This is a genomic window from Corynebacterium sp. TAE3-ERU30, assembly GCF_019209925.1.
GTDB classification, from domain to species: domain Bacteria; phylum Actinomycetota; class Actinomycetes; order Mycobacteriales; family Mycobacteriaceae; genus Corynebacterium; species Corynebacterium megadyptis.
In genome coordinates this window covers 172,802-230,472 of record NZ_JAHUTO010000003.1, presented here as the reverse complement: position 1 = coordinate 230,472, position 57,671 = coordinate 172,802, and the positions used below count along the sequence as shown (strand labels likewise).

Sequence of the window (57,671 nt, the reverse complement as noted above, 5' to 3'; positions counted from 1 at the left end):
GGAGTCGATGGGCTATGACTTGGAAGACCTGCCCGCCGAGCTGCCCCTGATTGATCTCGGCCTCGATTCCCTCATGGGTATGCGCATCAAGAATCGCATCGAGCACGATTTCCAGATTCCGCCGCTGCAGGTGCAGGCGCTGCGCGATGCCTCCGTGGCCGATGTGGTGCAGATCGTCACCGAGAAGGTGCACAGCCGCGACACCGCCGCAGAGGCCACATCAGAGAGCACTGCGGCACCCGCGGCCGAGCAGCAGCCCGCGGCCGCACCGGAGACCGCCGAGCAGGATGCTGCCGCGCCAGAGGACGACGTCGATAAGCGACTCAGCGAGGAGAGTAACGGCGTGGGTGTCGCCCCGCGTGACGCCTCGGAGCGCCTCGTCTTTGCTACCTGGGCCACCATTACGGGCCGGGCGGCGCGGGGTGTGACGAGCGCGCTGCCGGAAATCAGCGAGGAACAGGCAGAACAAATGGCGGCCCGGCTCACTGAGCGGTGCGGCGTGGACGTCTCCGCGGATGCGGTGCGCGCGGCCGAGAGCCTGGAAACGCTGGCCAACCTGGTGCGCGAGGGGCTCGAAACCGAGGTGGAGGGCACTATTCGGGTGCTGCGGGAACGCCCCGAGGGCTCCACATCCCCGGCGCTGTTCATGTTCCACCCGGCGGGTGGCTCCTCGGTGGTGTACCAGCCGCTGATGCGTCGCCTGCCGGAGGAGGTTCCGGTCTATGGCGTGGAGCGGCTCGAGGGAAGTTTCGCGGAGCGTGCCGCGGAATATGTGGACGATATCGTTGCTCGGGCGGATGGTCACCCGATTGTGCTGGGCGGCTGGAGCTTCGGCGGGGCGCTGGCCATGGAGGTCGCCCGCCAGCTGCAGGGCACGGCGAATGAGCCCAAGCTGGTGGCGCTATTGGATACGGTGCAGCCCTCGGAGAAGGTGCCGGACACCCTGGAGGAGACCAAGGCGCGCTGGGGTCGTTATGCGGCCTTCGCCAAGAAAACCTATGGCATCGACTTCCCCGTGCCCTATGACTTGCTGGAGTCCGCCGGCGAGGAGGCGCTGCTGGGAATGCTCACGGAATTCCTCGCCACCACCGATGCCAGCGAGCACGGTTTGAGTGCCGGGGTGCTGGAGCATCAGCGGGCCAGCTTTGTGGATAACCGCATCCTCGATCAGGTGGATTTCCACACCTGGGCGGAGGTGCAGTGCCCGGTAGTGCTCTTCCGCGCGGAGCGGATGCACGATGGCGCAATCGAGTTAGAGCCACGCTACGCGTCGATTGACGAAGATGGCGGATGGTCGAGTATCGTTGATGAGTTAGAAATTGTGCACCTCAAGGGCGATCACCTCGCAGTGGTGGATGAGCCCGAGATTGCAAAGGTGGGCTCATATCTGAGCCGCCGCATAGTTGAACTCGAGTAGCAAGAGGATAAACGATAGTGAATCCGATGACCACGGCTGAGAAGCTCGCTGATCTGCGCCAACGCCTGGAAAAGGCGCAGGATCCCGGCAGTGAGCGTTCTCGCCGTAAGCGCGACGAGGCAGGTTTGACCACGCCGCGCCAGCGCATCGCTCGGCTGCTGGACGCCGGCTCCTTCGTGGAGGTCGGCGCCTTGGGCCGGACCCCAGACGAGGCGGATGCTCCCTACTCGGACGGCGTGGTCACCGGCTATGGCCGCATTGATGGCCGCACCGTGGCGATTTACGCCCACGATAAGACCGTCTATGGCGGTTCGGTGGGCGTGACCTTCGGCCGCAAGGTGTGCGAGATCATGGACATGGCCATCAAGATTGGCTGCCCAGTGATTGGTATTCAGGATTCCGGCGGCGCCCGCATTCAGGACGCCGTGACCTCGCTGGCCATGTACTCCGAGATTGCCCGCCGCCAAATGCCGCTCTCGGGCCGTTCCCCGCAGATCTCCATCATGATGGGCAAGTGCGCCGGCGGCGCCGTCTACGCCCCGGTCACCACCGACTTCGTGGTGGCGGTGGAGGATCGTGCCGAAATGTATGTCACCGGCCCCGCAGTGATCAAGGAGGTCACCGGCGAGGAGATCACCTCCGCCGAGCTGGGCGGTGCCCGCGAGCAGGAGCTCAACGGCAATGTCTCCTATGTGGCGTCCTCGGAAGACGAGGCCTTCGCCTATGTGCAGGACCTCATGGCGCATCTGCCCATGACCTGCTTCGATGAGGCGCCGGAGTTCTGGGCGCCCGCCGATGAGGACGTGGCCCAGGCCAGCGAGCTCGATCTGTTTATGCCGGATGATACGAACGCCGGCTACAACATGCAGGAGCTGCTGCCGAAGCTGCTCGATAGCGATGATGTGCTGGAGATTCAGGAGAATTTCGCGCCCAATATCATCACCGCCTTCGGCCGCATCGATGGCAAGTCGGTGGGCATTGTGGCCAATAATCCGCTGCACTATGCGGGCTGTATTGATGCCGATGCCTCCGATAAGGCCACCCGCTTCATCCGCATTTGCGATGCCTACAATATTCCGCTGCTCTTCGTGGTGGATACCCCCGGCTACCTGCCCGGGGTGCAGCAGGAGAAGGTGGGCTTGATCCACCGTGGCGCCAAGCTGCCCTTCGCATTGGTGGAGGCCAGCGTGCCCAAGGTCTCGTTGATTGTGCGCAAGGCCTATGGCGGCGCCTATGCGGCGATGGGGTCGAAGAACCTTTCCGGCGATATCAACCTTGCCTGGCCCACCGCCCAGATCGCGGTGATGGGTGCGGCCGCCGCGGCGGTGATGATTCAGGGCAAGAAGCTGGCGCAGATGCCGGAGGAGCAGCGCGCCTATATGAAGAAGCTGTTCATGGACTTCTATGACGAGAACATGACTAGCCCCTATGTGGCGGCTGAGCGTGGCTATGTGGATGCCATGATTGAACCCAATACCACCCGCGTGGCGCTGCGCCAGGCGTTCCGCCAGCTCGCCACGAAGCAGGTGGAGGATCTGCCGAAGAAGCACACCATTATTCCGATGTAGCAGGGCGCTTATCGACGCCCACTCGCACCCCATCTCCCGCCACGTCAGGGAGGTGGGGTGCCGGCGTTGTTGTGCCGCTGGGTGCTAGATGGCGGCGTTGCCTTTGTTCATGCGGGCCGCCACCAGGCGCCAGCCGAGCAGCAGCACCAGCGACATCACCGAGGCGACGATGATGAAGGACCAGTGCGGTAGCGCGCCGTGGCGCAGTCCCCAGATTCCCAGCCCGGCGATGACGCTGCACAGCCAGACGCTGATGCCGGCGGGGGCGATGCGCCATGGCTCGAGGGCTGCGAGGTAGATGACGCCCCATGCTAGGAGGGTGCCGATGAGGAAGGGCCAGGCGGTATCAGCCACCCCGGCGGCACTGAGCGGCATCGTGTCGCTCTGGTGGGCGATACGGGCAAGGAGAGCAAAGAGAACGATGGCGAGGACATCGCCGAGAAAATATCGAGCCATAGGCTCTAATCTACTGACCCACCCGCAGGATCGGCATTTCTCCCGCGGGCCACGGGGTCTTGGTGTTCTTTGACCTCGGGGCGCGGGTGGAGCCCACGGCTGGAGAAGCCGAAGAAGTAGATGATCCAGCCGAGGATGGTGATGAGTCCGAGGCTGATGAGTCGGTAAATAAACACCGCGGAGAAGGCCTGGGCGGCGGTCATGCCGGTGGCCACGAGCGTGCCCATCATGGCCGCCTCCACCGGCCCGAGGCCGCCGGGGGTGACCTGCACGGTGCCGGCGATCTTGGCGGTCACAAAAGCGAGCGCTATGCCAGCAATGGTGGTTTTGTTCTCGCCGCCATAGATATCGGGCAGCTGATAGGTCACCGCCCATACCGCCCCGACGAGCGTGACAATATCGAAGACCCAGTTGAGGAAAGACATGCTGGCCGCGTAAAGGAAAGTACCGAACCCCATGTGGGCGGCCTTGAGCTGATCGATGTGATGGTTAATCGATAGCGATGTGCGGGAGCTCAGCGGCCGGAGGAGACGTTTGAGCGTATCCGGGTTAGAGGAGGCCCAATAGGTGAGCGCGGATAGCGCCAAGAGCACCGCCAGCGTGAGCAGCAACGAGCCCAAGGACAGCGAGGCGCCGAGGAAGATAATGGCGATCACGCCGAGCGCCACCAGCCACAGCGTAGACAGGGTAGAGGAGAGCACCAAGAACCACGTGCTGATGGCGGGGCCGGCGCCCCAGCTGTTCATGATTTGATACTGCAGCACCGTGGCAAAAGCTGGTCCACCGGGAAAGGAGGTGGACCAGGCATTGGAGCCGAAGGTGAGGGCATTGGCTTGGAGCCGGGACGCGTGTACCTTCCCGGCCCGCATAAACACATACATCACCTCGGCCATGGCCACGAGGGCCAGAATGGAGCTGATAATGGCCAGGGCCATGCCGCGGCCGGCCATATCGTCGAGCTCCATGAAGCCTTCCGCGATAAAGGGCAGCTTATCGCGGAAGATAATGAGCACAATCCCGAGCACCACCAGCGGGAACAGCCAACGAACCCAAGGGTTGCGCAGGATCTGCAGCATTAGTCTCCCTTCGTCGCGGGCCCGCGACCATGCTCGCCCTGTTGTTCTCTCTCGAGGCGGGCCATGAGGTCATGGAAGGGGATGAGTTGATTAGTGTCCTCGGCGGGGGTGCCACTACGCACCGTGAGATCCTCTGGATAGACCTCGACGTTGCTAGGCTCCTCTGCCTCAGCGTAGTCGCTCTGCTGCGCAGTGGTCGGTGCCACGGCGGCGAGCGGCTCCTTACCGTGGCCGACGAATTCGGAGGCCCGCTGCACCCAGCGCGGCGCCCACCAGCAGTCCTCGCGCAGCAGGTGCATGACAGCGGGCACGAGGAACATGCGCACGATGGTGGCGTCGAGAAGCAATGCAGCGATCATGCCGAAGGCGATGTACTTCATCATCACAATGTCCGAGAAGCCGAAGGCGCCGCAGACCACGATCATGATGAGCGCCGCGGCCGTGATGATGGAGCCGGTGTGCGCGGTGCCATAGCGAATCGCCTGGTCGGTGGTGGCGCCGCGTTTGCGGGATTCCACCATGCGGGAGACCAAGAAGACCTCATAGTCGGTGGATAGGCCGTAGACGATGGCGGAGATGAGCACCAGGATCGGGCTCATCAGCGGGCCGGGGGTGAAGTTGAAGAGATCGGCGCCGAGGCCATCGACGAACATCCAGGTGAGCACACCCAAGGTGGTGCCGAGGGTGAGGATGGTCATGATGACGGCCTTGGCCGGCAGGATGATCGAACCGAAGACGATGCTCATGAGGATGAAGGTGGCGGCGATGATATACACCGCCATCCACGGCAGCCGGTCAAAGAGCGCCTCGATGGACTCGATCTCAAGTGCTGGGGTGCCGCCGATGTAGACCTCCACGCCGTCGGGGGTGTCAATATCGCGGAGCTGATCCACCACGGCTTTGTTCTGCGAACGGTTCTCAATACCGGCCGAGAGGACAGTGGTGCCATTCTCGGTGGGGGAGGAGGGGGTAAAGCGCCCCGTGAGCCCCTGTACCTGGTTGGCCTGCTGGTAGATATTCACCAGCGCGGCATTATCAGCGCCGGTCACCACCAGCTTGATGGGCTCGGTGCGGTACTGCGGGAAGTTCTGATCAAAGCTGGCCTGGGTTTGGCGCACATCATTGGTCGGCGGCAGATAGGTTTCATTGATGCCACCGAAGCTCACCCCGCCCAAGGGGATGGTCAAGGCGATGAGCAGCGCGGTGATGCCGAAGGTCACCATCTTGGCGCGCTTCATGGACCAGCCGGCGATACGCGCCCACACCGAGGTTTCGATGTCCTCTTTCCGCTTGGATACCGAGCGCACCCGCAGCTTATTGATATTGGGGCCGAGCATGCCGAAGATCGAGGGCAGCACCGTGATGGAGAGCAGCGCCGCCAGACCCACCGCGGAGATAGCGCCATAGGCGATGGACTTGAGGAAGGCCTGGGGAAAGACCAGCAGCCCCGATAGGGCCACCGCCACCATGGCCGCGGAGAACACCACGGTCTGCCCCGCCGTGGCGGTGGTGATGGCCACCGCGGAGCGCACATCGCGCCCAGCATCCAATTCTTCGCGGAAACGGGAGACCATGAACAGCCCATAGTCGATAGCCAGCCCCAGCCCGAGCAGGGTCACCACGGACATGGCAAATACGTTCACTTGGGTGAACTCGGCGAGCACGCTGAGCACGCCCAGCGAGCCGAAGATGGAGAGAATACCCACGATCAGCGGCATGACCGCGGCGATCAGCGAGCCGAAGACGATGAGCAGCAACAAGCCCACCAGGGGCAGTGCCACCAGCTCGGCGCGTTTGATATCGCCGGCCATGCCCTTATCGAGGGCATCGGCGATGGCCGTGGCGCCGGCCACGTCCACGCGGACATCGTCGTTGAGCATATGCGCCGGCGGGGTGAAGTCCTCGCCCACGGCGCGGAAATCCTTCAGGGTTTGTTCCCCATCGCCCTGTAATCCGATGGCCGCGAAGGCCAGCCGTTTATCGGCCGTGGCCAGCTGGTCATTGCGGTTATCGAAGTAGCTCGTGACATGCGATATCTGCCCCGAATGCTGCTCCTGCAGGCGGGCGAGGAAGTCGCGGGCCTGCTCCACCGTGGCGGGATCGTCCAGGGGGCGATCGCCGATGGATTCGAAGAGCAGGATCACATCGCCGTTGTTATCGCGGCCGAAGGTGTCCAGCTCGATCTGGGCAGCCTGGGTTGAGCTGGAGCCGGGATCATCCCAGCCCTCCTGGCTCATCCGGTCCTCCAGCTTGGTGCCGGCCAGCGCGTAGAGCGCAAGGATCACCAGCACGATCACCGCTGGGACGATGCGCCGGAAACGATAGGACAGCAGTCCCCACTTGTAGAACATGGTGTAGCTCCTCGTCTATCCCCGCGGCCTAGTGCGGCTTGGAATTCAGCAGCGCACGCAGCGGACGGAAGGGCAGCAGCCACGCGCCATCCTCGGGAAGGTTGTCCAAGGTGATGCGCGGCAGGGGCTCGAGGAAGACGCCGTCAATATCCTCGAGATCAACAAAACGCAGTGACTCCGAGGCGGTCGCCCACGAGCAGTGCTCGTGGAAGCCCAGTACGGTCACCGGCACCCCGGTGGCGGCGATCCGCTCGAGAGTGTCTTGGAAATTGCGGCCATCGGCGCTGGCCACCACGAGTCCCTTGAGTACGCCCTCTGCTTCTCGACGCTCAATATGGCGGATCATATCGGGATCCACATCGGAATCCTCCGCCGTTTTAGGCTTCGCGAATACCGCGAAACCCATATTGCGCATCGCATCCACCCAGGGACGCACGGCCTCGGCGGCGTCGGGGGAGACATTGGTGAAGACGGTGGCCTCAGGATCGATGGCGGGATCGATGGTGGCGGCCTCGTTGATCAGCCAGCGGCCCACCGCATCGAAGCGGGGGCGCTGGGCGCCGGAAGGACGGCCACCGAGCAGCGCGCCGAGCCCCATATCGAGGTTCGGTCCGTCCCACACCAGCAGCATATTGGCCGGGCCGACGCGCCCCGAATCGTCATAGCGGTGGTGCAGTTCCACGAAATCACTCATGGCCTAGATCTCCTTCGGGGTAGCGTCGTCACGCTTGCGCCACAGATATTCACGAATCACGTGGCTTTTATCGAGGCCCTTGCCCTCGAACTTGGTAATAACTTGCCGGTCAGTGAGCTGAGGGCATTCAGCCCATGGCCACCCCATGTACTCTAGTGCGGGCTCGACCTCGACCAGCTCATCGATCCACTCGGCGTAGTCGGCGTGGTCGGTGGCCACGTGCAGTACTCCGCCCGGCTTGAGGCGGGAGGCGATGAGGTGCAGCGGCCCGGATTGGATGATGCGGCGCTTGTGGTGCCGCGCCTTGGGCCACGGATCCGGAAAGTAGATGCGTACCCCGTCGAGGGAGGCAGGCGCGATCATGCGGTTGAGTACCTCGATGCCGTCGCCGCGCACCATGCGGATATTGTCGATGCCCTCGCGGACGACGCTGCCGAGCAGCTTCGCCAGCCCGGGCTTATAGAGCTCCACGGCGATGATATTGGTGTCCGCCTCGAGCGGGGCCATCGCTGCGGTGGAGGTGCCGGTGCCGGAGCCGATCTCCACGATGGTGCGTGCCTCGCGGCCGAACCAGGTGGTGGGATCGATGCGCTCATCAGAGAGCACAGTGCCCAAGCGGGGCCAGTGCTCCTCCATGAGGGCCTGTTGATTATCGGTGAGAGTGCCGCGGCGGAAGCTCACCGAGCCGAGCCGCGGATAGTCCAAGCCATCGTCGAAATCGGATTGGAGCGGGCGACCGCCCGGCAGGTCGCCGACGGCACGGTCGCGGCCAGCATCATTGCGCGGTGCGGGGGAAGACGGAGTCGCTGCGGAGGTGGTGTGACCACCTACAGCGCGAGAATCAGAATTATCACTAGTAGACACTTGAGACATTCTTCCAAGTGGATGGGTAAAAGTTCAATAATAGCTAGTGTCCGTCCGGTCATGGTCTGGGGTAGTTATATCGAGTAAATACCCCCAAAGTGGGGCGAGGCCCCTCCGCATAAGGTGTGACTTATGCCCAAAAGCTCACTGAAAGAGGTGTTCGTTCCAGCGAATATTCGTAGCTTTTCTCAAAAGCGATCCAAAACACGGGTTCAGCATGCAGGCACTTCATTAATCTTGGTAGTGAAAGTCTGTCGAGTGATGCACATGTCTGGAGAAGCGATGACCGCTATCAAAGGCCTTGAAGGCCCCGCCCCTACCAAGAATGAAGAACTGCTCACCTGGATCGCTGAGGCTGTCGATCTCTTCCAGCCCGATCGTGTGGTGTTCGCTGATGGTTCTCAGGACGAGTGGGACCGACTCGCCGCCGAGCTCGTGGAAGCGGGTACCCTGATCAAGCTGAACGAGGAGAAGCGCCCCAATAGCTACCTCGCTCGCTCGAACCCCGATGACGTTGCTCGCGTGGAATCCCGCACCTTCATCTGCTCGCACAGCGAGGAGGGTGCCGGCCCCACCAATAACTGGGCCGACCCGGTGAAGATGCGCGAGGAAATGCTGGAGCAGTACAAGGGCTCCATGAAGGGCCGCACCATGTACGTGGTGCCGTTCTGCATGGGTCCGATCGATGATCCCAGCCCGAAGCTGGGCGTGCAGCTGACCGACTCCGCCTATGTGGTCATGTCCATGCGCATCATGACCCGCATGGGTCAGGAAGCCCTAGACAAGATCGGCGAGAATGGCGATTTCGTCCACTGCTTCCACTCCGTGGGTGCGCCGCTGGAGGAGGGCCAGGAGGACGTGCCGTGGCCCTGCAATGACACCAAGTACATCACCCAGTTCCCGGAGACTAAGGAGATTTGGTCCTACGGCTCCGGCTATGGCGGCAACGCCATCCTGGCCAAGAAGTGCTACGCCCTGCGCATCGCTTCGGTGATGGCCCAGGAAGAGGGCTGGATGGCCGAGCACATGCTCATCCTCAAGCTCAACTCCCCGGAGGGCAAGTCCTACTACGTGGCTGCCGCCTTCCCCTCCGCCTGCGGTAAGACCAACCTGGCCATGATCGAGCCCACCCTTGAGGGCTGGAGCGCCGAGGTGGTCGGCGATGACATCGCGTGGCTGCACTTCGGTGAGGATGGTCGCCTCTACGCCGTGAACCCGGAGAATGGTTTCTTCGGCGTGGCCCCGGGCACCAACTACTCCTCCAACCCCAACGCCATGCGCACCATGGAGCCGGGCAACACCCTGTTCACCAACGTTGCGCTCACCGACGACGGCGATGTGTGGTGGGAAGGCTTGGAGAACAAGCCCGATCACGCCATCGACTGGTTGGGTAATGAGTGGACCCCGGATTCCGAGCAGCCCTCCTCCCACCCGAACTCCCGCTACTGCGTGCCGATCTCGCAGTGCCCGGTGGCCGCCAAGGAGTTCAACGACTGGCAGGGTGTGCCGATCGACGCCATCCTCTTCGGTGGCCGTCGCCCCGACACCGTGCCGCTGGTAACCCAGGCACACAACTGGGATCACGCCACCATGATTGGTGCGCTCCTCTCCTCCGGTCAGACCGCCGCCTCCGCCGAGGCAAAGGTCGGCTCCCTGCGCCACGACCCGATGGCCATGCTGCCCTTCATCGGCTACAACGCCGGTGACTACCTGCAGCACTGGATTGACATGGGCACCAAGGGCGGCGACAAGATGCCGTCTGTGTTCCTGGTCAACTGGTTCCGTCGCGGCGACGATGGCCGCTTCCTCTGGCCCGGCTTCGGCGAGAACTCTCGTGTGCTCAAGTGGATCATCGATCGCATCGAGGGACGCGTGGGCGCCACCGAGACCGTGGTGGGCCACACCGCCAAGGTGGAGGACATCGACCTCACCGGCCTGGACACCCCGGTCGCCGATGTGGAAGAGGCACTGAGCGCCCCCGCCGAGCAGTGGGAGGGCGATCTGGCCGATAACGAGGCATGGCTGGAGAAGCTCGGCCCCAAGGTTCCGGCCGAGGTGCATGAGCAGTTCGCCGCTCTGAAGAAGCGTATTGCCGACGCCAAGTAGTCTCCTCCTCTGAGACAGACCTGTTCTGCCCGGTCCCGATCGAGCACCGTTGTTTCCCCTCGCGTCTGAGGGGAAGACGGGCTGCGGGGTCGGGCAGTCGGCGTATCTGCGTCCGCCGCGGCCGCGCGCGGCGCCGGTGCACTGTCGTTGCGCGCCCGCCTGCCGCGGGGTGTATTCCTTCGCTAAACTATCCGAGAGAATATAACTTCGCCTGGATAAAACGGAATGGACGTGCAACGTATATGCCAAGCGCTCAGCGACGGGATGCCCCGCGACGGGGTCGGCAGTTAGCGTCCTCGCGCGGCGTACGGGGCACAGCTAGTACACGTGACGCAGCTGGTGCACGTGGCGCCGGCGTTAGTGCTGGCGATACGACGGGCGAGTGGGAGCGGACCCTCAAGGGCCCACCGCTCGGTCGGCATTCCCGCGCCCAGCACAGCGAAGGGTTGTTTCCGCCGCGAGTATGGGTGGTGGCTGCGGTATTCGCGGTACTGACCCTGTGGCTCTTCCGCCGCTCCGGCTATCCGGACGATTTGGCCTCGTGGTGGATTGCGGCCTCGCTCGTGGCAGACGGGCAGGCCCATGCGATTTACGCGGTCGATACCACTGACTTTGCGTCATATACCGGCGAGGCGTGGGCGCAGCAGGCGGAACTCATCCGCGATGTCTCGCCCTATCCGCACCCCTATGTGCATATTCCTTTAGTGGCCTATGTGCTCTCGCCGCTCACCCACATCATGTCCTTTTCCACCTTCGCCACCCTGGGCTCGGCAATCAGCGGCGCCTGCATTGTGGTGATCGTGGCGGCCAGTATCAGCCTTTTTACCCGTTCGGCGCCGTCGACCTCCGCCCTGTGGCTCGGCAGCGTGGCGCTGTGGCTGTGCGCGGCAAGCCAGATGAGTATCACGCTCGGGCAGTCCTCACCTTTTATCTATGCCACCATCGCGATGGCGTTGGCGCTCTCGGAACGCCGCCCCGTGATCGCGGGAGTGCTCATTGGTATCGCGGCGCTCATCAAGATCACCCCAGTCGCGTTGATCGTGGTGCTCGTGGGTTTCGCATCGCGGCGCCGCGCGGGGCTGGTGGGCCTGGCCGTGGTGTCTGCGGGCGCGGTGCTGACCCTGCTGCTGGTGGACAATGCCGTCATCACGGCGTGGCGAGACACGATCGCGTGGATGAACTCCCACACCTTGGCGGTGCCCATCAATGCCTCCCTCGATTCGCTCTTTGCCGAGCGCACCACCCTAGAGGTGCAGGTGGAGGCCGTTCCCGGCACCCCGGCCGCGGCGACCGTGCTCAATGGCCTCTATGTGCTGCTCGTGGGCCTTGGCCTCGTGCTGCTCATGGGCACCCAGTCGCGCTATAAGTGTGAAATCTCGGCAGTGGCGATTCTGCTGGTGGCCACCTCGGTATCCGGTGTGGTGTGGTTGCACTATGGTCTGGTGGCATTTCTGCCGATTGCCGGAGTGCTCATTCTGCACCGCCGCTACTGGGTACTCGGTGTCTTGCTGCTGGCCTATCAGCCACTCGGCGGGCATTTCGTAGATATGGACACCACCCCGGGGGCGCTGCAATGGGCGCCGTTGGCGCTGCTGGTGATTCCCACGGTGCTGCTGGTAGTGGGCGAGATCATGCGTAGCGAGGGGGTATCCTTCCGCTCGGTGTGGCGCGGGATGCTCGCCGAGATCGGCGGCCGCCCCGCACCCGCTCCTGCATCCGCGGCCACGCCCGTGCCTGCAGCCGCACCGACGCCGAGACCCAGCGCCGCGCGCCCTAGTGCTAGCCGCCCGCGCTATCGGCGTAGCGGCCGGCCTGCGGAGTCGCCCCCGCGCCGCGCCCGGCGCTAAACTTCGCGTTTATGGTTTCTTCTGCAGCCCGCGCGCATCACGCCTCCTCTCTAGCGACGCGGGGGATATTCCCTGCCTCGGTGTGGCTGGTGGCTGCGGCTTTCGCTGCTCTGACGTTATATGCGCAGCTGCGCCTGGCCACGCCGGATGATGCTGCCAGCTGGTGGATCGCAGGCCGCTTGGTGGCCACCGGGCATGCAGATGCACTCTATGCCATCGACCCCAATGATTATGGGCTCTTCACCGGCCCGGAGTGGACCCACGAGGCCGAGCTCATCGCCGAGCACACCCTAGTGCCGCACCCCTATGTGCACCTACCGGCGGTGGCCTATATTCTCGCCCCGCTGACCATGATCATGAGCTTCCCGGTGTTTATCGCCTTGGGAGCGGTGATCACCGGTGTGTCCCTCACCCTGCTGGCGGCCGCGTCGATTGCGCTGTGGACCGGTCGTGCCCCACACCCTGGGGTGCTGGTGGCTGTTACCACGCTGGTGTGGCTGAGCTCGGCGGCGCAGGCCAGTATCACCCTGGGCCAAACTTCACCTTTTATCTATGCGCTCATCACGCTGAGCGTGGCGCTGAGCCAACGCCGCCCCTGGCTGGCCGGGGTGTGCATCGCGGTGGCCGCCTTCATCAAGATCACCCCGGTGGCGGTGGTGGTGGCTATGCTGCTTTTCGCTTCACGACGCCGCGCCGGGCTCATCGCCACCGGCCTGCTCGCGATCGCGGGCCTAGTGTCCTATCTTCTCGTCCCCAGCTCCGTGTTCAGCGCGTGGCGGGAGACGGTGGGGTGGATCGGCGCCCACACCCTGGCCCCGCACAATGTGGCTATCGATGCGCTGCTCATTATGCCGGTGCGAACGGAGGCCATCGTGGGCGTTTTCGAGGAGTCCTCCCCCTGGGCGCTGCCCATCAAGCTGCTCATCCTCGTTGTTCTCGCGGTGGGGGCGCTGGCGCTGATGGGCAGTGAGAGCACCAAGAAATTCGAGATCATTGCGGTGGTGATGATGCTGGGTGCCACCAGCGTCTCGAGTGTGCTGTGGGTGCACTATGCCCTGATAGGCGCGGTGGGCATCATCGGCGTGGTGGCACTGTATCGCTGGTGGTGGGCGGTGGCATTTTTGCTGCTGCTCCTGCCGCCCTTTGCCGCAGGGGAGGGGGAGCTGTCGTGGGATCTCGCCCCGCTGGTGGTACTGCTGGGCCCCTCGCTGGTGCTGCTCTTCGGCGCGGTGGTGGCGCATCGGCCCAGCGTGGCGGAGATTGGCCGCGGCCTGCGGCGGGAGTTTGTGGGCCGCTAGGGGTTAGTTTTTGCGGAGCACGACCACCAGATTCGACACAGCGAATTCGCGGAAGAGCGGCACCCGCACGGCCCACCACGCCCACCATGGGTGATAGCGGGGGAAGGCCAGCACCAGCTGCCCCGTGCTCTCTGCCCAGCGCAGGCCCTCGGCGCAGGAGACGTTAAATAGCGATGTGCCAAAGATGTTCTTGGGCTCGTGGCCGTGCTTCTTCCTATAGCGGCGGCGGGCAAACTCCCCGCCCACATAGTGCTGCCACAGCCCGGTTTCGTGGCCGCCAAAAGGACCCAGCCAGATGGTGTAGGACAACACCACTAGCCCGCCGGGGGCGGTGACGCGCAGCATCTCATCGGCCATGGTCCAAGGCTCGGGCACATGCTCGGCCACATTGGAGGAATAAGTGATCTCGCAGCTGTTATCGAGGAAGGGCAGCTGCATGCCCGAGCCGCGCACATCGGTGGCCAGCTCCCCGGGTTCGCAGGAGATATAGCGGGCGCCGCGGGCGGCAAACTCGGAGGTGAAATAGCCGGGGCCGCCGCCCACATCGAGCACCCGGGAGCCGTGCAGGGACACGCCATAATCCGTGCAGAGCGCGTCGATAAGCTCGGCGGTGTCGCGGGCAAGGCCCGTATAAAAGACGTCGGGGTCAGCCTGTTCGAGGGGGAAGGAGCGCAGTAGTGACCACGTGCGCCCGAAGGTGGCTCGCGAGAAGGTGTGCGGTGCGGGCTGCCCATTCAGGCGGTTGAGAGCCGAGCGGAATATGGTGCGCATGGGGCTCCATTATAGGCTTGGGGGTGATGAAGATTCTCCTGCTCTGCTGGCGCGACTCCACCCACCCTCAAGGCGGTGGTAGTGAGCGCTATCTTGAGCGCGTCGCGGAGCACCTCGTGGAGCGTGGCCATGAGGTGATTTTCCGCACCGCGGCCAATGAGAACGCCCCTGCTACCACGAGCCGCGCGGGGGTGCGTTTTCGGCGGGCGGGCGGCCGGCTCACGGTCTATCCGCGGGCGTGGCTGGCCATGCTGGCTGGGCGTGTCGGCATCGGGGAGCTGCGCGGGGTCGATGCCGTGGTGGATACCCAGAATGGCATTCCCTTCTTCGCCAAGCTGTTCCTGAATGCCCCCACCGTGGTGCTCACCCATCACTGCCATCGCGAGCAATGGCCGGTGGCGGGGCCCGGATTGGCGCAGCTGGGCTGGTTTTTGGAGTCCACGGTCGCGCCGCGGGTCTATCGCCACGCCCGCTGGGTCACCGTCTCCGAGGCCTCCGCGAGTGAGCTTCGCGAGCTGGGGGTGCGCGATATCAGCGTCATCCATAATGGTGTCGATCCCGTACCGCATTTCGACGCCCTCTCCCCGGCCTCTGGCCCGCGGCTGGTGACGCTGTCGCGGCTGGTGCCACATAAGCAGATCGAGCACGCCATCGAGGTGGCGGACGCCCTCGGAGTGGAGCTGGATGTGATCGGCTCCGGCTGGTGGGAGGAGAACCTCCGCGCGATCGCGGGGGAGAATATCCATTTCCACGGGCACGTCTCGGAGGAGGCCAAACACGCCTTGCTGGAGCGGGCCGATATTCACCTGATGCCCTCCCGCAAGGAAGGCTGGGGCCTCGCGGTGGTGGAGGCCGCCCAGCACGGGGTGCCCACGATTGGCTATCGCAGCTCGCGGGGATTGTGCGATTCCGTGCTCGATGGTGAGACCGGGGTGCTGGTGGATACCCCCGAGCAGTTGCTGGCCGCAACGGCGGAGCTGATTGCGGATCCCGCGCGCCGCACCAGTCTCGGCGAAGCCGCCCGGCAGCGCGCCGAGCACTATTCCTGGGCTACGACGGGTGCTGCCTTCGCCGAACTCGTAGAGCGCGAAGCCCGATAAATAGCGGCAGCAGCAGCCACCACACCAGCAGTGCTAGCCCATGGCCGTGCGGCCGAGGCTCCACCCCGGCGACCCGGTGGGTATGTTCACCATCGACCACCAGCCCCACCTGGAGCTGCGCCAAGGCGGCATCATCGCGACGCTCCCAGGCCGCCATGGCCTGCTCCCAGCGCGGGTTCGGCGGGTCCACGACTTTTCCATCGACCACCAGGCCCCCAGGCTGGACGGCCGCGACCGCCTTGGTGCGCGGATCCACCGCCACCCGCCCCTCATAGGTGGTGATCGCGGTGGCGGGGCCCACCAGCAGCACATCCACCCCCGCAGCCTCCTCGTGGAGGCGCTGCCAGGAGGAGTCGGCGGGAACGGGGCGCAGCTCAGCCAGCTGCTGCGGGGCCTGTGGCACGCTGAGCGCCAGCAGCACCAGCCCTACGCCCTGGAGCCACAGCCAGCGAATACCGGCGGCCATAGCCGCGTAGGCCGGCAGGGCGAAAAGAACAAATTTATGCGTATCGCGGAAGAGCGCCCCGCCTGGAATCCCCTGCAGATCGAGGCTACAGGCCGCGGCGAGGATCCCGGCGGCGCCGAGCAGCACCAGCCGGAGCGGTGCCGCGCGCAGACCGGTGAGCAGGAGGAGGAAGAGTAGCGCCCCCGCGATCACGCCGCCGGTGCGGGCCACCTCGGCGTTCCAGATTCCCCCCAAGCCCACCACGGTGGCGGTGATATTCAGCGCCTCTGGGCCGAGATCGGCCTCGGGGCGGGTGGCGAAGGCGGCCCCCGCCGCGCTGCTGGGTGGATTGAGCAGCGCGGGCACGAGCCAGGGCAAGGACACCGCGGCCGCGCCCGCAACCGAGCTGAGTGCGGGGCGGGTGAGAATCGCCACCACCCCGGCCACCACCGCGCCGGTGGGGGTGAGGCTGGCAAGCCACACGAGGCTGAGCTGCCGGAGCGGATGCTGGGCGCTGGCGGCGATCCCCGGCAAAAGCCAAGCGGCGATCACCAGCGACCACTGGCCTTGGGCGAGGCGCTCAATGGTGAAGGGATTACACAGCGTGAGCCCCACCCCGAGCGGCCCATAGCCCCAGGCGGCCCAGGCGGCTATACCGGCCGAGCCGAGGATGAGGGCACGGGCGAACCAAGAGGCCGGCAGGATCTGGCCCAGCAGTGCCAACAGCCCGTCTTGGGGCACATTGCGGGCGGCGAGATCACCCACCCCGAGTGCATCCGCGCTGAGCGCCGGGGTGTCGATAAGCACCATGTCGCGGGTGATGAGCACGCCACTACGCAGCAGCGTCAGGGCGAGCATGCCCAGGCAGAGCGCCACGATGGCCCATGACAGCGTCGTCCCGCGCAGTGCGGGGGCGAAGACGCGGCCGCGCATGTTAGCTCCGCGCCCGCAGGTAGGTGACGGCGGCGGCGATGAGCAGCAGGAAGGACAGGGTGCGGCTGAGATACTGGGTGAAGCGCATGGCGTGGAAGGCGCTGAGTTTGCGCTCGGCTTCGGCCCACTGCTGGGATGTGGTGCCCTCATCCCAGTCGAAGCGGGCGCTGAACACGGTGCCCTCTACCGCGGAGGCGCCGGCGAAAAACTCGGCGGTGCGCTGTTCGGCGGTGGGGGCATCGGGCGCGGTGAACCAGAGGGGACGCTCTTTTAGGTCCACGATCATTCCGGTAAAAGGCTCCACCGTGATATCGCGCTCCACCGCGTAATACCCGCCGATCACCCGCACGGGGCCGATCTCTTGGTGATAGGTGAAGACCTCCTCGCCGTGATAATCCACGGCATCCACGAAGTCCACCGGCACCGAGGCCTGCAGCACCGTATCAAAATAGGGATAGGAGGATTTCCCGGCCGTCGGCGGGAAACGATAGTTCAGGCCGACGCGCACAAAAGAAGAATGGGTCAGAGTGGAACCGACGATCAGCCCCGGGGCGCCGCCCATATAGCGTGACGACGCCGTGTCCACGGGATAGCCAGTGCCGCGGCTGAGAGTAACCGAATCCTCCTCGCGGTAGAGCACCTGCTCCTGGGAGCGCACCGTGGTGCGCGCCTCGGCCGTCACATTCTCCCGGTCCGCGGGCTCGCCGAGGACCACACTGCTGTCCTTAGTCACCGTCTGGCCTTCTGCCAGCGACCCCACGGCGATGCTGGGCACGGTGGTGACATGCGTGGCGTAGCTGCGCGGCAACGAGCCCTCGCTGAACTTCCACGTGGTGTAGATGATGAAGGACAAGGCCACGAAAAAGACGGCGGCACCGAGGAATACTCGGGCGATGAGCAGCGAGACGATGCTGCCGGTTCTGCTACCGCGGGCCACGTCGACTCTCCTTCTAGGCGGGCGTTCGTGGCGGTGAAGCCACCGCGCTGCGAACAGTGAAGTATCAATTGAGGGTATGAAACAATAAGTGTCGTGTCCCCTCAATCCTACGCAACGCCGCGCAGTTACAATCCAAGCCTCGAGGGTTTGCGCGCCGTTGCCGCCTGCGGAGTGTTGCTCACCCACACCTCTTTTCAGTCTGGCATGGACCCCAGCTCGCTGGTGGGTGGATTTTTAGGGCGTTTCGACTTCTTCGTCGCGCTCTTCTTTGCGCTCTCCGCCTATCTGCTGGCCCGCGGCGACTATCGCACCCGCCGCTCCTTTTATGCCAAGCGCTTCTTCCGCGTGGTGCCCGCCTATGTGGTGTGTGTGGCCACCGCGTTGATTATCCTGCCAGCCAATTTCGACGCCGACCCAGCGGCGGTGATCGCCACCTTCTTCTTCGCCCAGATCTATCTGCCCCACGGGCTGCTGCCGGGTATCACCCACTTGTGGTCAATGTGCGTGGAAGTGGCCTTCTATCTGGTATTTCCCTTTATCTCCCGGAAACGGTGGATCATTCTCGGGCTGGCGCTGCTCAGTCTCGGCTGGGCCTTTATTCCCTTCCCTGCCGGCGGCCCCAACTGGCAGATCTTCCCGCCCGCCTATACCTGCTGGTTCGCCGTGGGGCTGCTGGCGGCCCGCATTCAGCCCACGCCCACCGCAGAGAGATGGCTGCGCCGCCGCTGGATCTGGTGGATCTGTGCTGCCGCCATCCTTTTTGTGGCCGGCCAAGAGTTCTTCGGCCCGCTCGGCCTCGAGCACCCCTCCCCGCTGGAGTTTCTGCGCCGCGTGATCGCCGGCGCCGCCTTCGCCGCCGTGGTGCTGGTGCCCTATGCGCTCGCGCCGGGCTCGCGGCTGCTCGACTCGCGCCTATTCAGCCAGCTCGGCACCATCTCGTATTCCATCTTCCTCTGGCATGTGGTGGTGCTAGAAATGGTGTTTCCGCTTCTGGGCATGCGCCCGTTCACCGGCAACTTCCTGCTGATTACTGCGGTGACTCTGGGGCTGACCCTGCCGGTGGCGTATCTGTCTTACCACCTGGTAGAGCGGCCAGCGCGAGGGCTGTGGCGATGGCTGCCTGGGTCAGCACGTGCCCGCCAGCCTCGACGCCGCGCTGGAGCCACAGACCAGTAACCAGCACGCTCAGCCCGGCGATCCGCAGCGTGGTCCAGCGCTCCACGATCCATGCCACCACAATGCCGATAAGTCCCGGCAGGCCGAAGACCAGTGGGGCCAGCACGGCATAGCGCGGATTCGGGCGAAATACCCCCGGGATCCGCGGTGTGGTGGGCAGATAGAGCGCCCAGGCCGCGGCGAGCAGAGAAATGATCACGCCGACCAGCAGATAGCTCCGCGGGAAGCGCAGCGGGGCGAGGGCATCGGCCTCAAAGGCCTGCATACCCGCATTGATGGTGGTGGGCGGGGCATCGCCCATGCTCAGACCCGGGTTGAAGGAATAGGAGGTATCCACCAGCTGCTTCCGTGGCGCCGACGGTGCGTGGGGATTGGTGAGCATCAGCCACTCGGCATTGGTGGAGAGGCGATGTTCCCCCGCGTCCAGCTCGACGGGGCCGCAGCCGTGGGGTGTGCCGTCGATAAGCGTATTCGTCCACGCCCCGCAGGAGGAGGTGCGCAGCTCAAGGCGCGCCGGTTCGGGGAGCACCAGGGTGCGGGCGAGCACACCGGTATACACCTGCCGCTGGCTAAATAGATAGTGCTGGGCGCTGGGCGAGCCCTGCACCACGATCTCGCGGCGGATACCCATATCGGCCTCGGCGATCCCTTGGCCCGGGCCTGGAATAATGCGCACCGGCAACTCGTCTACCCGTAACTCGGCGGTCTCGCCTTCCCGCATAAATACGCGGGTGCCATTGACCAGAAGATCGCCGGAGCGGCCCCGAATCTGCAGCTTCAGGGTGCGCACATCGTCATTCTCCGGATCGAGGCTCAACCAATCGCCGTAGAAGGCGGTACCGGCGAAGCCATCCACCGCGGCGGTGGGGGAGTGATTCGGGCGCGGGCCGTAGATACTGCTGGCATCCGCGGCATTCGGGCCGGCGGTAACAGTACCGCCGGTTTCCCGCAGCCACAGTTTCGGTGCCTGGGAGGGATAGTCGATCACCGGATTCTTAATATCGGGCGCTTCCTCGCGGTGGGCCAAGAGACCCGAATGCTGCCCGGTGCCATAGTTGCGCGCAATGGCCAGGGGAGTATCGGTGATGATCTGCGCCTGCTCGGGCGTGCTGGTGAGCTGGCGCGGCTCATAGCCCAACACCTCATTGATCAAGGCCAGCGATTCTCCACCGCCCAGCACCTGGTCGATGGGCTGATCCACCACTGAGGCGCCGCGCTCGGGATCGATCTCGATCACATCCATCTTGCCGAAGGAGTGCACCGTCAAGCCCTGCTCCTCGGCGGCGTCTACCAGCTCCGTGCCGGCGCGCTGGCCCACATCGTGGCGCACCGCAATCAAGCCCACGCCGAGCTGGGGCAGCGCCGCGAAGGAACCATCCTGGAGCGAGTCCATCACCCCATCGAGGCCGCGGATGGCTTCCGGATTGACGAGGGGGACCGCGTCGCGGGCAATCCACGGCACCTCCAGCAGTGGCTGCAGCGGCTCATCGCGGGTCCAGCCCCAATCCTGGCGGGCGAAGCGCACCGGCGGATAGATCAGCGTGCGGGTATTTTGCCCGTGCGTGTTCAGCCAGTCTGCGGTCTCGTAGACATAGGAGGGCACCTGCTCGAATGTGCCCCGGGGTGCCAGCCGCAGCGACCACGCCGGCGAGCTGGCCATCACCACCGCCAGCGCCGTGGCGATGTAGAGCAGCTTGTGCCAGTGCACGCTGAGGCAGGCGATACCGATACACAGCGGCAGCCGCACCAAGGGATCGAACTTGTGCACATTGCGCAGCAGCGCGCCGGGGCCGTCGAGGAAGCCCGTGACATAGTGCGAGCCGCAAAGAATAACCACGCCGATGAGCAGCAGGGTGATCCACATTCCTTGGCCGCGCATCCGCTTTAGCCCAGCAATACCGGCGGCCGCCACCGCGACGGTGGCCAACACCAGAATCGGGTTGAGCGCGAGGACATGCCCCGCGAGGCGTTCACTATCGACGAAGGGGGTCCAGCTGGTGGCGCCGCGCAGCACCTGCACCCCGTTGAGGTTGCCGGTGGTGATGTGCGCGTTTTCGATGTAGTCGGTAAAAGGCGGGGAGAGCCGGCCCATGGTGGCCAGCGGCACCAGCCACCACATGCTCACCAAGATGGAGCCGATGAGGAAGTGGCCGAAGTCCACCCAGCGGTGGCGGAAGAGCAGCACGAAACCGCCGGGAATACATGCGGCGATGGTGGCGGTGGCATTGACCGCGCCGAGACATGCCACCGCGATAATGGCGCGGCCCAGCGCCGGTTTGGCGCGGACCAGCGGCTCCACGATCCACGGCACGAGAGCCACCGGCCAGGCTTCAGAGGAGATCGCACCGAGCGTGGTGAGAATCCGCGGGGATAGAGCATAGGCGGCCGCGCCGAGAATAGGGCTCGGTAGCCGCAATGTGCCGGCTAGGCGATAAAACCCAGAAAAGGAAAGACCCAGTATGAGGGTCCACCACAGCCGCTGGGCTACCCAGTCGGGCAGTGGCTCGGTGAGGAGAAAGAAGAAGCCTTGGGGAAAGAGATAGCCATAGGCTTGGTTCTGCAGCTGGCCGAGTGGGAACACATCGGTCCACGGCCGCACCGCTCGGGCGAGAAAGCCGGCGGGATTGAGCGCCAGATCAAGTTTGGTGTCGGCGGCGGTGCGCCCCCAGGCGGAGCCGAAGGAACACAGCGCCGCGAATAACCATGCCAGCAGATGGACGCGGGCATGGGGTGAGACCCGCAGGGTGGTGGCCATGCGGGAGAAAGAGAGACGAGAGCGCCCCGGCGAGGGCAGACTAGCGGGTGCCGTATTCGACGCCGCCGAGGAGGGCGTCGTCGCTATTGACCGCGTGCGACTGAGGGACGGTGTCTTGCGAGGAGAAGATGGAGAGGCCAAGGATTGCAACCATCCCTAGAAGGAGGCCGACGACAGCAGAGGCAAACGCGGGGCCAATCGTGCGGCGAGTGACGCTATCTGATTCAAGAGCCATGGTTTAATCCTCATTGTCTTCCGGGGGAACCACGAACACGGGAATGTTGGTGTTGTGGACGATACTTTCTGTCGTCGAAGAACTGAAGAAAGATCGTATTCCGGTTTCGGCGCGAGTGCCAATTACGATCACATCGGGGCGGAGATCCTCGGAGGCGTCGATGATGGCCGACCAGATAGAGGTGGCCGATTCCACGAGGTGTGCCTTCACGAAAAAGCCCAGTTCCTCGGCGCGCTGGACGCCTTCGCGGCAGGTGGCTAGCGCCTGCTGATAGGCGGGGTCCTCGGTTTCATCATCGGTCGACTGCATATCCGAGAGCTTCATTCCCGACTGTCCGGCGGCGCGGGCGGCCTGGCGGTAGAGCGGTTCCCACGCGGTGATGATCTCCACGTGCTTCGGCGCTAGCAGCGCGGCGGCGTAGTCGAGTGCTCGTTGCGATTCCGGCGAACCGTCATAGGCAACCAGCATCGTCTGGGTGGATTCAAACACCGGTGACAGTGCCCCTTTCCTTCGTTCTCGTATATCTCGCGCCCAGCGTCCTCGGGGGAGGGGTGGGCGCGGCGTCGTCTCGTTTGTGTATGTATGCCACAGCCACGCCACCAGCACCGCGTACGGTACTGGAGCGTGATCTATCTATGACAAAACCCCTTCCAGTGTAGGTGATGGAGAGCGGTTGGTCATACCCTAGAGAGCTAAAACCCATGCGTCACAACAGTCACAATAATCACTTTTCTGTCTCGCTGAAGGTGAAAAATGTGCTGTTGAGCTGGCTAGACGCATATTCTCAGGCAGACTTAAGACGAGATAGGAAATCGCCAAGAACACGCGCGATTAGTAAGGTTGAGAAACGTGAATGTGCGCAAAATTTCTCTCCTCGTCGTCGTGGGGCTGCTCGCGGTGGCGTGTGTAGCGCTGCTGGCGAACTATCTGCTGGGCAAAGACAAGCTTCAGCGCAATAGCGAAATCAACGGCGTGGCCGTGGGCGGGCTCAGCGAGGCCGAGGCCCGCGAGTTGCTTGCCACTCGCCTCGCCGGGGTGGAGGAGCAGCCCGTAACTGTGCGCGCTGGCGAGATGGACACCCAGGTGGTGCCCGCCGAGATTGGCCTGTCCGCCGACTGGGAGCACACCGTGGCCCAGGCCCCGCACACCTCCCTTAATCCGGTGCGCGAGATCGCTGCGCTGTTCCGCAGTCAGGAAACCGATGTGGTCAGCGCCGTGGATGATGCCGCCTTCGCCTCTGGGGTGGATCGCGTAAGCGAGGAGCTTTCCCGGCCGCCGCGCGACGCCGCGGTCCGGCTCGATAACGGCGAGGTGATCGTCGACGAGCCGCTTAATGGCCAACATCCTTCCCGCGAGGGACTGGAGGCATCCCTGCCGGAGCGGTGGCTCGACACCAAGGGAGTGGAAGTATCGGCAAGCTCTGAAGAACCTGCCGTGCGCGATAGCTCTGCAGCCCAGAAGGATGCCGCCACGGCGTTGTCCGGGCCGGTGGTCGTGCGCGGCCGTGAGGATGTCAGCGGCCAGATTCCCGTGGAGCGCATGGGCGAGGTCATCACCTTCGTGCCCGAGGGGGAGCACCTCCGCAGCGAATACAATGAGGAGGCCGCCCGCGCCATCCTTGGCGAGACTCTCTCCGAGACCGAGGTGGAGATGAAAAACGCCAGCTTCACCCGTGGTGGTGGGGAAGTAATTCCGAGCGTCGATGGGGTGCACATCCAGTGGGACACCGTGATGGATGGCCTCGAGCAGCGCATCCTGGGCGATGAGCCCCGCGAGTTCGACGCTGTCTATGAGGACGAACCGGCCACATACACCACCGAGCAGGCCCAGCAGGCGAGCTTCTCCGAGACGGTATCGACATTTACCACCGGCGACTTCTCTGGGCCTTCGGGCACCAATATCGCGCTCACAGCCCAGATCGTCGATGGGGCCGTGGTGGTGCCTGGGCAAACCTTCTCGCTCAATGGCTATACCGGGCCGCGGGGCGCCGCCCAAGGCTTCGTGGAATCCGGCATCATTCTCAACGGCCGCGCCGATACAGCCGTGGGCGGAGGCATTTCTCAGTTTGCTACCACCCTCTACAACGCCGCCTACTTCGCCGGCATGGAGGATGTGGCGCATACCCCGCACTCCTATTACATCTCCCGCTACCCAGCGGGACGCGAAGCCACCGTCTTTGAGGGATTGATCGACCTCCAGTTCAAGAACACCTCACAGCACCCAGTTCTTATTTCCTCCTGGGTGCACGGCAACGAAATCACTGTGGAGTTCAAGGGCGTCAAGGAAGTAGAGGTGGAATCGGTCTCCGGTGGCCGCTGGGCGCCCACTCAGCCGCACCGCATTAGCCTCTCCGGCGATGACTGCTCGCCCTCCTCCGGAGCCCCCGGTTTCACCACCTCTGACACCCGCATCATCCGCAACCTCTCTGGAGCAGAGATCTCGCGGGAAACCCAACAAACGGTCTACGATCCGCAGCCGATCGTCCGCTGCAGCTAGACCCGCAAACAACACGGAGTAGCCTCCGGGCCTCACGCCCCATCACCGCAGCCAGCGGTGGTGGGGCTTTGTAGTAGCCGCGGAAGGCGTAGCCGCGTGGGGCGGTGAAGACGGTGCCGCGTAGTGTCCCCCTGGTGCCGGATCGCTAGAGATAGGCGCAGCAGAGGAAGGGAACGCGGCAGCGCCCCGCACGGCCTTCCTCGTGAAGGTGTGCGGGGCGCTGCGGTTACTCACGGCCTCTTTCGGGCCGAGACGTGGCTGTTTCGCGGGCGGCTTTTAGTTCGTGCTCCACGCGCGATCGAAGACGGGCCAGGAGTCACGCAGATCCATCTGCCAGTAGCTCCACTGGTGGGTACCGGTATCGCGGATGTTGAATTCGGCGGGAATCTCGAGCTTGTCCATCTTGGCCTTGAGCAGGTGGGTGCACCAGTTAGTGGCAGCCTCGATGCCGCCGCCCACGACCTGGACATTGGCCACGGTCAGGGGGTTGTTCTCAAAGCGGGGGTTGCTGATCATATCCGGCTTACCGGAGGTGCCGGCGGAATTGGAGATGTAGATCTCCTTGCCGCGCAGCGACTCTGCCTGGGCGACAGCGTCGTTGTACTCGCGCGTCTCCGAACCGACCGGGCCCCACATGTCATCCGGGCTGACATTGGCGCGGTTGAGCGTCACGCGCAGCATGGCGTCAGAGATCGGATCGTTGGTAGAGGCGCAGCCAGAGAAGGAACCAACAGCCTGGTACAGCTCCGGGTTGTGCTGGGCGAGCAGCAGCGAGCTGGTGGCGGACATCGACATGCCCGCAATGCCGCGCTCACCAGAGGCGCCAAGTTTAGACTCCAGCGGGGTGGGAAGCTCCTGGGTGAGGAAGGTCTCCCACAGCTGGGTGCCGCCGAGATTCGGCTGCTTGGGGTTGACCCAGTCGGTGTAGTAGGAGAAGCGGCCCTCCATGGGGATAACCACATTCACGTTCTTATCGGCATAGAACTGGGCCACGTCCGTCTGCTTCACCCAGTTGGCACGGCCCTCGCCGCCATCGCCACCATTGAGCAGGTACAGGGTCGGACGGGGAGTGGAGGTATCCTCCGGGGTGATGACCACGAGGGGCACATTGCGGTTCATCGCCGGGGAGAAGGCCCACATTTCCTTCATGTTGTCGGTTTTGTTCACCTTGCCCCGCCACGCAGGTGTCTCCAACCCCGGGGTGGGGCCCTCGTGTACCTGTGCGGCCTCAGCGGCCGTCGCCACCGAGGCGGTGGGCACGGCCACGGTCGGCGCGATCAATCCAGCTGCTGCGATGGTGGCCGCCACGAGCGGCGCCACGAAACGAAACGTCATACAAACCCCATGTCAGTTCTTAATCAGATTTTAGGCAACGATAAGACTACGCTGTTCCCGCCGTATTGGAAAGAGTTACGAGTGTGGTTACCCCACATCCGGACTGTCACACCAGTCACAGAATTGCCCCTAGGAACATGGCGCCGAGTGGTCTATTCTTCTGTACAGGCCGCTCGTCTGGTGCCCGATACTGCTGTAGCGGTGCCACGGCGAGCAGATAGTCACCGCCGCCTAGCCCGCACCGCGAAAGAATATATATAGGACATAAGGACGTTTTATGAACGAAGAGATTCTCGTAGCTATCAACACCGTGCTCGGCCAGTTCCTCAACGCTGGTTCCTCCCAGCTCGCTGACATCGCTGTGGACCTTGATCTGTTCTAAGCGCTAAGAGCCGAGAACGCGCGGCGCACAAGGCGCGGCGGGGCCTCGACTATGCAGCTCACTACCCGCCACCGAAGCCGTCCCACTGCCCCCAAGCGGTGGGGTGTGGCCTTGGGTGGTGGGTAGCTTTGTCTCAAACGTCGACGGTGGCGGACTAAACCACGTATCCTTATTAACGTGTCTGATCATTATGATGTTGTAGTACTTGGCGCTGGCCCCGGAGGCTATGTCGCCGCCATTCGAGCAGCCCAGCTTGGCAAGAAGGTTGCGGTCGTTGAGAAGCAGTATTGGGGCGGTGTCTGCCTCAATGTTGGCTGTATTCCCTCCAAGGCCCTGCTGAAGAACGCAGAGCTGGCCCACACCTTTAACCACGAGGCGAAGACCTTCGGTATCGAAGGCGATGTCAGCTTCAGCTTTGAGGCTGCGCACAAGCGCTCCCGCAAGGTATCCGCGGGCATCGTCAAGGGTGTGCATTACCTGATGAAGAAGAACAAGATCACCGAAATTAATGGTCTTGGTTCCTTCACTGATGCCCACACCATTGAGATCACCGAGGGCGAGGATGAGGGTACGACCCTCACCTTCGACGACTGCATTATCGCCACCGGTTCTGTGGTGCGTTCCCTGCCTGGTGTGGAGCTGGGTGGAAATATCTGCTCCTACAAGGAACAGATCCTCGACAGCGAGCTCCCTGATTCCATGGTGATCGTGGGTGCGGGCGCTATCGGTATGGAGTTTGCTTATGTGCTCGCGAACTACGGCGTGGATGTCACCATCGTCGAGTTCATGGACAGCGTCCTGCCCAATGAGGATAAGGACGTATCCAAGGAGATGGCCAAGCAGTACAAGAAGCTTGGCGTGAAGATCCTCACCGGCTACAAGACCACCGAGGTGCGCGACAACGGTGATAGCGTCGAGGTGGATGTCGAGTCCAAGGACGGCAAGAAGAACGACACCCTCATCGTCGATCGGGTGATGGTGTCCATCGGCTTCGCTCCCCGCGTCGAGGGCTTCGGCCTGGAGAACACCGGTGTGGAGCTCACCGACCGTGGTGCTATCGCCATCGACGAGCGCATGCGCACCAATGTGGATCACATCTACGCCATTGGCGATGTCACCGCGAAGCTGCAGCTGGCTCACGTCGCTGAGGCCCAAGGTGTGGTGGCCGCCGAGACCATCGCCGACGCCGAGACCCAAGAGCTGGGCGATTACATGATGATGCCGCGCGCTACCTTCTGTAATCCCCAGGTTGCCTCCTTCGGCTACACCGAGGATGCCGCGAAGGAGAAGTTCTCCGATCGCGACATTAAGGTGGCTACCTTCCCGCTGTCCGCCAACGGCAAGGCCCAAGGTCTGGGCGAGCCCGCGGGCTTCGTCAAGGTGATTGCCGATGGCGAATACGGCGAGCTGCTGGGCGCACACATGGTGGGCGCGAACGTCTCCGAGCTGCTGCCGCAGCTCACCCTGGCGCAGCGCTTCGATCTCACCGCTGAAGAGATCGGCCGCAACGTGCACACCCACCCGACCCTCTCCGAGGCCATGAAGGAAGCCTGTGAGGGAACGATGGGGCACATGATTAACCTTTAACCCCCCTGAAGCACAGCCCGCCAACCTCCGCGTTGGCGGGTTTCGTGCGTTCTAGCGCTGTGCGTTTAGCACAGCGGGTGCCGAGCTCAGAAACACTGCGGGGCCCGCACGCGCCGCGAAACCCCGCACGCGCCGCAGGGCCCCGCCGGCTGGCGCCTTTAGTAGTAGTAGGGGAAAGAGGACCAGTCGGGGTCGCGTTTTTCGAGGAAGGAATTCTTGCCCTCCACGGCCTCGTCGGTCATATACGCCAGGCGGGTGGCTTCGCCGGCGAAGACCTGCTGGCCCATGAGGCCATCATCGGTGAGGTTGAAGGCGAATTTCAGCATGCGCTGTGCGGTGGGGGATTTCCCGTTGATCTCCACGGCCATCTGGATGGCCTCGTTTTCCATCTCGGCGTGCTCGGCCACGAGGTTCACCGCGCCCATCTGGAACATGTCCTCGGCGGTGTAGGTGCGGCCGAGGAAGAAGATCTCGCGGGCGCGTTTTTGGCCCACCATCTTCGCCAGATAGGCCGAGCCATAGCCGGCGTCAAAGGAACCGACGTCGGCGTCGGTCTGCTTGAAGCGGGCGTGCTGTTTGGAGGCGATCGTCATATCGCACACCACATGCAGGGAGTGTCCGCCGCCGGCAGCCCAGCCGCCCACCACGGCGATCACCACCTTGGGCATGGTGCGGATGAGTCGCTGCACCTCGAGAATGTGCAGCCGTCCGCCCTCGGCTTTGGTGCGCATCTCATCGACGGTGTCCTCGGTGTCGCCGGAGGCGTAGCGATAGCCGGAGCGGCCGCGGATGCGCTGGTCGCCGCCGGAGCAGAAGGCCCAGCCGCCGTCTTTGTCGCTGGGGCCGTTGCCGCAGAGCAGCACGCAGCCCACATCGGGGGTGCGGCGGGCATGGTCGAGGGCGCGGTAGAGCTCATCGACGGTGTGGGGGCGAAAAGCGTTGCGCACCTCGGGGCGGTCGAAGGCGATGCGCACGATGCCGTGGGATCGGTCGGTGCCCACATGTCGGTGGTAGGTGATATCGGTGAGATCGTCGAAGCCGTCGACGGCTCGCCACAGTTCAGGGTTGAATGGTTGCTCGCTCATACCTCATTATCCTAGAAGCTATGTGTTCGCTCGATGAGGTTCTGGAGCGCACCCACGTGGTCGCGCTGCCGATGCGCGTAAAATTCCGGGGTGTGACCGTGCGCGAAGCCGCGCTATTTGCGGGGCCGCAGGGCTGGGGCGAGTTCTCCGCTTTCACGGAATACGCGCCGCCGGAGGCCGCTCGCTGGCTACTCTCCGGGGTGGAGGCCGCCTTTACAGGCTTATCGACGCCACCCTGCAGCCACATCCCCGTCAATGGCACCATCCCCGCCGTGGGTCCCGAGCAGCTGCCGGAGGTGCTGGAGCGTTTCCGGGAGTGCGCGGTGCTCAAGGTGAAGGTGGCCGAGCCGAGCCAGAGTCTGGCGGAGGATATCGAGCGCATCGCCACCATTCGGCAGCTGCGCCCCGATGCCACGCTGCGGGTCGATGCCAACCGCGGCTGGTCGGTGAATGAGGCTATCGCCGCGGCACGGCATCTCGGGCCGCTGGAATATATGGAGCAGCCGGTGGCCACCGTGGGGGAGATGGAGGAGCTGCGCCGCTGGGTGGATGTGCCCATCGCCGCCGATGAGTCCATCCGTAAGGCGGAGGACCCGTATGAGATTGCCCGCCGTGGGGCGGCAGATTATGCGGTGATTAAGGTGGCGCCGATGGGCGGGGTGGCCCAGGTGGAGCGGGTGGCCGCGTTCATGGCCCAGCACGGCATGGGGATCAGAATCGCCTCCGCCCTCGATACCGCGGTGGGGATGAATTCTGGGGTGGTGGCCGCCGCTACGGTGGCGCCCGAGCACGCGGCGGGGCTGGCCACCAGCCAGCTGTTTATCGAGGATGTTGCCGCGCCGCGAGAGATCGTGGGCGGGATGATCTCCACCGCGCCGCTCAGCCCGGATCCCGCGCGATTGGAGGAGCTGGCCGCCCCGCCAGAGCGTCGGGATTGGTGGCTGAAGCGCATTGCGGCGTGCTGGTTAGAATTAGGGCTATGACATCTTGGGATACCGCGCGCGCCATCGTTGAAGAACTTGCTCTGAGCTGCACTGATGTGGTGGTGTGTCCGGGTTCTCGGAATGCTCCTTTATCCCTTGCGCTCGCGGCGGCGCCGGGGCTGCGGCTGCATGTGCGCCTCGATGAGCGGGATGCGGCGTTCGCCGCGCTCGGGATGGCGCGGGTGACTGGCCGGGTGGTGCCGGTGGTGATGACCTCGGGCACGGCGGTGGCTAATTGTCTGCCGGCGATGATCGAGGCGCATCACGCCGATATTCCCCTGGCTATTATCTCCGCCGATCGCCCCTCCCGGCTCGTCGGTACCGGCGCCAGCCAAACCATCGTGCAGCACGGGCTGTTTTCCACCGTCACGCCCACGGTATCTATTAGCGAATCCACCCGCCCGGCCACCGCCCAGGCCATGCTGCGGCGCGCGCTCGCGGAGCGCCGGCAGGCCCATATCAACATCGCCTTCGATACGCCGCTGGTGCCGGAGGCCAGCTCGGAGCCGGTGGTTGCGGGGACGAGGGCGGCGTCGATAAGCCCGAAGCCGCGCGATTGGGGTGTGGTGGACGTGGATCTGAGCGCGCAGGTGCTGGTGATCGCCGGTGATGGCGCGTGGGCGGTGGAGGGGCTGGAGGATGCGCCCACGATCGCCGAGCCCAGCGCTCCCGCCCCTTTTCATCCGGTGCATCCTTTGGCGGCGAATGTGCTGCTCAGCGGGGTCGAGATCGCCCGCCCCGAGCATGTCATTATTGTCGGCCATCCGACGCTGCACCGGGATGTGCTGGCGCTGATGCGGCTGGGGGTGCGCACCACGGTGCTCACCCGCGGCGAGAGCTATACCGATCCGTGGGGTGGTGCCACCGAGGTGGCGAGCAGCGTGCGCGTCAGCGGCGAGATCAGCCAGGGCTGGCTGGAGCTTGTCGACGCCGCCTCGAGCCGCGCCGCCGAGGCCGTGCGCGCTACCCTCGCCGAGGAGGATCTCGGATTTAGCGGGCTGCACGCCGCCGCCGCTGTGGCCGATACCCTCGCGGTGGGCGATGGCTGTTTCCTCGGTGCCTCCAATCCCGTGCGCGATGCCAGCATGGTGGGGCTGCCCTTTGATGGGGTGGATACCTACTCGCCCCGCGGCGCCGCCGGGATCGATGGCTCGACCGCCCAGGCCGTGGGCGTGGCCCTGGCGCGGCAGCACCGCGAGAAGGACTCTGTGCGGGCGCCGCGGACGGTGGCGCTGCTGGGGGATGTGACCTTCCTGCACGATATCGGCGGGCTGCTCATTCCCACTGACTCGCCGCGCCCGGAAAACCTCACCATCGTGGTGGCCAACGATAATGGCGGCGGGATTTTCGAGACCCTCGAGCAGGGGGCGGAAGCGCACCGCGAGGTCTTCGACACCGCCTTCGGTACTCCGCACGATGCGGACCTGCAGGCGCTATGCGCGGGCTATGGGGTGCAGCACCGCCGGGTGGAGAGCGTGCAGGAGCTTATCGACGCCCTCGCCGAGACTGCGGAGCGCGGCGCCGATGGTATCGAGGTGATCGAGGCCATGACGACCCGCGCCACTCGCCGCGAATTGCAGCGGCGCTTGCAGGACAAGGTGGAGTGGGAGAAATGATCGCCCGCCGCCTCCGCCAGCTCGTCATCGTGCTCTATGGGGCCGTGGTGCTGATGAGCATCGGCATGGTGGGTGCCGCCATCATGAACGATCACGCTATCTCCTCCAACCCCGGCCGGGCGCTGGCGCGGGTCACCAACGAGGATTGGTTGCGCACCACCGTGGAGTTCCAAGACGAGCGCGGCATCTTTCACGTCCCGCCATCCGGGCTGCTGTATCCCTCGGATCTGGGAGTGGGGCAGCGGGTGTGGGTGAACTACTCCACCGCCAACCCCGACTTGGTGAAGGTAGAGGGCCGAAACTGGACCCTGGCGGTGATCCCGGCGCTGTCGGTATTCACCGTCGCGAGCGCTATCGGCGCGGGCCTGTGGTGGTTTATTGGGCATTCATCAAAAATTCGGGCACTCGATACCCTGAGCCAACCCGTACGGCAGACGAGCAAGGCACACTAACCGGCATGCGCATCGGAATAGTCGCGGAATCCTTCCTGCCCAATGTCAACGGAGTCACCAATTCCATCCTTCGCATCCTGGAGCATATCGAGGGCGAGCATGAAGCCATCGTGATCGCGCCGGGGGCGCGCGAGTTCCAAGAGGAGATCCCCTCCTATGCGGGCGCGCAGATCGTGCGGGTGCCCACCGTGCGCATGCCGCTGATCAACTCCCTGCCCATCGGCGTGCCGGTGCCGGCCGTCACCCACGCGCTGCGTTCCTTCGCCCCCGACGTTATCCACTTGGCCTCTCCCTTCGTCCTCGGCGGCTATGCCTCCTTCTCGGCGCGGCAGCTGGGCATTCCCGCCGTGGCCGTCTACCAAACCGATGTCGCCGGCTTCGCTACCACCTACCGGCTCACGCCCCTGGCCGTGGCCGCATGGGACTGGACGCGCATCATCCACAACCAAGCGGCCCGCACCCTCGCGCCGTCCTCGGCCGCCATCGCCGAGCTGGAGGAGCACGGGGTGCAGCGGATTCACCGCTGGGGCCGCGGCGTGGACGCCGAGCTCTTCCATCCCCGCCGCCGCGACCACGCCCTGCGCGCCCACTGGCTGCAGCAAAGGCCAGACACGCGCTATGTGGTGGGTTTTGTGGGCCGGCTCGCCGCCGAAAAGGGGGTGCAGCGCTTGCGCGCCCTGGCTCACCGCTCCGATGTGCAGCTGGTGATCGTCGGCGATGGCCCAGAGCGGGCCAGCTTGTCCGCGCAGCTTCCCGAGGCGATTTTCACTGGTGCGCTCTCCGGCACCGAACTCGCCCGTGCCTACGCCAGCATGGACGTCTTTGTGCACCCTGGGGAGTTCGAGACCTTCTGCCAAACCATCCAAGAAGCCCAAGCCAGCGGGGTGCCCACCATTGCTCCGCGCGCCGGCGGGCCCATTGATCTCGTCACCGATGGCTATAACGGCTATCTGCTCGACGTCGAGAGCTTTGAACAGCAACTCGAGCTGGCCACCGACCGCTGCCTCATGCACCTGCCCACCTTGCGAGAAGACGCCCGCCGCTCCGTGGAGCCGCGCACCTGGGCGGCGCTGGTCGACCAGCTCCTCGAACACTACGAGCAGGCCGTGCACGCCCCCGCACGCAAATAGCGGCCGCGCCCGCTAGACCGGCCGTGCCGCAGCCGCGGCCGCCCCGCCAGCGCAGAGAGCGGCTCAGGTAAGCTCTGCAGGCGTGGTTAAGGCAAATCTGGACAAGCAGCCCAAAGACGTCGCGCGCATGTTTGATGACGTCGGCAAAAACTACGACATCACCAATACCGTGCTCTCTTTCGGCCAGGACCGGCACTGGCGCACCCGCACCCGCGAGCGCCTCAACCTCCAGCCCGGAGAAAAGGTATTGGATCTCGCCGCGGGAACGGCGGTATCCACCGTGGAGCTGAGCAAGTCCGGAGCCTGGGTGGTGGCCTGCGATTTCTCCCAGGGCATGCTCAAGGCGGGACGCCATCGCGCCGTGCCGAAGGTCGTCGGCGATGGCATGCACCTGCCCTTCCGCGATAACACCTTCGACGCCGTGACCATCAGTTTCGGGCTGCGCAATATCCAGGATTTTCGCGCCGGGCTAGAAGAAATGGCGCGCGTGACCAAACCGGGCGGCCGGCTCACCGTAGCCGAGTTCTCCACCCCCACCGTGCCGGTCTTTGCCACCGTGTACAAGGAATATCTCATGCGGGCGCTGCCCGCAGTGGCGCGCGCGGTCTCCTCGAACCCCGAGGCCTATGAGTATCTGGCCGAATCTATCCGTGCCTGGCCCCACCAGGAAGAGCTTGCCGCCGCCATCAATCGCTCCGGGTGGAGCGAATGCGGCTGGCAGAACCTCACCTTCGGCATCACCGCCCTGCACTCCGCGATCAAACCGGAGTAGCGGCGTCCGCTAGCTCCACAGCGGGGTATCGTCCACCCAGCCCAAGCAATGCTGGGCGCCGTGCCACACCCGCGCCACGAGGTCGCGGTCGGACTCGGTGATGAGATTGCCCATCAACCGGGCCGCCGCCGGCATGAGCACCCGGCCGCCGAGCCCGCGCATCGCCAGCGGGCCCGCCACCGGCAGAAACTGCGGATAGGTGAGCACGCGCGCGAGCCGTCGCGCTAGCCGGAAACTCTCGCCATAGTGCTCGCGCAGCAGCCGCGGCCACTCCTCGCGGACAGTGCTGCTGTGCTGCAGCAACTCCACCGCCAGCCGCGCTGATTCCATGCCATAGTCAATGCCCTCGCCATTGAGGGGATTGACCAGCGCGGCGGCGTCGCCAAGCAACATCCAGTTCTTGCCCGCCACGGAGCTGATCGCGCCACCCATGGGAAGCAGCGCCGAGGCGATCTCCCGTGGGGCGTCAAGCTGCCACTGCTGGCGCTGCTGCTCGGCATAGGAAGCCAGCAGCTTTTTGGTGTTGATCTGGGCCGGTCGACTCGCTGTGGAGAGCGCCCCGCAGCCGATATTCACCTCATCGCCGCCGAGCGGGAAAATCCAGCCATAGCCAGGCTGGACCGTGCCCTGCTCATCGCAGAGTTCCACGTGCGAGTGCATCCAGGGATCGTCGCCGCGGGGCGTGGTGCAATAGGCGCGTGCCGCAATGCCAAAAACCTGGTCGCGGTGCCACTGGCGGCCCAGCTGCCGGCCAAAGGAGGAGCGCACCCCATCGGCCACCAGCACCATGCGCGGAGTGACCACGCGGAGCTCGTCCTGATAGCGCACCTCGACGCGCTCAATGCGGCCGCCGTAGATATGGGCGCGCTGCGCCTCGGCGTTTTCCCATGTGCTCACCCCATCCTGCTGCTGGGCATGCCGGAAAAGCAGGGTGTCGAAATCGCGGCGCTTCATGGCCGAGCCGATACGCCCGAAGCCGCTGTCCGGCCACGGGGCCTGCACATCGCCGCCATAGCCGTGCAGGAACAAGCCCTGATTGCGGTAGTGGGCGGTGACCTCCTCGGCCAGCTGCAGCGCGTGCAGCTCCTTGATGGCGCGCGGGGTCAGGCCATCGCCGCAGGTTTTATCGCGGGGGAAGGAGGCGGCGTCGATAAGCAACACGGAGCGCCCCGCATGGGCGGCATGATAGGCGGCCGCGGAGCCGGTGGGGCCCGCGCCCACGATCAGAACGTCTACTGCAACATCAGGATGGGCCACGCACCTATTGTGGCATTGAAGTGGGCGTCGACTGTAGATAGCCCCCGAACGTAGACTACGGTTATCATCTGTAGATTAAAAGCGCCTGAGAAGTGTGGACGTCCTACTCTCAGAAACAGCCCCCCAGCAGCCAACGAAGGTCGAGGACAACCAAGTATGAGTAACGGTACAGCCGTGGGCTCGCAAGACAACGAGCAATGGGTGCAGGTCACCGCATCTCAAGGCTCGATTCCCCGTCTTGACTTGGGAGATCCGGAGCTGAGTGCCTGGGTGACAGAGAAGATGCAGGACGTCGAAGAGCTTTTGCGTAAGGAGGTCGCCAGCGGCGCCGACTTTGTCGCCGATAAGGTGGCGCACCTCTTCGAGGCTGGGGGTAAGCGTTTCCGCCCCATGTTCGCTTTGCTCGCCTCGCAATATGGGCCCGAGCCCGGCAGCCTCAACGTGCAGCGCGCCGGCGCGATCGTGGAAATGACCCACCTGGCCACGCTCTATCACGACGATGTGATGGACGAAGCCGAGAAGCGGCGTGGTGTCGAATCCGCCAACCACCGCTGGAATAACTCGGTGGCGATTCTCGCCGGCGATATCCTCCTGGCCTATACCTCCCGCATGATGGGCCAGCTCGGCGTCGAGACCGTGCAGCACTTCGCCACCACCTTTGAGCAGCTCGTTACCGGGCAGATGCGCGAAACAGTGGGCCCGCGCGGCGGTGATCCAGTGGAGCACTATCTCAACGTGATCCGCGAAAAGACCGGTGTGCTCATCGCCGCCGCCGGCTATCTCGGTGCCCTGCACTCGGGTGCGGACAAGCAGCACATCAAGGCCGTCGAGCGCTATGGCGAGGCCGTGGGCATGGTCTTCCAGATCGTCGATGACATCATCGATATCTTCTCCGATTCCAGTCAGTCCGGAAAGACCCCCGGCACCGATCTGCGCGAGGGAGTATTCACCCTGCCGGTGCTCTACGCCCTGCGCGAGGAGGGCGAGGTCGGCGATGAGCTCCGCGCCCGCGTCACCGGGCCGGTGGCCGATGAGGATGTTCCCGAGATCATTGCCCTGCTGGAGCGCTCCGGCGGTCGGGCCCGCGCCAAGCAGGACATTGACCACTACCTCGCCGAGGCGGAAAGCGCGCTGTCCGAACTGCCGCAGAATAAGGTCACCGAGGCGCTACGCACCCTCGCACAGCTCACCGCCGGACGTGTGGGATAGCAGCCGCTAGGCGGGGCATATGTGGCATAAACGCCCAGCGCAGGGCGGCGATTTGCTTAAACATATGGGGCGCATAGTAGAGTAAGTGACCGCACCAAGCGTGCACGCCAGGTTGCCCGAGCGGCCAAAGGGAGCGGACTGTAAATCCGCCGGCATTGCCTTCAATGGTTCGAATCCATTACCTGGCACTCGTAATCACCCGAGGTTCTCCCCGATGGGAGGCCTCGGGTTTTTCTTTGTGTGGCTGCGGGTGTGTGGGGCGGCGGGGTGGCGTCGATAAGCCCTGCGGGCGGCGCGCGGGGGTGAGTGCGCGCTTATAGGGGTGGTACTAGGCCCCATAATGCGCCCAGAAAGGGGCGATGAGGTGCAGATTTGTGTTCTTTCATGGCTTCGGGTTAATCTTCTTAAGGCTTCAACGGAAGGCGCACTGCACAACACAGTGTGATTCCTATAAGGGAAGCTAAGCCCCCTTAGCTCAGTCGGCAGAGCGTTTCCATGGTAAGGAAAAGGTCGACAGTTCGATTCTGTCAGGGGGCTCTGTTCATTTATATAGCCGTCCGTAGCGGGTGGTTGTATATGAATGGGGCGGTTTAGCTCAGTTGGTGAGAGCGCACGACTCATAATCGTGAGGTCCCGAGTTCGAGTCTCGGAACCGCTACTGCACACCGCATGATAAGGCCTAGCCGATATCTTCGGTTGGGTCTTATTTCGTGTGTGTAGCCGGTAGGTGTCTTTACTTCCTGCAGGGAAGTCATTACAGTTATCGGCAGTGTTGCGCAGGAGCCGCCGCGAGCGGCGAATGTGACAGCGCGCCAAGGGGCGTGGCTCAATTGGCAGAGCAGCGGTCTCCAAAACCGCAGGTTGCAGGTTCAAGTCCTGTCGCCCCTGCAAATACTTTTTGGAAAAGTCGTATCGAGGAGAAACGTGGCAGACGATCGCAAACCGAGCGCGCGGCCCACGGGCAAGCGACAGCTCACCGGCGTAAGCACGACCTCGAGCGAGTCGTATTCCTCCAAGCGTGCCGTAGCCACCAAGGATGAAGACGAAAAGCCCGGTGGCGGCCCCATGCACTTCGTTCCCGAAGTGGTGGAGGAGATGAAGAAGGTCATTTGGCCGACTTCTAAGCAAATGGTGAACTACACCCTCATCGTCTTCGGCTTCCTCATCGTGATGACCCTCCTCGTCTGGGGCATCGACATCTTGGCCTCCCGAGGAGTTGACCTAGTTCTCAACCCTTAACTAGGATGATTCCCATAGCTTTTACCCGCCTTAGCCACTAGCGCCAAGGCGGGACTTTTATTGCCTCAGTGCCCGCGCCGCACGGCCGCACGGCTGCGCGGAGCCCGCAGGACGGGCGCGAACGCACCGCAGGCGGCAATGAGAGCACAAAGCCGCACATTCCGATATCCGATATCCGCGAAAGACAGAGCAAGGACACTATGAGCGAGAACACTGAGAACACCACCGGTGCCGCCGCAGAGGCAGAAGACACCTCCGCCGAGAACGTGGGCACCGCCGCTGAGGGTGCCGCCACCTCCTTCGAGACCGCCGCCCAAGCCGCGACTGCCGCCCAGGCCGCCGATGAGCGCCTCGAGAACCAGAGCGAGGAGAGCGCAGAAGAGCGCGCCGCCGCCGAAAAGGAGGGCGTGGAGGACGCGCTCAATGCGGATGTTGCCGTGGCCGACCAGGCCGCTGCCGAAAGCGATGATTCTCTCGCCGAGTACAAGGCCCGCCTGCGTAAGTTCATTCGTGAGCTGAAGAAGAAGCCGGGCCAGTGGTACATCATTCAGTGCTACTCCGGCTACGAGAACAAGGTGAAGACCAACCTGGACATGCGTGCCCAGACCCTCGAGGTGGAGGACTTCATCTACGAGGTCGTCGTGCCCATCGAGGAAGTCGTGGAAATCCGCGATGGTCAGCGCAAGCGTGTGAAGCGCAAGCTGCTGCCGGGCTATGTGCTGGTGCGCATGGACATCGACGATCGCTCCTGGTCCGTGGTGCGGGAAACCCCGGGCGTGACCAGCTTCGTGGGCAACGAGGGGCACGCCACCCCGGTGAAGCACCGCGACGTGGCCAAGTTCCTGCTGCCGCAGGAGACCACCCCGGTGGAGGGCGAGCAGAGCGAGCAGCCGGCCGCTTCCAAGGATGGCGAGCAGGTTGTGGCACAGCCCAGCAAGAAGCAGGCGCCCGTGGAAGTGGACTACCAGGTGGGCGAGGCCGTCACCATTCTTACCGGCGCCCTGGCTACCGTGTCCGCCACCATCTCCGAGATCGATGCCGAAAACGGCAAGCTGCAGGCGCTGGTGTCCATCTTCGGTCGTGAGACCCCGGTGGAGCTCACCTTCGACCAGGTGGAAAAGGTCAACTAGACCACTGCTGGCCTTGGCCCGGCTGTGCTGCAGCGGGGCCAGAGCCTCTTTTTGGCCTGACCTGTGCGAAGGTGTAAACTTTTCCTTCGCGTGTCTGCGCAGGCCTGTGTGCTGTGCGCAGCCAAGGCGCGGCGGCGAAGGTCGCGGCGCCCGCACGCAGAACATACTGTCAATAATCCCCGGTGGCTGAGTAAAGCTCGGCATCCGGACGCATCGGCCACATACGGGCGGGTTGAAACTAGCCAGTACCCGCTGTCGGCGGTGCGGTACCACGGAAGAGGTAAAGAAACATGGCTAAGAAGAAGAAAAAGGTCTCTGGCCTTATCAAGCTGCAGATCGAGGCTGGCGCCGCTAACCCGGCTCCCCCGGTCGGCCCGGCCCTGGGTGCCCATGGTGTCAACATCATGGAGTTCTGCAAGGCCTACAACGCTGCTACCGAGGCCCAGCGCGGCAACATCGTGCCGGTGGAGATCACCGTCTACGAGGACCGCTCCTTCGACTTCGTGCTGAAGACCCCGCCGGCAGCCAAGCTGCTGCTGAAGGCCGCTGGCCTGAAGAAGGGCTCTGGCGTTCCCCACACTGAGAAGGTCGGCTCTGTGACCTGGGATCAGTGCAAGGAGATCGCCACCACCAAGAAGCCGGACCTCAACGCCAACGACATCGAGGCTGCAGCCAAGATCATCGCCGGCACCGCCCGCTCCATGGGCATCGAGGTCAAGTAACACCTCCCCGGCCACCCTCGCGGTGGCCCCACGCCTTCCCACACAGGGGAAGGCGAGTGGTAGGGCCCGCTCACGGCCCATCAACACCACAACATTCCATCGCACGTTTCGAAAACTTTAAGGATTGTGAAACATGAGCAAGAAGCACTCCCGCCGTTACCAGGAGCTCCAGTCCAAGGTGGACAAGGGCCGGATCTACTCTCCGCTCGAGGCCGCCCAGCTGGCCAAGGACACCTCCTCTGACAAGTACGACGCATCCGTGGACGTTGCCGTCCGCCTCGGCGTTGACCCCCGCAAGGCTGATCAGCTCGTGCGCGGCACCGTCTCCCTGCCGAACGGCACCGGTAAGTCCGTGCGCGTGGTTGTCTTCGCTGCTGGCCCGAACGCCACCGCAGCTGAGGAAGCCGGCGCCGACGTCGTGGGCTCCGAGGATCTGATCGAGAAGATCCAGGGCGGCTGGACCGACTTCGATGCCGCTATCGCCACCCCGGACCAGATGGCCAAGGTTGGTCGCGTGGCCCGCGTCCTCGGCCCCCGTGGCCTGATGCCGAACCCCAAGACCGGCACCGTCACCACCGATGTGGCTAAGGCTGTCAAGGAGATCAAGGGCGGTAAGATCGCCTTCCGCGTGGACAAGGCTGCGAACCTGCACGCCCTGATCGGCAAGGCCTCCTTCACCCCCGAGCAGCTGGCTGAGAACTACGGCGCGCTCATCGACGAGCTGCTGCGTCTCAAGCCCGCCTCCTCGAAGGGTATCTACCTGAAGAAGGTCACCCTCTCCGCCACCCAGGGCCCCGGCATCCCCGTGGACACCTCCGTGGTGAAGAACTACGCCGCCAAGGCCTAAAGTCTCCGTGCTTTGTTCCGCCCCGCCCGCGTGCGGTGCGTAGCGGAATAGTCTGAGACATCACACCCCTGCCACTCCCCGCCAGCGCGGGAGGGTGACAGGGGTGTTGTGCGTCCGCACCGAGCCTCGTTGCGGGTGCGGCCCAGCGGGGGTGTGAGGCCGCGGTGCGGGGAGAGTGGAGCTGCGGTGCGGGAGTGGTCCTCGCGCTTCTTAGTCCTGGACTCCCGCTGCGCGCAGCACGCGCTGTTTATCGAGGGGTTCGTCGATGGCCCGCTCGGCGGCTCGGATGATCGCCTCGATTTCTTTGCGCACAACTACCCGTACCGCTGGGTCGCGGGATTCTTCGCCCACAATGTGCAGCATGTCCAGCAATTCCACCAACACGCCCGGTTCCTGTGCGCCATAGCGGCGCATTTCTGAGACCCAGTCTGCGAGCAGCTCCGCCTGGGTGCGTTCCGCGGCCCAGAGAACACAGCGCCCCTCCTCGTCTCTCTGCACCACCGGCTGCGGCGGGTGTGTGACCAGTGTGCGCAGCACGCTGGTGGCTTGGCCGATCGTATGCCGAGCAGTCGTGGGATCGTTGACCCCAGGCGAGAGTGCCCGCACTCCGATATCGAGCAGTTGGCGCAAGCCCAGCGCGAAATCGCTGCCGGAGACCCGCTCGAGGGAGAGGAAGATCGGATCCGGCATGTCTAGTGCGTGGGTGGCGTGCTGGGTAGCGCACCACCACCTCGCCACCGGCTGCCCGGCGATGATCCTATCGCCTGGTTGGACATCGATCACCACTGTCGCCTCGTGTTCTTTCGCCCAGTCGGCCGCCGATTGATGATCGACGCGCTGCACATAGCCGAAGCTCTCCGCGCGCAGCACCGCCGCATGGCTGGGCGGTTCGGGGCGCTCAAAATACACGGCCGGGATGTCGGTGGGCGGGGCGGTGTCTGCGTGGGCGAGAGTGCGCTCCGCTGATTGCCTGATGATGGTGTCTACCCGCACCATGTCCACCACCCGGGAGACGTACCAGATAAAGGTGCCCAAGGCGATGAGTACGCCGATCACGGCGACGGTGACAGCCAGCTGGGGCGGGGTTTCCGCGTCCTTGTCCAAGGAGCGCAGCACCAGCACGGCGTAGACGAAGTTGCCCACATACACCGCGATGATGCCGCGCACCGCCGGCGATTCGATATAGTCGCGCAGCAATTGGTGCGAGAAGTTGCCCGAGGCGACTTGCAGCACGATCAGTGTCATGGAGATCGTGGTGGTCAGCACCGTCATGGTGGAGGAGGCCACGAAGCTCAGCATATCGGCGGCGCCATCGGTGTCGCCCGGCCACAAATACTGGGCGAGCAGGTACTCGCCGGGCACATCCACCTCGGTGAGCACGATGGCAAGCACCGCCGCCACGACGCCGGTGACCGCCGCACCCGACCAGAGTTTCGAGCTGAGGAGGGTTTTCAACGCATAGAAAAAACGTTTCACCTGCTCCATGCTACGGCCTGCGCAGGATGCTTATCGACGCCACCTCCCCGCGCCCCATCCAGGCGGCTATGGGCTGGGCGGGCACGGCCGTGCAGCTGAAATATGCAACAATTGAGTGTTATGAGTATTTCTACACGTCAGCGTCCTGTCCGTGCGAGCCTAGCGATTGCCGCCTCTGTGGTGCTGCTTGGCGCCGCCGGCTGCTCCTCTAATGAGGACGATGCTGTGACCACGGCGAGCAGCGAGGCCTCGAGCTCCGTATCGTCTGCGGATAGCTCCGCAGAAACCAGCACCGAGGCTACGGAGGGCAACGCGGAGAGCAACGATGAGTGCGCCGTGGACCCGAACGCCGATGTGGTGCACCGCGCGGTGGCCCAGATCAACCAGGAAGAAGGCAGTTGGTCCTTCAAGGGGGATTCCAACTGGAATGCCTGCACCGATCTCACCTATGCCCGCGTGGACGAGGCCGATAAGCCCATAGAGAACGCCGAGTCCGTGCTGCTGCTCTTCCACGCCGGCGAGTACGTGGGCCGCGATGAAGGCAGCCCGCACATGATCGAAGAGCTCAAGGCCGATCCGGAGGGCTACAGCATCGACGTCACCTACCGCGATGGCCAAGGCGGCGATAAGGTGCTGCTCTACTGGAATGAGCAGGACAATGCCGTGGACTATCAACGCTCTGTCCAAAATTAGGGACACACCCATCATCGATGGGGTTAAGAATTAAGGGGTGCCGCTGATGAGAAGGGCTGGCGCTGTCTTGGTACAGCTCGCCCTGTGGAGCATGCTCGGAGCCTGTGGCTTCGTCATCCTCGTTCCCCACTGGGCACCCGCCCGCTGGTTGAGCACTCGCCTCGGCGGCGCCCAGCTGATCGCCTTTCCCTATCTTATGGCTGCAGGCGGGCTTGTGTGCGGCCTCGTTCTGCTGCTCCAGGCGCTGGTGCGGCGCCGCACCACCTTCCGGATTCTCGAGGCGATAGCGGGCGTGATAGCGGTGGCGTTGGCGACCGTGTTGGCCGTGGTTCCCGTGCCTGCGCCTGCTCGTGGCAGCCTACCTGCACCGCCGCCGGATGCGGCCTCGGAGCTGACGGTGGTCACCTTAAACAGCCAAAACACGCTGTCTGCCGCCGGCTTTCAGGCACTCGTGGCCGCAGCGGATCCCGATATCGTCGTCCTGCCGGAAGCAGAGCGCTCCCGCGTGGACGCCGCGGTACAGGGCAGCGAATTTGAGCAGGCCTTTATCGATCCCGCCCCTGAGCACTCCGCACGGGGGCCGGCGGCCACCCAAGTGCTTGTGCACCCTCGCCTCGGCTCGGTCGCCCCAGCCGAGGTCCCGTCCTTTGACCTGGAGTCGAAGGCAGCGACGATCACCCCGCCTACGGGGCAGAGCTTCCACGTAGCCGGCGTGCACCCCGTGCCACCAGTGCCTTTTCTCATGGAGCGGTGGCGGCAGCAGACGCAGGCCTTCATCCGCTATGGGGAGACACATCCCGGCCCCGTTCTCCTCGCCGGTGATTTCAATGCCACTCTCCGACACGGTCCGCTGACCCAGCGGCAGCGGCTCATCGCCGCCAGCGAAGTATGCGGACGGAATGCGGTCGGGACCTGGCCTGCCCAGGTTCCCTTCGGTTCCACATGGCAGAGCCACCCCCTACGTACCCCTATTGATCACATCTTCGTCTCTCCCGAGTTTCATGTTCGGGGCTGTTCCACCATGGCCGTGGGGAACGCAGATCATCTCGCGTTCATCGTCCGCTTATCGCGAAGCTAGGGCACATCTAGGTCTCTGTAGAGCTTATTCAGGCCGCCCGACAGGTAAGTATAAGCTAAAACACAATGTATGCTAGACTGTGACAAGCGCCACTCATCGGACCTCCATGTCTGTGACCACCTTCATATGTGCTGGTGGGGCGATAAAAAAGCCCATACGCTGGGCACATGACACTCTATCTATATATGTAAGGCGCGTCCATGGTCGGGCCGCTCACTGATGTGGCGAACGGTTCCGATAGTTACCAATCTGTGACCTAAGTAGTCTTTGTGGTCGGGCCTGTGTGCTGCAAAAATAGCGCTTCATCTGCGGTTTACCACATTATTAGTGTCCGATCGGGCATTCCGCCCAGGCTGAGGCTAAAAAGTGGACATTTCAACAAGAATAAATGTTGTAAACAGTGCAGGCTTGCCGCAGCCTGAAAAAGGTATTAGATTTCCACTTCATCGCCATAGACATCCCACGTGTATACGAGATGTGTGTGTTATGGCTCAAAAAACAATCCCGGTGTCCACGGGCGGTACACCTATCCGCCCGGATCGCTGCCGGATCGAATACTGAAAAGCAGGAGAACATTGAACGCTTTAAGAACAAGCTGGGCGGCCGTGCTGGTCGCCATCACCTTGCTCATGGGAGTAATTGCGGTGGGCCTCCCGGCTACCGCTCACGCCGAGGAGCAGGACTACCGCGGCTTCAGTGCTGAGGAACCCTTCAGCCACTACCGTGTCACCGAATGGACCGGACAGAACGTTGCCGATAGCGACGGCGAGGTGGCATTCTGCTTCAACCAGCGCCTGCAGCCTCCGACCTCTGGCGAGTCGAACTATCCGGTACGCATGACCTCGTCCTATGATCTGCTCAAGGCCTCCAACAAGCCCGGTTCCGGGACGAGCTCGGCCTTCGATAACAGCGACGAGTTCAACGATGCCATTCTGCGCACCATCTACAATGGCTACGGCTTCGATGCAGCTGGTATCAAGGATCGCTTCGGCCTCAGCGAGGGCGACTTCTACCACGCCACCCAGCTCGCTGTATGGCGCTACACCGACAACATGTTCACCGCCCGTGGAACCAAGGAGCCCAGCGCTGACTCCTTCGCCGCCGTCGATGACATTGCTCGCCAGAACTTCAATGTGGCTCGCGCCGCTGCCGCCCTTGTCGGCCAAGATCCTGAGGTGCAGCTGGAGCAGCACCCGGACGACGCCGTTATCCGCGTCTATGTGACCGATCAGACCCCGCGCCGTGCGGGCACCGTCGATGCCGAAGCCTTCCAGAACCTGCTTACCGTGGAGATGACCCACGGCAAGGATGGCGAGCGTGTGGTCGTAGACGATAACAAGAAGGAGACCCAGAAGGAGGAGGAGCGCACCCCCTCCGCTATGCGCACCACCGTCTCTGTGGAGGGTGAAAAGGCCTCCGCAGACGCAGCCGTGGAGCTCGACGCCGCCGAGGTGGACGAGGCAGTGCATGTGGTCGATACCATTGACTACGAAGGTTTTGAGCAGGGCAAGGAGTACACCTTCACCGGTGAACTCATGGACCTAGGCGATGATCGTGTTGTCGCTAAGGCCACCCAGGTGGAGACCGTGAGCGAGGCTAAGGGCAGCGTCAAGGTTGATTTCGGCAAGGTCACTCTGGAGCCCGGCCACTCCTACGTTGTCTTTGAGAAGGCAGTACGCACCGAGGCCGGCGAGGCTGTCGAAGGTGGGCACGAGGTTCTGCACCAGGACCGCGAGGATCGCGCACAGACGATCGTTGTTAAGTCCGCCCCTGTTGTGCCTGAGCAGACCACCTCTGAAGAACCGATGCCGTCCCAGACTCCGGAAAAGCCCACCCAGGCTCCGGTAAAGCCTTCCTGCCCGAAGAGCCCCGAGTGCGCTAAGCCCGAGGGGCCGAAGAAGGACGAGCCCAAGAAGGACGAGCCGAAGAAGGACGAGCCGAAGAAGGACGAGCCGGCTAAGGGGACTGAGCGCGAGGAGGAGAAGTCCGAGACCACCGAGTCCGAGACCTCCACTCCGGAGGAGACCACTTCTGTGAACTCCGAGACCTCCGAGTCCACCACCCCGTCTTCCACGACTCGCTCGGTGGCCGCTCCCGGTACCTCCACTGCCGAGAAGCCGATCCGCACTCAGGGTTCCGCACCTCACACCACGGTGCCTCACACCACCGCGGCTCCCTCGAAGTCGGCAGCTAAGGAAGAAAAGCGCCACGGCCTGGCTAATACCGGTGCCTCGGTGATCACCATGAGCATCATTGCTCTCGTGATGATCTTCCTCGGCGGCACGCTCCTCTTGGTCCGACTGCGTAGCCGCGACTAGGAGAATGCGTCGACAAGCGTCACGTGATTAATAAAAGCTTCAGGGCATAGCCTTCCACTGCGGGGGCTGTGCCCTTTGGCGTTTCTGGAGATACCCACAAAGATGTGGCGTGGATCTCATGGTGGCGGTACGATAGGGGTTCAAAACGTACACCTTGTGTTTCTCCATCGGGAGGCCCCATGACAATCACCGCGGATACGGACATCGTCATTGTCGGTGCTGCACGCACCCCTACCGGCCGCATGCTCGGTGCACTTTCGCAGCTCAGTGCGCCTGAGCTGGCAGCGATCGCCATGCGCCACGCCCTCGAGAGTGCGCCCATTCCCGCCGCCGCGGTCGACGCGGTGATTCTCGGGCATGTGCTCAGCGCAGGCGTAGGGCAAAACCCCGCCAAACAAGCGGCATTAGCTGCCGGTATTTCTCCGCGGGCGCACACCGCGAGCGTGAATAAAGTATGTCTCTCCGGCTTGAGCGCGATTATCGACGCCACCCGCATGCTGCGGCTCGGGGATGCCGAGGTGGTGGTGGCTGGTGGAATGGAGTCCATGTCCCAGGCCCCGCATCTACTCATGGATAGCAGGCGGGGCACCACCTTTGGCCCGCTGCACACCCTCGATCACATGAGTCACGATGGGCTGAGTGCGGCCGACCTGCATATCTCCATGGGGGAGCTCGCGGAGTCGCACGCGCAGCGCTATCCCGCGAGCCGCGAGGAACAAGACGAGGTGGCCGCGCGCTCGCATCAGCGCGCCGCCCGCGCCACCGCGGAAGGGTACTTCGACGCCGAGATCGTTCCCGTTCTCACCTCTTCCCGCGAGGGGGAGGTCCTGCTCAGCGAGGATGAGGGGATCCGCCCCGAGTGCACGGTCGATACCCTCGTGCGGTTGCGTCCCGCCTTTGCTGCCGAGGGCACGCTCACGGCGGGCAATTCCTCACAGATCTCCGATGGGGCTGCTGCGGTGGTGCTTACCCAGCGGCGTATCGCTGCGGAGCAGGGTTGGACTGTCCTTGCGGTCGTGAAAGCGCATGGGCAGGTCGCAGGTCCCGATAACTCCCTGCAGGAGCAACCGGCGCAAGCATTACTGACCGCGCTGTCAGCCCAAGGTTGGCGGGCGAGTGATCTCGACTGGGTGGAGATCAACGAGGCCTTTGCCGCGGTGGTCGTGCACTCAGCGCGGGTGCTGGGAATCGAGCCTGCGGTACTCAATCCCGATGGTGGCGCGATTGCTCTCGGGCATCCGATCGGTGCCTCGGGGGCGCGGCTGGTGGTGCACGCCGCCCAGGCGCTGCACGCCGGGCGGGGCCAGCGGGCGGGAGTGAGCCTGTGCGGCGGTGGTGGCCAAGGCGAGGCCCTGCTGCTCGAGCGCGCCACCTAGCAGGCTGCGATAGCTCAGGGGGCGATGCCCTCTCTCAGCAGTTGTGCGTATCGTGGCAGATACACCGCCGTGGCGCGTTTCCCGAGGGGCGTTGTCCCACGAGCGAGCTAATACAACTACCTATCACTCTGAACTCGAAGGAGAGCCATGACCGAGACTATTGTGTGCGAGACCCGAGGCCGTGTTGGCCTGATTACCCTCAATCGCCCCAAGGCGCTCAACGCCCTCAACGAAGCCACCATGCGCGAGGTCGTTGCCGCGGCCCAGGCCTATGACGCGGACGATGCCATCGGCTGCATCGTGATCACCGGATCAGAGAAGGCCTTTGCGGCGGGGGCGGACATCAAGGAGATGGCCAAGCAATCCGCCACCGACATGTACCGCAGCAACTGGTTTGCCGAGTGGGACGGGCTTACCGCCGTGCGTACCCCCGTGATCGCCGCGGTGAGCGGCTATGCCCTTGGCGGCGGCTGTGAGCTGGCCATGATGTGCGACTTCATCATCGCCGCCGAGTCCGCCCGCTTCGGGCAGCCGGAGATCAAGCTGGGCGTGCTGCCCGGCATGGGCGGTTCCCAGCGGCTCACCCGCGCGGTGGGCAAGTCCAAGGCCATGGACATGTGCTTGACTGGGCGGATGATGGATGCCGAGGAAGCTGAGCGGGCCGGTTTGGTCTCTCGGGTGGTGCCCACGGAGTCTTTGCTGGAAGAGACGCTCGCGGTGGCCGAGGAGATCGCTGCGAAGTCTCTCGTTGCCGCCACGATGGTCAAAGAGGCGGTCAATGCCGCTTTCGAAACCACCCTGCAGCAAGGCGTGCTCTTCGAGCGCCGCGTCTTCCACTCGGCCTTCGCCTCCCAGGATCAAAAGGAAGGCATGGACGCCTTTGTGAACAAGCGCGACGCCGAGTTCACTCACCGCTAAAACCCGCCGCGATGGCACAGCACGCGCCCACCCCGAGCATTCGGGTGGGCGCGTGGTGCGTGTGTCCAGGTGGCTGAGCAGCGAGGCCGCTTTTAACCTTTGAGGGAGGGGAAATCGCTATCGGCCCACTCTGTGGCCACCGTGGAGGCACCGGCATCGGCCTGGTGAATGTCCATTTCGCGGCGCCGTAGATCCACGCGCCGGATCTTGCCGGAGACGGTCTTGGGAAGATCGTGGAACTCGAGGCGGCGAATCCGCTTATAAGGGGCAAGTGCCGCCCGGCAATGCCGCAGAATGCTCTCGGCAGTCTCGGCGGTGGGCTCATAGCCGGCCGCGAGAATCACATAGGCCTTGGGTACCGCGAGGCGAATCGGGTCGGGGGAGGGCACCACCGCCACCTCGGCCACGGCCGGGTGCTCGATCACCGCGGACTCGAGCTCGAAGGGGGAGAGGCGATAGTCCGAGGCCTTGAACACATCATCAGCGCGGCCAATATAGGTGATATAGCCGTCCTCGTCGCGCTCGGCGATATCGCCGGTGTGGTAGAAGCCCTCGCGGAAGGTCTCGGCATTTTTCGCGGGATCGCCATAATAGCCCGGGGTGAGACCCACAGGCCGCGGGTCGAGGGAGATACAGATTTCGCCATGATCGCCCTGCTCATCGGTGGCGGGGTCTTTCAACACGATCTCGAAGCCGGGCATGGGTCGGCCCATGGAGCCGGCCTTCACGGGATTGCCGGGGGAGTTGGCGATCTGCAGCGAGGACTCGGTTTGGCCGAATCCATCGCGGATGGTCACGCCCCACTTCTTTTCCACATGGCTGATCAACTCTGGGTTCAGCGGCTCGCCGGCGGCCACCACCTTCCGTGGCGGGGTGGTGAGAAGGTCCAGGTCGGCTTGGGCCAGCATGCGCCACACGGTCGGTGGGGCACAGAAGCTCGTGACCTTCTCCTCGTCCATCTTCTGCATCAGGGCGGCGGCGTCGAAGCGCGCATAGTTATAGAGGAAAATGGTGGCCCCGGCGATGAAGGGGCCGAAGAAGTTCGACCACGCATGCTTCGCCCAGCCAGGGGCTGCCACGTTGAGGTGCACATCCCCCGGCTCGAGGCCGATCCAGTACATGGTGCTCAAGTGGCCCACCGGATAGGAGGTGTGGGTATGCTCCACCAGCTTCGCCTTGGAGGTGGTGCCGGAGGTGAAGTAGAGCAGCAGGGTATCGTCCGCGCCGGTTGCCTCGCTGAGCTCGAACTCCGTCGGCGCGTGGAAGGACTCGGAATACTGCACGGTGGGATGGGAATGTTGTGCCGGTGGTGCATCGCTGCCGTCTGGGCCGATTTGGATCACGGTGAACTCGCCGTCTACGTCGTTGAACTTCTCGGCGTCCTCGGGGTTCGCCACCACCCACGACACCTCGGCGCGGGTGGTGCGATCCTGCAGATCCGCCGCCCCGAGCATCGCGGTGGCCGGGTTGAGCACGAAGCCGCCGCGAATGCAGGCGAGCATCGTCTCCCACAGCTCCACTTGGTTATTGAGCATGAGCATCACGCGGTCGCCGCGGCGCATGCCGATCTGGTGAAACCACGCGGCGAGTTGGGTGCTGCGTTGCGCCAGCTCGGCGTAGGTGCGGCGGGTATCGGAGCCATCGACCTCGGTGATCACGAGGGCTTCGCGCGTGGCGGAGTCGGGGTGGGTGGCGAGATAGTCGAACCAGTCGCTGGCAAAGTTGAAGGTCTCGAAGCGGGGCCAGTGGAAGCCGGCGCGCGCTGCGTCGTAGTCCTGCTGGTGTTCCACGAGGAAGTCACGGGCCGCGAGAAATGCGCGGGTGGTGTCGTTGGGAATGATCGCCTGAGCCATGGGTACTCCTTCGCTGGGCGGGTGTAGCGCGGATCAATATTCATGAGTCGATGTGATGTGAGTCTCAAGCCTAAACGAAGACGTTCCAAAATGATACGGTTTCTCCAAAAAATGTACTGATGTGTGCGTGAGCTGCTGGGCAGAGCGCCGGCGGGGCAGTGGAGTTGGTACTCTCCGAGGCATGATGCCGCATCGTCTCGCCCTTGGCCCCCTGCCCACCGATCTCGCAGCGTCCCTCCGCCAGCTCACTGTGCCCGCGCGGGAAGGTGCCGGCGAGCGGGAGCGCATCCCGGTGGAGGCTCCCTTTAGCGGCGAGACGATTGCGTGGGTTTATGCCGGCACCGAGGGGGATGTGCTGGAGGCCTTCGCTCGGGCGCGCAGCGCCCAGGCCGCCTGGCGTACGGTCTCCCCAGCGCAGCGCCGCGTGATTGTTGAGCGCTTTCATGACGCCGTTCTCCGCCACCGGGACCTGCTCTGCGATATTGTGCAGCTGGAGACGGGCAAGAACCGCACCTCGGCCTTCGATGAGGTCATGGACGTGGCCACCAATGCGCGCTATTACGCCCGCCATGCGGAGAAATTCCTCGCCCCGCGGCGGCGTCGTGGCGCCATGCCGGTGCTCTCGCGCTCGCGGGAGTACCACCATCCTCATGGGGTGGTGGGGCAGATCAGCCCCTGGAACTATCCGCTCTCCTTGAGTATCTGCGATGCACTTCCTGCTCTCTTGGCCGGTAATGCCGTGGTGCTTAAGCCGGATAGTGCCACCCCGTTTACGGCATTGCTCGCCTACCAGTTGCTTTTCGACGCTGGCCTGCCTCGCGACCTAGCGCAGATCGTCACCGGCTCCGGCGCGGTAGTCGGCGGCGCCGTGGCGGAGCAGTGCGATTATTTGATGTTTACCGGCTCGAGCGCCACCGGCGCACTCTTAGGCGAGACGGCGGGGCGTCGCCTGATCGGCTACTCGGCGGAGCTAGGCGGGAAAAATCCGATGATCGTCTGCGCCGATGCCGATCTCGACGCCGCGGTGCGCTGCGCCATCGATGGCTGTTTTAGCAATTCTGGCCAGCTGTGCGTGTCGATTGAGCGCATCTATGTGGAAAAGCCGGTGTATGCGGCCTTCCGCGATGCCTTTGTGCAGCGGGTTAAGCAGCTCTCCCACGTGCGCGGTTTCGCTTGGGATGCGGATATGGGCTCGCTGGCCTCGGCCACCCAGCTGGAGAGCGTGCACTCCTTTGTGGAGGACGCCCGCGCTCACGGGGCGCAGGTGCTTGCCGGCGGACGCGCCCGCCCCGATCTGGGTCCCTATTTCTACGAGGCCACCGTGCTCAGCGATGTGCCGGAGCAGGCGCGGCTGCGCACCGAAGAGGTCTTTGGCCCGGTGGTGTATCTCCAGCCGGTGGAGGATGTGCAGGAGGCGATCGCCGCGGCCAATGACACACGCTATGGGCTCAATGCCAGCGTGTGTGCCGCTCCCGCTACCGCCTGGGAGCTGGCGCCGCAGGTGACTTCGGGGTCGGTCGCGATCAACGATGGCTACACGGCCGCGTGGGCGGCAATCGATAACCCCATGGGTGGCAGGAAGGATTCTGGGCTGGCGCACCGGCATGGCCGCGAGGGCATGATGAAATACACGGCCGCCCAAAACATCACTGAGCAGCGCTTCCTCTCCATTCGCGGCCCGCAGCGGCTCTCGCGTCGCGGCTATGCGCGGATCATGACGGCGGCGCTGCGCCTGGGCAAGGCGCTACGGCTGCTGCCCTAAGCTGGCTCAGCTCGCGTCGATGCCGTGCAGGATGATCCCGCCCAAGACCTGATAGGTGTCTTGAATCGGCAGGGTGTGCGCGTATTCCCCCGCCTGGATGTGGGTCATGGTGGCGTCGATAAGCGCGGCTAAAAAGGAGGCCGGTACCTCGCGAAACTCCCCTGCCTGCATGCCATCGGTGATGATGCGCTGGATTTGGGCGGTGGCCGCGCGGGTATTGGTGATGTAGACCTCGGTGGCTACCGGCAACGTGCACATATCGTGCATGAATTCTTGGGACGCCGGCTGCAGGGCCTCGGACATGGCATTGAAATAGCGCTCCAATGCTTGTCGACGACTCCCTGCGTCCCTGATCGCCGCAGTCGTGTGCTCGGCCACGTCCCGAAAGAAACTCACCAAAACCCGGCGGATGATCTCATCGCGCGTTCGGCCCACCGCATAGATGGTGGACTTCGAGCAATGCAGGGTGCGCACCGCCTGATCGATGGTGAAATCAGCGAAACCGTGGGCGAGAAAATCCTTGCGCAGGGTGGCAAAAAGCTCCTGTTGGCGTGGGGTCAGCGGGGCGGCGACGGGGGTGGTAGTGGTCATGAAGTGAGGGGGCTTTCTAGCGCAGGATCTCGGCAAAGGGCTGTACATTCCACACAGCAACTGTACAATTCCTGAATAAACCGTACTTTGTGTTCTAGGACACACATGCTGTTGTGGCTTTGTCCTTGTTTCATCTTAGGAGCACCCCATGTCCCACCCGCACGCCGGACTCCCTACTGATCCCGCCCTGCTCGCGAAAGCGCATATCCCCGAGGTCGATATCCTCGCCGTGGCACACATGCTGGACGAGCAGGAGCGCACCCGTCTTGCCGCCCTCCACGATGTCCTGCAAACACAGGTTCGCCCCGTGGTGGGCGAGTATTGGGACCGCGAAGAGTTCCCCTTCGATCTGCTGCCCCTGCTCGCCGAGCACGGATTAGGCGAACTCGAATTCTCCGGCGCCTCGCGGCTGTTCAAGGGGCTCGCCTATGCCGAGGTCACCCGCGCCGATGTCTCCCTCTCCGCGCTGGTCGGCATTCACAATGAGCTGGTCGTAGACCTCATTAGCCAGCTCGGCTCCGACGAGCAGAAGAACAGGTGGCTGCCGGGGCTGCGGCGCTTCGACAACCTCGGCTGTTTCGCCCTCACCGAACCGGAGCATGGCTCCGATGTGGCAGGGGGCCTGGCCTTAAGCGCCGAACGCACCGCAAACGGCTGGGTGCTCAATGGCGCCAAGCGCTGGATCGGTGGTGGCACCTTCGCCGACTTTGCCATCCTCTTCGCCCGCGATGTTGCCGATAGGCAGGTCAAGGGCTTCATCGTGGAGTTGAACGCGCCCGGTATTACGCGAAGCAAAATCTCGCGCAAGATGGGCCTGCGCATCATGCAGAACGCGGACCTCGCCTTCGACCACGTGGAGGTACCAGACTCCGCGCTCATCCCCGGAGCGGAATCCTTCGCCGCCACCAATGAGATGCTGCGCAACTCCCGCGCCTGGGTGGGCTGGCAGGCCGCAGGGATTCAGCTCGCCATGTTCGATCGCGCCCGCCACATCGCGCTGACGCGGATCCAGTTCGGCACCCCCATCGCCGCCTTCCAGCTGGTACAAGAACAGCTCACACGAATCCTCGGCAATGCCACCGCCACCTTGTCCATGATGGCCTCCATCGCACGGCTCCAAGAAGAAGACGCCTTCGATATGCCCCACGCCGCGCTGGTCAAAGCCACCGGCACCCGCCTCGCCCGGGAATCGGCGCAGCTAGCCCGCGCTATCGGCGGCGGCAACGGCATCCTCACTGACTATGAGGTCTCCAAACTGCTCAACGACGCCGAGATCCTCTACACCTATGAGGGCACCTATGAGATCAACTCGCTCATTGTTGGTCGCGCCGTCACGGGTATATCCGCCTTCGTCTAATAAGCCCTGTACAGATTTAAGGAGCAGCCATGCAGATTGAACCAGGAACCGTTGCCATCATCACCGGAGGAGCCTCCGGGCTGGGGGCGGCAACCGCCCAGCGCCTGCAGCAGCGCGGCATGACTATCGCGGCCTGTGATCTTCCCGATGCCATCGATGCCTGTGAACAGCCGCTCGACGGGGTGCACTACATTCCGGTGGACGTCAGCGATCCGGAGCAGGTGCAGGCGGCAGTGGACGCCGCCGCCCGCCTCGGTGAGATCCGCGTGGTGGTGACCTGCGCCGGGATCGCGCCCTCGAAGCGCATCGTGGGCCGGGCAGGGGCCCACGATCCCGAGCTCTTCGCGAAGGTGATCAACATTAACCTCTGCGGCACTTTCTCGGTGGTGGCAGCGGCCGCGGCCGTAATGGCCCAGCAAGAACCGGTGAACGAGGACGGCATTCGCGGCGTCATCCTCATGACCGCCTCGGTGGCGGCATTCGAAGGGCAGATAGGCCAGGCAGCCTATGCGGCCTCCAAAGGCGGGGTCCATGCCCTCACCCTCACCGCCGCCCGGGATCTGGCCCGCAGCGGTATCAGGGTGAACGCCATCGCGCCGGGCGTGGTGGCTACCCCAATGATGGCCGCAATGCCAGATAGTGTGCGCGAAGAGCTCGAGGCGCGCGTGCCCCTCCCGGGGCGCATGGCGCACCCGCGAGAATATGCCGCGCTCGTAGAAAGCATCGTGGACAATGACTATCTCAATGGAGAAACCATCCGCCTCGATGGTTCTTTAAGGATGCCACCGCAGTAGGCAGTAACTCCTGCCCAGGCCGCGGGCTGCGAGAAGCCAACTAGGTAACCGAGCGGACAGGAATGTGGGGAAAGAAGCGCCGAAAAAAGATCGCCACCCCTTGTGCCTGGAGTACTGGGTGCTGCAGAACAGCACCCCCAGGCCAGTGGTGGCGGTGGGGAGAATAACGAGAATCTCCCAGTGGAGGGCGCACAGTCCGCTCCGCGGCCCAACCCTCCGGCGAGCGGAGAGACAGGCGCGTATCAGCGGAAGATGCACTCGCGGCTCGGGGCGTCCGAGCTCACGCGAGGGCACGGAGTTGCGCGTGTGCCTGAACTAATCGGTGTTCAGCATCTTTACTTGCTCCGGTTCGGGAGCGGGTTCCATCTTGCCGGCGGCGGTGGCCTTGCGGTAGCCGGCGATTTCGCGGCGCAGCGGCCCGGCCAGCAGGTAGATGCCGAGAATATTGGGGATGGCCACGAAGAAGAAGGCGGCGTCGGAGAAGCGCACGACGGTGTCCAGCGACACGGCTGCACCCACCACAATCATGATGAGGTAGCCGATCTTATAGGCCATCTCGGCCTTCTTGCTGTTATTGAACACATAGCCGGCGGCCTTCTGGCCGTAGTAGGCATAAGACAGCAGGGTGGAGAAGGCGAAAATCACAATGCACAGCGAGAGCACATAGGTAAAGCCCTGGTTCACGGTGGCAAAGGCGCCGGTGGCCATCATCACGCCCTCATCGCTGGCGTTCTGGTACACGCCAGTGGTGATGATTGCCAGGGAGGTGAGAGTGCAGACCACAACGGAGTCGACGAAGGGCTCCCATGCGGCGGTCAGGCCCTCCTCGGTGGCGTTCTGGTTCTTGGTGGCGGAGTGCGCGAAGCCAGCGGTACCAACACCGGCAACGTTGGAGAACAGCGCACGCTGGATACCGATCACCATCACACCGATCACACCGCCGGTCACGCCCTCAGGGGTGAAGGCGCCGGAGATGATGAGGGAGAAGGCGCTTCCCAGCTTGTCAAAGTTCACTGCGAGCACGGTGAGAACACCCACCACGTAGAGCACCGCCATCAGCGGAACCATGCGGGAGGTCCAATTGGAGATGGACTGGATGCCGCCGATGATCACCACGGCAGCGGGGATGGCGAGGATGACACCAATCAGCCACGCATTGCCGCTGAAGAAGCTCTCCGAGCCACCGGTGATCTCGATAACGTGCAGGGCCACCTGGTTTGCCTGGAAGATATTGCCGGCACCGAAGGCGGCAATGGCGAAGCCGATGGCGTAGGTCATGCCCAACACCTTGCCCAGCTTGGCCTTGCCCACGGAGGCGAGGCCATCGCTGAGGTAATACATGGGGCCACCGGAGATGGTGCCATCGCTATTGACGCGACGGAACATCTGGGAGAGGGTGGCCTCGGCCATCTTCACGGCCATGCCGATCACGCCGGCGAGGACGATCCAGAAGGAGGCGCCGGGGCCGCCGGCACCAATGGCCACGGCCACACCGGCGATATTGCCGAGTCCCACCGTTCCGGCGAGCTCGGTAGCAAAGGCTTGGAAGCTCGTCACCTCGCCCGGGTCAGATTTCTTGGCCAGCCGGCCGCGAATAACGTGCATCGTTTGTGCCGCATCGCGGATGGGGCGGACGCGAAGAAAGAATGTGCAGAATAGTCCCGCGAGGAGTAGCCATACGACCACGAGGGGCAGCTGGGCGCCGCCCACGGGGATGGAGAAGAACACAACCTTCTCCATAACGTCCACGATTGGTCCGAATACGGACTGAATAACGCTGTCGACTGATTTCGCTTGCGACAAGGTGACGTAATCCATCACCATGAATCTCCTTTCACATGAGCACACACGGCGCCGGAGCGACGGCGTGGTGCAGTCTTCTTTGCCTGGTTTGTGCCTCACTGCATAGGCACACGGCCCTGAGACGTGGAGCTCAGTTTATGTTATATATAACCTAAAGGCACAAGTTGTGGGTCCTCATACGTCCGGTATGGGGCCATAGAGGAGGTGTGCATGTCCGACGTGGAGGGCTTTGTCGGTGAGGAGGGACAGACCTGGAGCACCTATAAGTCGTGGGTGGAGACGCATATTCGGCTCTTGCTGCTGCAGGGAGATATGCAGGTGGGGCAGATCTACTCGGCGAATGCCATGGCGAAGGAGCTGCAGGTGTCCAACTCGCCGGTGCGAGAGGCCATGATGAGCTTGACAGAGCGTGGTCTGCTGGAGCTGGTGCGCAATCGTGGTTTCCGCGTGGTGCGGCTCGGCAGTACGGATGTATGGGAGATCTACCAGCTACGTCGGCTCCTAGAGGTAGAGGCCGTGCGCACGGTGGCGGCAGCGCGGCTGACATCAGAGCAGGTCGCGAACATAGAGGAGTATGCGGCACATGCCGATGAGCTCTCGACGGGGGCGAGTGCTGGAGGCATGTTCGACTATCTCGAGGCGGATCACCACTTTCACCTCTACCTGGTATCGCTAACGGGCAATCAGCGGTGGGTGGAACTGCTGGGGCGGCTGCGCGATCAGTGCCGGGTGAACGGGCTGCATGCGCATGCGCCGCACTATGGCTCGACAGCGGCCGCGCCGGCACGCCATATCGACATCGCGGATGCGGTCATCACCCGTGATGTGCGGCGGGCCGTGCAGGCGATGGAGGCACATCTGGACTATCTGAGAATGGCGGCAGAGGACAATATTTAGCGCGTTATCGCAGCGCCGCCGAGTGTGGCGATCCTTGCCCGCGCGGACTATGAGCTAGAACACTTCTAGGCGTCTGGTTATCGATAACGGGGCCATATTCCTGTGAGGGGGATAAATGCGCCGCGCTGCCCGGGGTGTCATGGGGGCATAGTTCTCTCAGCTTTGCCCTGCGCTGGAGCCGTCACGGAGACCAGGTGTGGCCCTAGGGGCTCGGATAGGAGGCGATACCCCAATAGGGAAATGCCGCCTTGGAGGTCGCCACCATGGCCTGGCAGCGCTGCCCGCCGATGACTTCGGTGGGCTCCACCCCAGCCAGATCGGCCCACGAATCGCCCAGCGTGGTCGAGGTAGGCACCACCCCGTGGCGGTGCACTCGGCTCTCCCATCCGGCGGGCATGGGCGTGGCCATGTCGAGTTCCACCCCGGCGACTACGGCCAGGAGCGCCGCCCAGCTGCGAGCCAGCGAGTCCCGGTGGTAGCCGCC

The 57,671-nt window shown here is 63.9% G+C and carries 45 protein-coding genes, 4 tRNA genes and 3 pseudogenes (2 of these 52 running past the window's edge); 32 read left to right on the top strand and 20 right to left on the bottom strand.

Translation table 11 applies throughout. The features are described from left to right. Window positions 1-1,417, top strand: partial view of a type I polyketide synthase gene (locus KR227_RS07075; protein ID WP_218364630.1) — the end only. Its footprint begins 3,425 nt before the window's first position; 1,417 of the gene's 4,842 nt are visible here — the last part of the coding sequence; its start codon lies off the left edge, out of view; it ends in the stop codon at window positions 1,415-1,417. 26 nt (window positions 1,418-1,443) lie between these two features. Then, the gene (locus tag KR227_RS07070; RefSeq protein ID WP_218364885.1) at window positions 1,444-2,985 is read left to right on the top strand and encodes an acyl-CoA carboxylase subunit beta; all 1,542 of its coding nucleotides are present in this window, start codon (window positions 1,444-1,446) and stop codon (window positions 2,983-2,985) included. 84 nt (window positions 2,986-3,069) lie between these two features. Here the strand turns inward: KR227_RS07070 and KR227_RS07065 are convergent, their stop codons facing one another. The 6 genes and pseudogenes from KR227_RS07065 to trmB form a co-directional block, all read right to left on the bottom strand. Next, complete coding sequence (locus KR227_RS07065; RefSeq protein WP_218364629.1) at window positions 3,070-3,441, bottom strand: DUF3054 domain-containing protein; 372 nt, start codon at window positions 3,439-3,441, stop codon at window positions 3,070-3,072. A 5-nt stretch (window positions 3,442-3,446) separates the two neighbouring features. Next, window positions 3,447-4,517 (bottom strand): YbhN family protein, encoded by a 1,071-nt coding sequence (locus tag KR227_RS07060; RefSeq protein ID WP_218364628.1) that lies wholly within the window; start codon window positions 4,515-4,517, stop codon window positions 3,447-3,449. A gap of 202 nt (window positions 4,518-4,719) precedes the next feature. Next, window positions 4,720-5,761: pseudogene (locus KR227_RS10920) on the bottom strand (MMPL family transporter); the annotation flags it as partial. Window positions 5,762-5,835: 74 nt separating this feature from the next. Further along, window positions 5,836-6,868, bottom strand: a pseudogene (locus KR227_RS10915) (MMPL family transporter); the annotation flags it as partial. Window positions 6,869-6,896: 28 nt separating this feature from the next. Then, the gene (locus KR227_RS07050; RefSeq protein ID WP_218364626.1) at window positions 6,897-7,562 is read right to left on the bottom strand and encodes an NYN domain-containing protein; all 666 of its coding nucleotides are present in this window, start codon (window positions 7,560-7,562) and stop codon (window positions 6,897-6,899) included. A 3-nt stretch (window positions 7,563-7,565) separates the two neighbouring features. After that, a complete protein-coding gene (gene trmB, locus KR227_RS07045) occupies window positions 7,566-8,435 on the bottom strand; it encodes a tRNA (guanosine(46)-N7)-methyltransferase TrmB (protein ID WP_255549186.1) in 870 nt (289 codons plus the stop codon). A gap of 273 nt (window positions 8,436-8,708) precedes the next feature. Between trmB and KR227_RS07040 the strand changes: the two genes are divergently transcribed. The 3 genes from KR227_RS07040 to KR227_RS07030 all read left to right on the top strand — a co-directional run bounded on the left by KR227_RS07040 (window position 8,709) and on the right by KR227_RS07030 (window position 13,677). Beyond that, complete coding sequence (locus KR227_RS07040) at window positions 8,709-10,532, top strand: phosphoenolpyruvate carboxykinase (GTP) (RefSeq protein ID WP_218364883.1); 1,824 nt, start codon at window positions 8,709-8,711, stop codon at window positions 10,530-10,532. A 470-nt stretch (window positions 10,533-11,002) separates the two neighbouring features. Then, entirely contained in the window at window positions 11,003-12,379 is a 1,377-nt protein-coding gene (locus KR227_RS07035) for a glycosyltransferase family 87 protein (protein ID WP_218364625.1), read from the top strand. An 11-nt stretch (window positions 12,380-12,390) separates the two neighbouring features. Continuing rightward, window positions 12,391-13,677, top strand: a complete 1,287-nt coding sequence (locus KR227_RS07030) for a glycosyltransferase family 87 protein (RefSeq protein ID WP_218364624.1) — start codon at window positions 12,391-12,393, stop codon at window positions 13,675-13,677. A gap of 3 nt (window positions 13,678-13,680) precedes the next feature. On the opposite strand, the gene KR227_RS07025 is transcribed toward KR227_RS07030, so the two are convergent. Continuing rightward, window positions 13,681-14,448, bottom strand: coding sequence for a methyltransferase domain-containing protein (locus KR227_RS07025; RefSeq protein WP_218364613.1), 768 nt, complete (start codon window positions 14,446-14,448; stop codon window positions 13,681-13,683). 26 nt (window positions 14,449-14,474) lie between these two features. On the opposite strand from KR227_RS07025, the gene KR227_RS07020 reads away from it, so the two are divergent. Then, window positions 14,475-15,548: a glycosyltransferase family 4 protein gene (locus KR227_RS07020; RefSeq protein WP_218364611.1), complete on the top strand. Its 1,074-nt coding sequence runs from the start codon at window positions 14,475-14,477 to the stop codon at window positions 15,546-15,548. Here KR227_RS07020 and KR227_RS07015 read toward each other — a convergent pair. Together KR227_RS07015 and KR227_RS07010 are read right to left on the bottom strand one after the other, a co-directional pair. After that, a complete protein-coding gene (locus tag KR227_RS07015) occupies window positions 15,499-16,926 on the bottom strand; it encodes a hypothetical protein (protein WP_218364609.1) in 1,428 nt (475 codons plus the stop codon). The genes KR227_RS07020 and KR227_RS07015 overlap by 50 nt on opposite strands. A 1-nt stretch (window position 16,927) precedes the next feature. Continuing rightward, window positions 16,928-17,863, bottom strand: a complete 936-nt coding sequence (locus KR227_RS07010; RefSeq protein WP_218364607.1) for a porin PorA family protein — start codon at window positions 17,861-17,863, stop codon at window positions 16,928-16,930. 93 nt (window positions 17,864-17,956) lie between these two features. Here KR227_RS07010 and KR227_RS07005 point away from each other — a divergent pair, with 93 nt between their 5' ends. After that, window positions 17,957-19,039 carry an acyltransferase gene (locus tag KR227_RS07005; protein ID WP_218364605.1) on the top strand — a complete coding sequence of 361 codons (1,083 nt, stop codon included), beginning with the start codon at window positions 17,957-17,959 and terminating at the stop codon, window positions 19,037-19,039. Window positions 19,040-20,066: 1,027 nt separating this feature from the next. Here KR227_RS07005 and KR227_RS10805 read toward each other — a convergent pair. The 3 genes and pseudogenes from KR227_RS10805 to KR227_RS06995 all read right to left on the bottom strand — a co-directional run. Further along, window positions 20,067-21,794, bottom strand: a pseudogene (locus KR227_RS10805) (alpha-(1->3)-arabinofuranosyltransferase family protein); the annotation flags it as partial. Between the two features lie 40 nt (window positions 21,795-21,834). Further along, complete coding sequence (locus KR227_RS07000) at window positions 21,835-22,029, bottom strand: DUF2613 domain-containing protein (protein WP_151529016.1); 195 nt, start codon at window positions 22,027-22,029, stop codon at window positions 21,835-21,837. Between the two features lie 3 nt (window positions 22,030-22,032). Next, the gene (locus KR227_RS06995; RefSeq protein WP_218364882.1) at window positions 22,033-22,497 is read right to left on the bottom strand and encodes a universal stress protein; all 465 of its coding nucleotides are present in this window, start codon (window positions 22,495-22,497) and stop codon (window positions 22,033-22,035) included. A 381-nt stretch (window positions 22,498-22,878) separates the two neighbouring features. Here KR227_RS06995 and KR227_RS06990 point away from each other — a divergent pair, with 381 nt between their 5' ends. Then, entirely contained in the window at window positions 22,879-24,525 is a 1,647-nt protein-coding gene (locus tag KR227_RS06990) for a VanW family protein (RefSeq protein ID WP_370625199.1), read from the top strand. A gap of 276 nt (window positions 24,526-24,801) precedes the next feature. Here the strand turns inward: KR227_RS06990 and KR227_RS06985 are convergent, their stop codons facing one another. Next, entirely contained in the window at window positions 24,802-25,860 is a 1,059-nt protein-coding gene (locus KR227_RS06985; protein WP_218364604.1) for an alpha/beta hydrolase family protein, read from the bottom strand. Between the two features lie 559 nt (window positions 25,861-26,419). Between KR227_RS06985 and lpdA the strand changes: the two genes are divergently transcribed. Then, a complete protein-coding gene (lpdA, locus tag KR227_RS06980) occupies window positions 26,420-27,829 on the top strand; it encodes a dihydrolipoyl dehydrogenase (RefSeq protein WP_192795904.1) in 1,410 nt (469 codons plus the stop codon). 158 nt (window positions 27,830-27,987) lie between these two features. On the opposite strand, the gene KR227_RS06975 is transcribed toward lpdA, so the two are convergent. After that, window positions 27,988-28,914, bottom strand: coding sequence for a 1,4-dihydroxy-2-naphthoyl-CoA synthase (locus tag KR227_RS06975; RefSeq protein ID WP_218364603.1), 927 nt, complete (start codon window positions 28,912-28,914; stop codon window positions 27,988-27,990). 20 nt (window positions 28,915-28,934) lie between these two features. On the opposite strand from KR227_RS06975, the gene KR227_RS06970 reads away from it, so the two are divergent. From KR227_RS06970 to KR227_RS06950, 5 genes are all read left to right on the top strand, one after another. Then, the gene (locus KR227_RS06970) at window positions 28,935-29,897 is read left to right on the top strand and encodes an o-succinylbenzoate synthase (RefSeq protein WP_218364601.1); all 963 of its coding nucleotides are present in this window, start codon (window positions 28,935-28,937) and stop codon (window positions 29,895-29,897) included. Continuing rightward, complete coding sequence (gene menD / locus KR227_RS06965) at window positions 29,885-31,513, top strand: 2-succinyl-5-enolpyruvyl-6-hydroxy-3-cyclohexene-1-carboxylic-acid synthase (RefSeq protein WP_218364880.1); 1,629 nt, start codon at window positions 29,885-29,887, stop codon at window positions 31,511-31,513. Before KR227_RS06970 ends, menD begins: the two co-directional genes overlap by 13 nt. After that, on the top strand, window positions 31,510-31,965 hold the full coding sequence (locus tag KR227_RS06960) for a DUF3592 domain-containing protein (RefSeq protein WP_218364599.1): 456 nt from the start codon (window positions 31,510-31,512) through the stop codon (window positions 31,963-31,965). Before menD ends, KR227_RS06960 begins: the two co-directional genes overlap by 4 nt. A 5-nt stretch (window positions 31,966-31,970) precedes the next feature. After that, window positions 31,971-33,095: a glycosyltransferase family 1 protein gene (locus KR227_RS06955; RefSeq protein WP_151529008.1), complete on the top strand. Its 1,125-nt coding sequence runs from the start codon at window positions 31,971-31,973 to the stop codon at window positions 33,093-33,095. 82 nt (window positions 33,096-33,177) lie between these two features. Beyond that, on the top strand, window positions 33,178-33,867 hold the full coding sequence (locus KR227_RS06950) for a demethylmenaquinone methyltransferase (protein ID WP_218364597.1): 690 nt from the start codon (window positions 33,178-33,180) through the stop codon (window positions 33,865-33,867). A gap of 9 nt (window positions 33,868-33,876) precedes the next feature. Here KR227_RS06950 and KR227_RS06945 read toward each other — a convergent pair whose 3' ends face one another. Next, window positions 33,877-35,124: a geranylgeranyl reductase family protein gene (locus tag KR227_RS06945; protein WP_218364595.1), complete on the bottom strand. Its 1,248-nt coding sequence runs from the start codon at window positions 35,122-35,124 to the stop codon at window positions 33,877-33,879. 156 nt (window positions 35,125-35,280) lie between these two features. Between KR227_RS06945 and KR227_RS06940 the strand changes: the two genes are divergently transcribed. The 9 genes from KR227_RS06940 to rplA all read left to right on the top strand — a co-directional run bounded on the left by KR227_RS06940 (window position 35,281) and on the right by rplA (window position 40,271). Then, the gene (locus tag KR227_RS06940) at window positions 35,281-36,333 is read left to right on the top strand and encodes a polyprenyl synthetase family protein (RefSeq protein ID WP_218364593.1); all 1,053 of its coding nucleotides are present in this window, start codon (window positions 35,281-35,283) and stop codon (window positions 36,331-36,333) included. Window positions 36,334-36,439: 106 nt separating this feature from the next. Further along, window positions 36,440-36,521: transfer RNA gene (locus KR227_RS06935), tRNA-Tyr, on the top strand. A gap of 276 nt (window positions 36,522-36,797) precedes the next feature. Then, window positions 36,798-36,870: transfer RNA gene (locus KR227_RS06930), tRNA-Thr, on the top strand. A gap of 47 nt (window positions 36,871-36,917) precedes the next feature. Further along, window positions 36,918-36,991: transfer RNA gene (locus KR227_RS06925), tRNA-Met, on the top strand. A 157-nt stretch (window positions 36,992-37,148) separates the two neighbouring features. Continuing rightward, window positions 37,149-37,221: transfer RNA gene (locus tag KR227_RS06920), tRNA-Trp, on the top strand. Between the two features lie 36 nt (window positions 37,222-37,257). Continuing rightward, complete coding sequence (gene secE / locus KR227_RS06915; RefSeq protein WP_151529004.1) at window positions 37,258-37,572, top strand: preprotein translocase subunit SecE; 315 nt, start codon at window positions 37,258-37,260, stop codon at window positions 37,570-37,572. A gap of 200 nt (window positions 37,573-37,772) precedes the next feature. Then, the gene (gene nusG / locus KR227_RS06910) at window positions 37,773-38,702 is read left to right on the top strand and encodes a transcription termination/antitermination protein NusG (protein WP_218364591.1); all 930 of its coding nucleotides are present in this window, start codon (window positions 37,773-37,775) and stop codon (window positions 38,700-38,702) included. 290 nt (window positions 38,703-38,992) lie between these two features. Then, a complete protein-coding gene (rplK, locus tag KR227_RS06905) occupies window positions 38,993-39,424 on the top strand; it encodes a 50S ribosomal protein L11 (protein WP_151529002.1) in 432 nt (143 codons plus the stop codon). 133 nt (window positions 39,425-39,557) lie between these two features. Further along, window positions 39,558-40,271, top strand: a complete 714-nt coding sequence (gene rplA / locus KR227_RS06900; protein WP_151529001.1) for a 50S ribosomal protein L1 — start codon at window positions 39,558-39,560, stop codon at window positions 40,269-40,271. Window positions 40,272-40,481: 210 nt separating this feature from the next. Here the strand turns inward: rplA and KR227_RS06895 are convergent, their stop codons facing one another. Then, on the bottom strand, window positions 40,482-41,747 hold the full coding sequence (locus KR227_RS06895) for a DUF2254 domain-containing protein (protein ID WP_218364588.1): 1,266 nt from the start codon (window positions 41,745-41,747) through the stop codon (window positions 40,482-40,484). A gap of 120 nt (window positions 41,748-41,867) precedes the next feature. On the opposite strand from KR227_RS06895, the gene KR227_RS06890 reads away from it, so the two are divergent. The 5 genes from KR227_RS06890 (at window position 41,868) to KR227_RS06870 (ending at window position 48,130) form a co-directional block, all read left to right on the top strand. Continuing rightward, window positions 41,868-42,440 (top strand): hypothetical protein, encoded by a 573-nt coding sequence (locus tag KR227_RS06890; RefSeq protein ID WP_218364587.1) that lies wholly within the window; start codon window positions 41,868-41,870, stop codon window positions 42,438-42,440. 46 nt (window positions 42,441-42,486) lie between these two features. Then, complete coding sequence (locus KR227_RS06885; RefSeq protein WP_218364586.1) at window positions 42,487-43,518, top strand: endonuclease/exonuclease/phosphatase family protein; 1,032 nt, start codon at window positions 42,487-42,489, stop codon at window positions 43,516-43,518. Window positions 43,519-44,123: 605 nt separating this feature from the next. Further along, window positions 44,124-45,836 carry a thioester-forming surface-anchored protein gene (locus KR227_RS06880; RefSeq protein ID WP_218364585.1) on the top strand — a complete coding sequence of 571 codons (1,713 nt, stop codon included), beginning with the start codon at window positions 44,124-44,126 and terminating at the stop codon, window positions 45,834-45,836. A gap of 179 nt (window positions 45,837-46,015) precedes the next feature. Further along, complete coding sequence (locus KR227_RS06875) at window positions 46,016-47,212, top strand: acetyl-CoA C-acyltransferase (RefSeq protein WP_218364584.1); 1,197 nt, start codon at window positions 46,016-46,018, stop codon at window positions 47,210-47,212. Window positions 47,213-47,359: 147 nt separating this feature from the next. After that, window positions 47,360-48,130, top strand: a complete 771-nt coding sequence (locus KR227_RS06870; RefSeq protein ID WP_218364583.1) for an enoyl-CoA hydratase — start codon at window positions 47,360-47,362, stop codon at window positions 48,128-48,130. A 92-nt stretch (window positions 48,131-48,222) separates the two neighbouring features. On the opposite strand, the gene KR227_RS06865 is transcribed toward KR227_RS06870, so the two are convergent. Continuing rightward, on the bottom strand, window positions 48,223-49,983 hold the full coding sequence (locus KR227_RS06865; protein ID WP_218364582.1) for an AMP-binding protein: 1,761 nt from the start codon (window positions 49,981-49,983) through the stop codon (window positions 48,223-48,225). 181 nt (window positions 49,984-50,164) lie between these two features. Here KR227_RS06865 and KR227_RS06860 point away from each other — a divergent pair, with 181 nt between their 5' ends. Then, complete coding sequence (locus KR227_RS06860) at window positions 50,165-51,745, top strand: succinic semialdehyde dehydrogenase (protein WP_218364580.1); 1,581 nt, start codon at window positions 50,165-50,167, stop codon at window positions 51,743-51,745. 6 nt (window positions 51,746-51,751) lie between these two features. Here KR227_RS06860 and KR227_RS06855 read toward each other — a convergent pair whose 3' ends face one another. Beyond that, the gene (locus KR227_RS06855) at window positions 51,752-52,336 is read right to left on the bottom strand and encodes a TetR/AcrR family transcriptional regulator (RefSeq protein ID WP_218364578.1); all 585 of its coding nucleotides are present in this window, start codon (window positions 52,334-52,336) and stop codon (window positions 51,752-51,754) included. Between the two features lie 148 nt (window positions 52,337-52,484). Here KR227_RS06855 and KR227_RS06850 point away from each other — a divergent pair, with 148 nt between their 5' ends. Both KR227_RS06850 and KR227_RS06845 read left to right on the top strand, forming a co-directional pair. After that, a complete protein-coding gene (locus tag KR227_RS06850) occupies window positions 52,485-53,693 on the top strand; it encodes an acyl-CoA dehydrogenase family protein (RefSeq protein WP_218364576.1) in 1,209 nt (402 codons plus the stop codon). Window positions 53,694-53,722: 29 nt separating this feature from the next. Then, window positions 53,723-54,487: an SDR family NAD(P)-dependent oxidoreductase gene (locus KR227_RS06845; protein ID WP_218364574.1), complete on the top strand. Its 765-nt coding sequence runs from the start codon at window positions 53,723-53,725 to the stop codon at window positions 54,485-54,487. Window positions 54,488-54,802: 315 nt separating this feature from the next. On the opposite strand, the gene KR227_RS06840 is transcribed toward KR227_RS06845, so the two are convergent. Continuing rightward, entirely contained in the window at window positions 54,803-56,305 is a 1,503-nt protein-coding gene (locus tag KR227_RS06840) for a sodium:alanine symporter family protein (protein WP_255549180.1), read from the bottom strand. Between the two features lie 195 nt (window positions 56,306-56,500). Between KR227_RS06840 and KR227_RS06835 the strand changes: the two genes are divergently transcribed. Then, window positions 56,501-57,187 (top strand): GntR family transcriptional regulator, encoded by a 687-nt coding sequence (locus KR227_RS06835; RefSeq protein WP_218364570.1) that lies wholly within the window; start codon window positions 56,501-56,503, stop codon window positions 57,185-57,187. Window positions 57,188-57,389: 202 nt separating this feature from the next. Here KR227_RS06835 and KR227_RS06830 read toward each other — a convergent pair whose 3' ends face one another. Continuing rightward, window positions 57,390-57,671: the end of an acetoin utilization protein AcuC gene (locus KR227_RS06830; RefSeq protein ID WP_218364568.1), read on the bottom strand. The gene runs 876 nt beyond the window's last position; only the last 282 of its 1,158 coding nucleotides appear in the window; its start codon lies off the right edge, out of view; it ends in the stop codon at window positions 57,390-57,392.

Excerpts from the sequence above, each read along its gene's own strand:
- KR227_RS06995 (WP_218364882.1), bottom strand. The coding sequence starts at position 22,497 with ATGCTGGTTGCCTATGACGGTTCGCCGGAATCGCAACGAGCACTCGAC.
- rplK (WP_151529002.1), top strand. The coding sequence starts at position 38,993 with ATGGCTAAGAAGAAGAAAAAGGTCTCTGGCCTTATCAAGCTGCAGATC.
- KR227_RS06970 (WP_218364601.1), top strand. The coding sequence starts at position 28,935 with ATGTGTTCGCTCGATGAGGTTCTGGAGCGCACCCACGTGGTCGCGCTG.
- KR227_RS06860 (WP_218364580.1), top strand. The coding sequence starts at position 50,165 with ATGATGCCGCATCGTCTCGCCCTTGGCCCCCTGCCCACCGATCTCGCA.
- KR227_RS06865 (WP_218364582.1), bottom strand. The coding sequence starts at position 49,983 with ATGGCTCAGGCGATCATTCCCAACGACACCACCCGCGCATTTCTCGCG.
- KR227_RS07040 (WP_218364883.1), top strand. The coding sequence starts at position 8,709 with ATGACCGCTATCAAAGGCCTTGAAGGCCCCGCCCCTACCAAGAATGAA.
- KR227_RS06890 (WP_218364587.1), top strand. The coding sequence starts at position 41,868 with ATGAGTATTTCTACACGTCAGCGTCCTGTCCGTGCGAGCCTAGCGATT.
- nusG (WP_218364591.1), top strand. The coding sequence starts at position 37,773 with ATGAGCGAGAACACTGAGAACACCACCGGTGCCGCCGCAGAGGCAGAA.
- KR227_RS06975 (WP_218364603.1), bottom strand. The coding sequence starts at position 28,914 with ATGAGCGAGCAACCATTCAACCCTGAACTGTGGCGAGCCGTCGACGGC.
- KR227_RS06960 (WP_218364599.1), top strand. The coding sequence starts at position 31,510 with ATGATCGCCCGCCGCCTCCGCCAGCTCGTCATCGTGCTCTATGGGGCC.
- KR227_RS06940 (WP_218364593.1), top strand. The coding sequence starts at position 35,281 with ATGAGTAACGGTACAGCCGTGGGCTCGCAAGACAACGAGCAATGGGTG.
- KR227_RS06955 (WP_151529008.1), top strand. The coding sequence starts at position 31,971 with ATGCGCATCGGAATAGTCGCGGAATCCTTCCTGCCCAATGTCAACGGA.
- trmB (WP_255549186.1), bottom strand. The coding sequence starts at position 8,435 with ATGTCTCAAGTGTCTACTAGTGATAATTCTGATTCTCGCGCTGTAGGT.
- KR227_RS07030 (WP_218364624.1), top strand. The coding sequence starts at position 12,391 with ATGGTTTCTTCTGCAGCCCGCGCGCATCACGCCTCCTCTCTAGCGACG.
- KR227_RS06845 (WP_218364574.1), top strand. The coding sequence starts at position 53,723 with ATGCAGATTGAACCAGGAACCGTTGCCATCATCACCGGAGGAGCCTCC.
- KR227_RS07015 (WP_218364609.1), bottom strand. The coding sequence starts at position 16,926 with ATGCGCGGCCGCGTCTTCGCCCCCGCACTGCGCGGGACGACGCTGTCA.
- KR227_RS07000 (WP_151529016.1), bottom strand. The coding sequence starts at position 22,029 with ATGGCTCTTGAATCAGATAGCGTCACTCGCCGCACGATTGGCCCCGCG.
- KR227_RS07060 (WP_218364628.1), bottom strand. The coding sequence starts at position 4,517 with ATGCTGCAGATCCTGCGCAACCCTTGGGTTCGTTGGCTGTTCCCGCTG.
- KR227_RS07025 (WP_218364613.1), bottom strand. The coding sequence starts at position 14,448 with ATGCGCACCATATTCCGCTCGGCTCTCAACCGCCTGAATGGGCAGCCC.
- KR227_RS06885 (WP_218364586.1), top strand. The coding sequence starts at position 42,487 with ATGAGAAGGGCTGGCGCTGTCTTGGTACAGCTCGCCCTGTGGAGCATG.
- KR227_RS06835 (WP_218364570.1), top strand. The coding sequence starts at position 56,501 with ATGTCCGACGTGGAGGGCTTTGTCGGTGAGGAGGGACAGACCTGGAGC.
- KR227_RS06840 (WP_255549180.1), bottom strand. The coding sequence starts at position 56,305 with ATGGATTACGTCACCTTGTCGCAAGCGAAATCAGTCGACAGCGTTATT.
- KR227_RS07065 (WP_218364629.1), bottom strand. The coding sequence starts at position 3,441 with ATGGCTCGATATTTTCTCGGCGATGTCCTCGCCATCGTTCTCTTTGCT.
- KR227_RS06870 (WP_218364583.1), top strand. The coding sequence starts at position 47,360 with ATGACCGAGACTATTGTGTGCGAGACCCGAGGCCGTGTTGGCCTGATT.
- KR227_RS07020 (WP_218364611.1), top strand. The coding sequence starts at position 14,475 with ATGAAGATTCTCCTGCTCTGCTGGCGCGACTCCACCCACCCTCAAGGC.
- KR227_RS06855 (WP_218364578.1), bottom strand. The coding sequence starts at position 52,336 with ATGACCACTACCACCCCCGTCGCCGCCCCGCTGACCCCACGCCAACAG.
- KR227_RS06875 (WP_218364584.1), top strand. The coding sequence starts at position 46,016 with ATGACAATCACCGCGGATACGGACATCGTCATTGTCGGTGCTGCACGC.
- rplA (WP_151529001.1), top strand. The coding sequence starts at position 39,558 with ATGAGCAAGAAGCACTCCCGCCGTTACCAGGAGCTCCAGTCCAAGGTG.
- KR227_RS06985 (WP_218364604.1), bottom strand. The coding sequence starts at position 25,860 with ATGACGTTTCGTTTCGTGGCGCCGCTCGTGGCGGCCACCATCGCAGCA.
- KR227_RS07070 (WP_218364885.1), top strand. The coding sequence starts at position 1,444 with ATGACCACGGCTGAGAAGCTCGCTGATCTGCGCCAACGCCTGGAAAAG.
- KR227_RS07050 (WP_218364626.1), bottom strand. The coding sequence starts at position 7,562 with ATGAGTGATTTCGTGGAACTGCACCACCGCTATGACGATTCGGGGCGC.
- KR227_RS06850 (WP_218364576.1), top strand. The coding sequence starts at position 52,485 with ATGTCCCACCCGCACGCCGGACTCCCTACTGATCCCGCCCTGCTCGCG.